General features: G+C 45.7%; 47 protein-coding genes and 1 pseudogene. 20 read left to right on the top strand and 28 right to left on the bottom strand.

What is annotated here, in order from left to right; genetic code table 11:
- Nucleotides 1–33: 33 nt before the first annotated feature.
- Complete coding sequence (locus tag QUA57_RS16875) at nt 34–225, top strand: ribbon-helix-helix domain-containing protein (RefSeq protein ID WP_333062430.1); 192 nt, start codon at nt 34–36, stop codon at nt 223–225.
- Nucleotides 226–342: 117 nt separating this feature from the next.
- Here QUA57_RS16875 and clpB read toward each other — a convergent pair whose 3' ends face one another.
- Nucleotides 343–2,958, bottom strand: coding sequence for an ATP-dependent chaperone ClpB (clpB, locus tag QUA57_RS16870; RefSeq protein ID WP_333062428.1), 2,616 nt, complete (start codon nt 2,956–2,958; stop codon nt 343–345).
- A 410-nt stretch (nt 2,959–3,368) separates the two neighbouring features.
- Between clpB and QUA57_RS16865 the strand changes: the two genes are divergently transcribed.
- A complete protein-coding gene (locus QUA57_RS16865) occupies nt 3,369–4,061 on the top strand; it encodes a DUF2259 domain-containing protein (protein ID WP_333062426.1) in 693 nt (230 codons plus the stop codon).
- Between the two features lie 397 nt (nt 4,062–4,458).
- Here QUA57_RS16865 and QUA57_RS16860 read toward each other — a convergent pair whose 3' ends face one another.
- The 4 genes from QUA57_RS16860 to polA form a co-directional block, all read right to left on the bottom strand.
- Nucleotides 4,459–6,174, bottom strand: coding sequence for an ATP-binding protein (locus QUA57_RS16860; RefSeq protein WP_333062424.1), 1,716 nt, complete (start codon nt 6,172–6,174; stop codon nt 4,459–4,461).
- A gap of 365 nt (nt 6,175–6,539) precedes the next feature.
- On the bottom strand, nt 6,540–7,061 hold the full coding sequence (locus tag QUA57_RS16855) for a hypothetical protein (RefSeq protein ID WP_333062422.1): 522 nt from the start codon (nt 7,059–7,061) through the stop codon (nt 6,540–6,542).
- 531 nt (nt 7,062–7,592) lie between these two features.
- Nucleotides 7,593–8,165, bottom strand: a complete 573-nt coding sequence (locus QUA57_RS16850) for a thermonuclease family protein (RefSeq protein WP_333062420.1) — start codon at nt 8,163–8,165, stop codon at nt 7,593–7,595.
- Between the two features lie 11 nt (nt 8,166–8,176).
- On the bottom strand, nt 8,177–11,248 hold the full coding sequence (gene polA, locus QUA57_RS16845; protein ID WP_333062418.1) for a DNA polymerase I: 3,072 nt from the start codon (nt 11,246–11,248) through the stop codon (nt 8,177–8,179).
- A gap of 200 nt (nt 11,249–11,448) precedes the next feature.
- Here polA and QUA57_RS16840 point away from each other — a divergent pair, with 200 nt between their 5' ends.
- Nucleotides 11,449–12,774 carry a J domain-containing protein gene (locus QUA57_RS16840; protein ID WP_333062415.1) on the top strand — a complete coding sequence of 442 codons (1,326 nt, stop codon included), beginning with the start codon at nt 11,449–11,451 and terminating at the stop codon, nt 12,772–12,774.
- Nucleotides 12,775–12,874: 100 nt separating this feature from the next.
- On the opposite strand, the gene QUA57_RS16835 is transcribed toward QUA57_RS16840, so the two are convergent.
- The 4 genes from QUA57_RS16835 to QUA57_RS16820 form a co-directional block, all read right to left on the bottom strand.
- Nucleotides 12,875–13,126 (bottom strand): hypothetical protein, encoded by a 252-nt coding sequence (locus QUA57_RS16835; protein ID WP_333062414.1) that lies wholly within the window; start codon nt 13,124–13,126, stop codon nt 12,875–12,877.
- Nucleotides 13,075–14,772, bottom strand: a complete 1,698-nt coding sequence (locus QUA57_RS16830; protein ID WP_333062413.1) for an EAL domain-containing protein — start codon at nt 14,770–14,772, stop codon at nt 13,075–13,077. Before QUA57_RS16830 ends, QUA57_RS16835 begins: the two co-directional genes overlap by 52 nt.
- A complete protein-coding gene (locus QUA57_RS16825) occupies nt 14,772–17,144 on the bottom strand; it encodes a PAS domain S-box protein (protein ID WP_333062412.1) in 2,373 nt (790 codons plus the stop codon). The genes QUA57_RS16830 and QUA57_RS16825 overlap by 1 nt, the downstream gene beginning before the upstream one ends.
- A 505-nt stretch (nt 17,145–17,649) precedes the next feature.
- On the bottom strand, nt 17,650–18,840 hold the full coding sequence (locus QUA57_RS16820) for a WD40 repeat domain-containing protein (RefSeq protein WP_333062411.1): 1,191 nt from the start codon (nt 18,838–18,840) through the stop codon (nt 17,650–17,652).
- A gap of 311 nt (nt 18,841–19,151) precedes the next feature.
- Between QUA57_RS16820 and QUA57_RS16815 the strand changes: the two genes are divergently transcribed.
- Together QUA57_RS16815 and QUA57_RS16810 are read left to right on the top strand one after the other, a co-directional pair.
- Entirely contained in the window at nt 19,152–19,526 is a 375-nt protein-coding gene (locus QUA57_RS16815; RefSeq protein ID WP_333062410.1) for a DUF1257 domain-containing protein, read from the top strand.
- 46 nt (nt 19,527–19,572) lie between these two features.
- The gene (locus QUA57_RS16810; RefSeq protein WP_333062408.1) at nt 19,573–20,433 is read left to right on the top strand and encodes a DUF6920 family protein; all 861 of its coding nucleotides are present in this window, start codon (nt 19,573–19,575) and stop codon (nt 20,431–20,433) included.
- Between the two features lie 123 nt (nt 20,434–20,556).
- Here QUA57_RS16810 and ilvA read toward each other — a convergent pair whose 3' ends face one another.
- The 3 genes from ilvA to QUA57_RS16795 form a co-directional block, all read right to left on the bottom strand.
- A complete protein-coding gene (gene ilvA / locus QUA57_RS16805) occupies nt 20,557–22,068 on the bottom strand; it encodes a threonine ammonia-lyase, biosynthetic (protein ID WP_333062407.1) in 1,512 nt (503 codons plus the stop codon).
- 105 nt (nt 22,069–22,173) lie between these two features.
- On the bottom strand, nt 22,174–23,238 hold the full coding sequence (locus QUA57_RS16800; protein WP_333062406.1) for an MAE_28990/MAE_18760 family HEPN-like nuclease: 1,065 nt from the start codon (nt 23,236–23,238) through the stop codon (nt 22,174–22,176).
- A gap of 6 nt (nt 23,239–23,244) precedes the next feature.
- A complete protein-coding gene (locus QUA57_RS16795; RefSeq protein WP_333062405.1) occupies nt 23,245–24,417 on the bottom strand; it encodes a DUF262 domain-containing protein in 1,173 nt (390 codons plus the stop codon).
- 512 nt (nt 24,418–24,929) lie between these two features.
- On the opposite strand from QUA57_RS16795, the gene QUA57_RS16790 reads away from it, so the two are divergent.
- A complete protein-coding gene (locus QUA57_RS16790) occupies nt 24,930–25,484 on the top strand; it encodes a GNAT family N-acetyltransferase (RefSeq protein ID WP_333062404.1) in 555 nt (184 codons plus the stop codon).
- Between the two features lie 91 nt (nt 25,485–25,575).
- Here the strand turns inward: QUA57_RS16790 and QUA57_RS16785 are convergent, their stop codons facing one another.
- The 6 genes from QUA57_RS16785 to QUA57_RS16760 form a co-directional block, all read right to left on the bottom strand.
- The gene (locus QUA57_RS16785) at nt 25,576–26,145 is read right to left on the bottom strand and encodes a hypothetical protein (protein WP_333062403.1); all 570 of its coding nucleotides are present in this window, start codon (nt 26,143–26,145) and stop codon (nt 25,576–25,578) included.
- A 188-nt stretch (nt 26,146–26,333) separates the two neighbouring features.
- Entirely contained in the window at nt 26,334–27,191 is an 858-nt protein-coding gene (locus tag QUA57_RS16780; protein WP_333062402.1) for a bifunctional class I SAM-dependent methyltransferase/HIT family protein, read from the bottom strand.
- Between the two features lie 31 nt (nt 27,192–27,222).
- Complete coding sequence (locus tag QUA57_RS16775) at nt 27,223–27,828, bottom strand: hypothetical protein (protein ID WP_333062400.1); 606 nt, start codon at nt 27,826–27,828, stop codon at nt 27,223–27,225.
- A gap of 54 nt (nt 27,829–27,882) precedes the next feature.
- Nucleotides 27,883–29,514, bottom strand: coding sequence for an Hsp70 family protein (locus tag QUA57_RS16770; RefSeq protein WP_333062398.1), 1,632 nt, complete (start codon nt 29,512–29,514; stop codon nt 27,883–27,885).
- Between the two features lie 20 nt (nt 29,515–29,534).
- The gene (locus QUA57_RS16765) at nt 29,535–30,317 is read right to left on the bottom strand and encodes an XRE family transcriptional regulator (protein ID WP_333062396.1); all 783 of its coding nucleotides are present in this window, start codon (nt 30,315–30,317) and stop codon (nt 29,535–29,537) included.
- An 11-nt stretch (nt 30,318–30,328) separates the two neighbouring features.
- On the bottom strand, nt 30,329–30,541 hold the full coding sequence (locus tag QUA57_RS16760) for a DUF2997 domain-containing protein (protein ID WP_333062395.1): 213 nt from the start codon (nt 30,539–30,541) through the stop codon (nt 30,329–30,331).
- An 82-nt stretch (nt 30,542–30,623) separates the two neighbouring features.
- On the opposite strand from QUA57_RS16760, the gene QUA57_RS16755 reads away from it, so the two are divergent.
- Entirely contained in the window at nt 30,624–31,646 is a 1,023-nt protein-coding gene (locus tag QUA57_RS16755; RefSeq protein ID WP_333062393.1) for a low specificity L-threonine aldolase, read from the top strand.
- A 200-nt stretch (nt 31,647–31,846) separates the two neighbouring features.
- Here the strand turns inward: QUA57_RS16755 and QUA57_RS16750 are convergent, their stop codons facing one another.
- Together QUA57_RS16750 and QUA57_RS16745 are read right to left on the bottom strand one after the other, a co-directional pair.
- Complete coding sequence (locus QUA57_RS16750; protein WP_190737102.1) at nt 31,847–32,245, bottom strand: DUF4112 domain-containing protein; 399 nt, start codon at nt 32,243–32,245, stop codon at nt 31,847–31,849.
- Nucleotides 32,246–32,314: 69 nt separating this feature from the next.
- Nucleotides 32,315–32,653: a winged helix-turn-helix transcriptional regulator gene (locus QUA57_RS16745; RefSeq protein ID WP_006633569.1), complete on the bottom strand. Its 339-nt coding sequence runs from the start codon at nt 32,651–32,653 to the stop codon at nt 32,315–32,317.
- Between the two features lie 116 nt (nt 32,654–32,769).
- Here QUA57_RS16745 and QUA57_RS16740 point away from each other — a divergent pair, with 116 nt between their 5' ends.
- A complete protein-coding gene (locus tag QUA57_RS16740) occupies nt 32,770–33,468 on the top strand; it encodes a pirin family protein (RefSeq protein WP_333062391.1) in 699 nt (232 codons plus the stop codon).
- A gap of 109 nt (nt 33,469–33,577) precedes the next feature.
- Here QUA57_RS16740 and QUA57_RS16735 read toward each other — a convergent pair whose 3' ends face one another.
- Nucleotides 33,578–33,925 (bottom strand): DUF2442 domain-containing protein, encoded by a 348-nt coding sequence (locus QUA57_RS16735; RefSeq protein ID WP_333062389.1) that lies wholly within the window; start codon nt 33,923–33,925, stop codon nt 33,578–33,580.
- Nucleotides 33,926–34,113: 188 nt separating this feature from the next.
- On the opposite strand from QUA57_RS16735, the gene QUA57_RS16730 reads away from it, so the two are divergent.
- The 11 genes and pseudogenes from QUA57_RS16730 to QUA57_RS16680 all read left to right on the top strand — a co-directional run bounded on the left by QUA57_RS16730 (nt 34,114) and on the right by QUA57_RS16680 (nt 49,575).
- Nucleotides 34,114–34,320: a hypothetical protein gene (locus QUA57_RS16730; RefSeq protein ID WP_333062386.1), complete on the top strand. Its 207-nt coding sequence runs from the start codon at nt 34,114–34,116 to the stop codon at nt 34,318–34,320.
- A 161-nt stretch (nt 34,321–34,481) separates the two neighbouring features.
- Nucleotides 34,482–36,125, top strand: a complete 1,644-nt coding sequence (locus QUA57_RS16725; protein WP_333062384.1) for a WD40 domain-containing protein — start codon at nt 34,482–34,484, stop codon at nt 36,123–36,125.
- A 412-nt stretch (nt 36,126–36,537) separates the two neighbouring features.
- A pseudogene (locus QUA57_RS16720) lies at nt 36,538–37,608 on the top strand (ABC transporter ATP-binding protein); the annotation flags it as partial.
- A gap of 2,203 nt (nt 37,609–39,811) precedes the next feature.
- Nucleotides 39,812–40,603, top strand: coding sequence for an ABC transporter permease (locus QUA57_RS16715; RefSeq protein WP_333062381.1), 792 nt, complete (start codon nt 39,812–39,814; stop codon nt 40,601–40,603).
- 172 nt (nt 40,604–40,775) lie between these two features.
- Complete coding sequence (locus tag QUA57_RS16710; RefSeq protein WP_333062380.1) at nt 40,776–41,678, top strand: Rpn family recombination-promoting nuclease/putative transposase; 903 nt, start codon at nt 40,776–40,778, stop codon at nt 41,676–41,678.
- Between the two features lie 44 nt (nt 41,679–41,722).
- Nucleotides 41,723–43,876 carry a Gldg family protein gene (locus QUA57_RS16705; RefSeq protein WP_333062378.1) on the top strand — a complete coding sequence of 718 codons (2,154 nt, stop codon included), beginning with the start codon at nt 41,723–41,725 and terminating at the stop codon, nt 43,874–43,876.
- Nucleotides 43,877–44,136: 260 nt separating this feature from the next.
- A complete protein-coding gene (locus tag QUA57_RS16700; RefSeq protein WP_333062376.1) occupies nt 44,137–44,775 on the top strand; it encodes a DUF4340 domain-containing protein in 639 nt (212 codons plus the stop codon).
- A 255-nt stretch (nt 44,776–45,030) separates the two neighbouring features.
- A complete protein-coding gene (locus QUA57_RS16695) occupies nt 45,031–46,161 on the top strand; it encodes an ABC transporter ATP-binding protein (RefSeq protein ID WP_333062374.1) in 1,131 nt (376 codons plus the stop codon).
- A 274-nt stretch (nt 46,162–46,435) separates the two neighbouring features.
- The gene (locus tag QUA57_RS16690) at nt 46,436–47,566 is read left to right on the top strand and encodes a spermidine/putrescine ABC transporter substrate-binding protein (RefSeq protein ID WP_333062373.1); all 1,131 of its coding nucleotides are present in this window, start codon (nt 46,436–46,438) and stop codon (nt 47,564–47,566) included.
- 154 nt (nt 47,567–47,720) lie between these two features.
- Nucleotides 47,721–48,632 carry an ABC transporter permease gene (locus tag QUA57_RS16685; RefSeq protein WP_333062372.1) on the top strand — a complete coding sequence of 304 codons (912 nt, stop codon included), beginning with the start codon at nt 47,721–47,723 and terminating at the stop codon, nt 48,630–48,632.
- A gap of 97 nt (nt 48,633–48,729) precedes the next feature.
- The gene (locus QUA57_RS16680; protein ID WP_333062370.1) at nt 48,730–49,575 is read left to right on the top strand and encodes an ABC transporter permease; all 846 of its coding nucleotides are present in this window, start codon (nt 48,730–48,732) and stop codon (nt 49,573–49,575) included.
- 136 nt (nt 49,576–49,711) lie between these two features.
- Here the strand turns inward: QUA57_RS16680 and QUA57_RS16675 are convergent, their stop codons facing one another.
- Both QUA57_RS16675 and QUA57_RS16670 read right to left on the bottom strand, forming a co-directional pair.
- Entirely contained in the window at nt 49,712–50,530 is an 819-nt protein-coding gene (locus QUA57_RS16675; protein ID WP_333062368.1) for a fatty acid desaturase, read from the bottom strand.
- A gap of 359 nt (nt 50,531–50,889) precedes the next feature.
- Nucleotides 50,890–51,702, bottom strand: coding sequence for an acyl-CoA desaturase (locus QUA57_RS16670; RefSeq protein ID WP_194063518.1), 813 nt, complete (start codon nt 51,700–51,702; stop codon nt 50,890–50,892).
- A gap of 80 nt (nt 51,703–51,782) precedes the next feature.
- On the opposite strand from QUA57_RS16670, the gene QUA57_RS16665 reads away from it, so the two are divergent.
- A complete protein-coding gene (locus tag QUA57_RS16665) occupies nt 51,783–53,030 on the top strand; it encodes an aminotransferase class I/II-fold pyridoxal phosphate-dependent enzyme (RefSeq protein ID WP_333062366.1) in 1,248 nt (415 codons plus the stop codon).
- Here the strand turns inward: QUA57_RS16665 and QUA57_RS16660 are convergent.
- The 5 genes from QUA57_RS16660 to QUA57_RS16640 form a co-directional block, all read right to left on the bottom strand.
- Nucleotides 53,020–53,757 (bottom strand): DevA family ABC transporter ATP-binding protein, encoded by a 738-nt coding sequence (locus tag QUA57_RS16660; RefSeq protein WP_333062365.1) that lies wholly within the window; start codon nt 53,755–53,757, stop codon nt 53,020–53,022. The genes QUA57_RS16665 and QUA57_RS16660 overlap by 11 nt on opposite strands.
- A 61-nt stretch (nt 53,758–53,818) precedes the next feature.
- Nucleotides 53,819–54,973 (bottom strand): ABC transporter permease DevC, encoded by a 1,155-nt coding sequence (gene devC / locus QUA57_RS16655; protein ID WP_333062363.1) that lies wholly within the window; start codon nt 54,971–54,973, stop codon nt 53,819–53,821.
- A gap of 37 nt (nt 54,974–55,010) precedes the next feature.
- The gene (locus QUA57_RS16650; RefSeq protein WP_333062361.1) at nt 55,011–55,343 is read right to left on the bottom strand and encodes a DUF2834 domain-containing protein; all 333 of its coding nucleotides are present in this window, start codon (nt 55,341–55,343) and stop codon (nt 55,011–55,013) included.
- Nucleotides 55,344–55,389: 46 nt separating this feature from the next.
- Nucleotides 55,390–56,022 carry a Vat family streptogramin A O-acetyltransferase gene (locus QUA57_RS16645; protein ID WP_333062360.1) on the bottom strand — a complete coding sequence of 211 codons (633 nt, stop codon included), beginning with the start codon at nt 56,020–56,022 and terminating at the stop codon, nt 55,390–55,392.
- A 34-nt stretch (nt 56,023–56,056) separates the two neighbouring features.
- On the bottom strand, nt 56,057–57,562 hold the full coding sequence (locus tag QUA57_RS16640; protein ID WP_333062359.1) for an HlyD family efflux transporter periplasmic adaptor subunit: 1,506 nt from the start codon (nt 57,560–57,562) through the stop codon (nt 56,057–56,059).
- Nucleotides 57,563–57,671 lie beyond the last annotated feature (109 nt).

The raw sequence follows: 57,671 nt of genomic DNA, 5'->3' as shown, positions 1-57,671 counted from the left end.
GCCACGGCGTAAGATGGACTGTGTTGAAATGTTTTGCAGTACAACGAAATGGCTTCACGGGGACGAGTTACCGCATACCTACCAGAGGAAATTCAAAAAGCTCTGGAAGAATGGGCAGAAGAAGACAGCAGATCCGTTAGCAGTTTGGCAACGTACCTGCTGACTAAATCTGTTAGAGAACGCCAAGAACAGAAAAAAGATAAATCAGAAAGCGATCGCCCTTAAGAACGATCGCCCGCAATCCCATCCGCGTCCATCCGCGTCCATCCGCGTCCATCCGCGGTCAAAAAAAGAACCATCGCCTCAAAAAAATAAGGTGGGCCGCAGCCCACCCTACTTAAATTATTTCGCAGTCACCAACTGTGCCGGCAGCCGCTTAAACGCCAACCTTTCATTCTCGATATCCACAAAAATGGTATCGCCGTCAGCAAAATCTCCCCGCAAAATACCCTTCGCCATTTGGGTTTCCAACTCGCGCTGAATCCCCCGCTTCAGAGGCCGCGCACCGTAAACCGGATCGTAACCAATTTCTGCTAAGAAGTCGATCGCAGATTCCGACAACTTCAGAGACATCTTGCGTTCAGCTAACCGTTTTTCCAAGCGCTTGACTTGCAACTGCACGATTTGCCGCAGTTCGGCCTTACTCAAACCGTGGAAGATAATCATCTCATCAATCCGGTTCAGGAATTCAGGGCGGAAAGTTCCCCGCATCGCTTCCATCACCCGACTCCGCATTTGTTCGTTATCTCCGGCCACATCTAAGATGTATTGAGAGCCGACATTCGATGTCATAATAATCACAGAATTCTTAAAGTCTACCGTGTGACCTTGAGCATCGGTAACCCGGCCGTCATCCAGAATTTGCAGCATGATGTTAAATACATCCGGGTGCGCTTTCTCAATTTCATCGAATAGAATCACGGAGTAAGGACGGCGGCGCACAGCCTCAGTTAATTGTCCGCCTTCATCGTAGCCGACGTATCCCGGAGGCGCACCAATTAACCGCGAAACCGCGTGTTTCTCCATGTATTCCGACATATCAATTCGCACAATCGCTTCTTCCGTGTCGAACAGATAAGACGCTAATGCTTTAGCTAACTCGGTTTTGCCAACACCCGTGGGGCCGAGGAAGATAAAACTCGCAACCGGACGATTTGGATCTGCTAAACCTGCGCGCGATCGCTGAATTGCATCTGCAACCGCCGTCACCGCTTCATCCTGTCCAATTACCCGCTTGTGCAGTTCATCTTCCAAGTGCAGAAGTTTCTGCATTTCCGATTCAACCAACTTGCTGATCGGAATTCCCGTCCACTTGGAAATAATCTCGGCAATGTCACCTTCTGTAACTTCTTCTCGCAGCAAAGTTTTACCTGTGGTTTGAGTTGCTGACAGTTGAGCTTCTGCTTCTTGCAATTGTTTTTGCAATTCGGTTAACTTGCTATATTTCAACTCAGCAGCGCGGTTCAGGTCATATTTTAATTCAGCTTGCTGAATTTCAATATTCACCTTATCAATCTGTTCTTTAATCTTTTGAATGCTGCCGATGACACCTTTTTCCGATTGCCACTGGGCATTCAAACCGTTTTGGTGTTCCTTGAGGTTGGCTAAGTCTTTTTCCAGTCTTTCCAAGCGTTCGATCGAAGCAGCGTTACTTTCTTTTTGCAGCGACAGTCTCTCCATTTCTAGCTGCAAAATTCTGCGGTCGATTTCGTCTAGTTCTTCCGGCTTGGAGGTAATCTCCATTTTGAGTTTAGCCGCTGCTTCGTCCACTAAGTCAATGGCTTTGTCTGGAAGGAAGCGATCGCTAATATATCGAGTAGACAAAGTAGCCGCCGCCACTAGGGCGCTGTCAGAAATTTTAACGCCGTGGTGAACTTCGTACCGTTCTTTCAAGCCCCGCAAAATCGAGACAGTATCTTCAACAGTCGGTTGGTCAACATAAACTTGTTGAAAACGGCGTTCTAGTGCCGCATCTTTTTCGAGGTACTTGCGGTATTCGTCGAGAGTTGTAGCGCCGATACAGCGCAATTCTCCCCTCGCTAACATGGGTTTAAGTAAGTTGCCGGCATCCATCGAACCTTGAGTTGCGCCAGCACCGACAACGGTGTGAATTTCATCGATAAATAAGATGACTTTGCCGTTGCTGTCGGTCACTTCTTTGAGCACCGCTTTCAAGCGTTCTTCAAATTCTCCCCGGAATTTTGCACCGGCAATTAACGCGCCCATATCTAGGCTAATTAATTGTCTGTCTTTGAGAGATTGCGGCACATCTCCGGTGATAATTCGCTGGGCGAGTCCTTCGGCGATCGCAGTTTTGCCGACTCCCGGTTCCCCAATCAATACCGGATTATTTTTGGTGCGACGGCTCAAAATTTGAATCGTGCGGCGGATTTCGTCATCCCGTCCGATTACCGGATCGAGTTTGCCTTGACGCGCGGCTTCAGTCAAATCTCGGCCGTATTTTTCCAGCGCTTCGTATTTGCCTTCTGGATTTTGATCGGTCACTTTATTCTTCCCCCGGACTTGGGTAATGATATCTTTAAGCTTGGCTTCATCTAGTTTAAATTCTTGTAGTAGATTTTTGCCAAAGCGATCGTCCTTAACGTAACCTAGTATCAAATGCTCGATCGAAATAAATTCATCGCCGTACTCTTTACGATAAGTTTCGGCGCGATCGAGCAAAGTGTCGAGAGAACGACCTAGATAAACGTTGCCGCCGCTTCCTGAGATTTTCGGCTGGCGGCTGATAAACTCATCAGTGCGATCGCGCAATTTTGCTACAGAAACTCCCGCTTTGTTAAATAAGCTGGTAGCAAGTCCCGATTCTTGTTCCAGCAAAGCTTTCATCAAATGTTCGCTTTCTAGCTGCTGCTGCTGACCTGCTTTGACGATTTCGGGGGTGCGGGCGAGGGCTTCCCAGGCTTTTTCGGTAAATTGGTTTGGATTATTTGGTTGCATAAATTTTAATTCCCTGCATTAAAAATGATTACTGCTGTAGAGGCAATTGCTTGATCGCCCGTACAATTGTCATTGTAGGGAGTTGCGGAGGGGGGGCGGATCGGTGTTCCCCTATCTTGAGATAGGTATTTCCGTCCTATGTAGGAGTCTCTCGCAAGGAAAAGCAAACTGTCGCGCCTAAAAGTTGGACTCTTGGATAGGAGCAACTCTCACATTAAAAATGCTTTCTAGTGCCACTTGAAAAAACTGCACATTCTTAAACAGTCTCCTGCTGCGGAAAATGGAGAAACACTTATGTAAATAGGAGAGAGGACTTGAGAAGCGTCACAGTCCTATAGCGAAACCCGAAGCGTTATTGTTTTACTCATCAATAACAGCCGCTATAACTCTCACACCTGGAAAATATAGCTATGAAAATTGTACCTTTAATTTCGTTAGGTATTATAGCAAGTGCCGCGATCGCACTAGCCCCTGAAGCTTTGGCAAGTACCTGGCGTGCCGCACACCGGATGTCTGGTTTTTCCGCCGACAGCAATTACTACTTGTATTTAGAAAGTTCCAGAGATACTGGAGCGGGAATTCCCAAAGCAAAATTGCAAATTGTCCAAGTTGCTGCAAATTCCTGCATCAAAAATGGGTGTATCCAAACTAAATATGGCGAGCCCGACTCGAATAAAAGCACTAAAATGGCAGAAGATGACTTGCTTAAAAAAAGTTGGAATAGCAGGGAAACTTTGAAGTTAACTCCTCCTCAAGCTGGAACTAAACTGAACATTATTTCTCGTACTCCCGGAGCCAATGGAAGCGAGACCGTCGCCGTCAAAGTCAATACAGCAAAGCCTTTACAAATTCGCCTGGAACAGCGGCAAAAAACTACTCCTCCTGGCAAAGAAAGCGCGGCAATGCGTCTTGTAATTAATCATAACGGTCGGCAGCGTGTCCTCGGATCGCTGAACAATTTTGAAGATTGGGTGTTCTCTTATTCAATCCGAGAAGTTCGTTTGTCTCCGAACGGGCGCAATGTCGTTGTCCTGGTGGACAAGACAGAACGCACTTTTGAAGGAGTCTTGAAAACTACTTTTGTACAAGGCTTTGTTCTTTAGGCTTGCTATATTCCCAGGGTTTAACCTGGGAATTATCAAAACTTACGCAGAACCCCTATATGTAAGGTGCACACGGTGCACCTACAGATAGAGTCTATGCGTTAGTCCGGGTTGTTAATTATTCTTTATTTTGATAATTGGGCGTTGCTTAATTAGGGTATGAATCACCTTTTCGATTGAAGTTACAAAACTCACCCAACTTGGCTGAGAGCAATTGGGAAATCTTGAATTCATACCTGTATTCAGCAACGCCGATAATTGCTATATCAATACATTTTAAAATTTCCCTCTTCCTTCCTCCCTCTTTCTTTTTCCTTGAACATCTGCCTCCTGACTATTGACTAATGCTCAATAATTAATCCGTGTATCCGTGTCAAAATCCATATTTTGCCTGACTTCATGCCTGCATCACAACCCGTTCCGGGAGACTGACAATAAACGTTGAACCCTTACCGTCCTCGCTTTCGACGCTAATTTCGCCGCCGAGAATTTGACATAAACGCTGGCTAATTGTCAATCCCAAACCCGTGCCTCCGTACTTGCGGGTAGTCGAAGCATCAGCTTGGGTAAAAGGTTTAAATATCTGCTCTAATTGCTCGTCCGTCATGCCGATGCCGGTGTCGCTCACTCGAAACATTAAAACTTGAGAAGTGTAGTTTGAACCCGACTGAAAATCATTATTTTTATTTTGTTTCGCCGATCTAGATTTTTCAATTTTCATTCTTTCGACGCCGATAGTAATGACGCCTTTTTCGGTAAATTTGGCAGCGTTGCTGAGCAAATTAAGGAGAATTTGTCGCACTTTCGGTTGATCGGCGTACATTGTGCCGAGTTCGCCTTTTGTTTTCAGTGCTAAAGCATTACCTTTTTTTTCTACTAGCGGTTGAGCAGTAGTCATCACTTCTTCAATCATGGTCGCCACGTCGAAGTTTTCCAAATAAAGGGTGACGTGACCTGCTTCTATTTTGGAAATGTCGAGGATGTCGCTAATCATATCCAGCAGGTGTTTGCCTGCGGTTTGAATTTTTTCTAAGTCCGGGAGAAAGTCTTCTGAACCAGAATCTTGAGCATCTTCTTGCAGCATTTCGCTGTAGTTAATGATGGCGTTGAGGGGGGTGCGTAGTTCGTGGCTCATGTTGGCGAGAAATGCACTTTTCGAGCGGTTGGCAGCTTCGGCGGCTACTTTGGCTTCGTGCAATTCTTCTGTGTATTCGCCTACTCTCTGGATTAGTTCGTTGAGGGAAATTGCTAGCATTCCCACTTCGTCGGAAGTAGTGACGGGTACTTGCAGGTCAAAGTTTGATTCTTCTGTCACTCGCTGAGCGATGAGGGTGGTGGCTTCTAAGGAGCGAGCGATCGCCCCGCTGGTGTATGCTGCTAGAATTGCTGCCATCGCACCTGATATCAAGAGAGAGCCAACGAGAATGAGAGTTCCGAGTTTTTCGGCATTTTCGTAGGTTCTCAATGCCTCGTCTACTTTCTCGCGAAAGTTGACGGCCAGTTGGGCTGAATCCTCGGAAAACTGTTTGAGTTTCAAAGCAGTTTCGCCGGCCACAAAATTGTTCAAATTCCGCCCCAAAGCCTGCTGCTGCTTCGGATTCAAAGCAGATAGTTTCGCAGCAGCCAACAATTTTTGTACTTGTTGAAAGTATGATTCTACAGTTTTGCCGTTGGCTTGAGCGAACTGTTGAAGCTGTTGGTAGTCTTTGGCAACCTCGGGATTCTTCGTCGGCGACGAGGTTTGCAGTTGTTCGAGGATGCCGCTCATCTGAGCAACGCGAGTCAGGAATTCCGAGCGTTGGCGATCGAAAATTTGCGGTTTGGCCGTCAGACTCGCCAGTTCTTGCTGCTGAATTCTGACTTCCTGCACCGTGTTATTGAGGTTTGTCAGGATTTCCGCTTTATCTCGGTCGATCGCTAGTTTTTCTCTAACTTGCTGTTTGTGATAGGATTCTACTCCCCGTCCCGCCACAGCACCCAAAACGGCAATACTAATGACCAAGGCGTATCCGCAGCCGATTTTCTGCCTGATACCCAAGCGGCCCAACAGACTTTTCAACCCTATTTGAGGACGGTTCTGCAGTTGATTTTTCAAAGCTAAGGTTAAAGACATGGGCAATGTACTCGTCACCTTTGAGAGGCACCATCTATATTCTAATTGATGCCTGCATGAGGGTAAATAAAGTTCTGGCTTCGGGCCAGCTTTGGGCAGTTATTGGGTCTTTGCAGGGTTCCACAGCTCGATCGGCTTGACAGTTTGGAGGAGTTATGCGTAACAAATTATAGCAGAACCAAGAACCAAGAACCAAGAACCCAGAAGCAAGAAACAGTCAAAGGCAGGGTTTGAGTAATTAAGAACGTACTCACCGTCGGGCGTGGTTGCGATATAAGTGGCGAGTTATAAGTTGCAAGTTATGAGTTAGACTTCTGATTGAAAACTCTACTCTACTCGCAACCCACAACTCTATCGCTGTTCCCCTACTGGCAAAGTCGAAATTGTGCTATCTCAGCAGGAATTTTGGAAGCATTAGGTACGCTCGCACTTGCAGGAACGAAGATTCCCAGGCCGTAACTGCAACCCTCTGCCGTCGTGCATTCCCCAGGCTTAGCAGTGATTTGATATTCGCCTTGGGATGGGGGAGTAAAAGAGATTGACGCCAGTTCGCCTGTTTTTTGACTCACAGCGATTTCCTGACCGCTTGCATCCTTGAGAGATAAGTTTAAATCCTGACAATTTCCGTCGCAAGTGGCAACAAAAACATACTCCACATTAGGATGCAGTGTTGCTCTAAAAGGAGATGAAACTTGCTTGCGAACTTGGCCCAGCAACGGCACAAATACTAATTTTTGACCGTTGCCTTTCCGCTGGTCAACTTCTGTTTTCAAGCGACAAATAACCGTTTTTTGGTTGTCGGTCAGTTCTTGAGCAATCGCATTTCCTACAATTGCAGTACCGAGGATTAGGGCAAAGCCGGAAATAACCAGATGTTTGAAATTCATTGATGTCCCTTAAAGTTAATTTTGGGTGATTGCAATAGACCGCTTTTGTCAGCAGTCTATTAGTTTATCTGGAGCCTATCACATTTGTTGACTTTTCCGAAAAAACAGCTCGGAGAAAAGTGCGATCGAACTCATGTCTGGTTTTAGATTAATCTGGCGTCAGCTATCGCCGAAACTCCACAGATTGCAGACCGTAGGAGCAGAACCTCGTCCTGATTGTATTGTACTAAATTAGGACGATCGGCATCGGTATCTAGAAACCCGCTTTCTGGGCCGATGCGGAGGAGCTAAACCTAAGATTTATAGTAGAGACGGGGTTTAACAAAACCTGAGTCAGTCCAAGACTGTAAATGTCTGATAAAGGTTCCCAGACTCCACGCCCACAACATCATCCTGTCCCTGTCAATATACAAATCGGTTGAAACTTGTGGCTCTACTAGACTAACAAAACTCCGAAGGCAATAATTAGCTCGTACTCCTACCATTTTCCTTATTTTGACCCGATCGCGAAGTCGAAGGGCCTTCTTCCCATCATTTATCACTGCTCCGAAATTTCCACGCGGGAACAAACTTAGAATCTCCCCAAACGCCGCGGCGATTTTTCTTAGCTTCGGCTTCCGCTTGTTCCAGAACACTTGCACTCGGACAATTTTTCAAGTAAGGACGATAAACCATTGCTAATCCTTCGCGGGTCAAAACTTCTTGGGCAAATGTGCCGTTTGGCAAGCGAACTTCGCTAACTTTGCGGCCGTAGCGGTCAGTATCGGTGACGGTCAAAACAACGCGACCGCCCCCTTGTTTTACTAGCTGCTGCATTCTTTGGTGCGCTAGATTTCCCCACTTAAATTGATTTTTTTTTGCTGCTGCTTTGCTATTTTTCTCAGCATTTGTGTGCGCGACTTCCGGTGCATCTACACAGGCAAAACGCACTTTTATATCTTTCCCGGCGGCATCACTGGCGACAAGGGTGTCGCCGTCGCTAACTCGCTTGACAGCATAGTTGTTGGGCGCTAACTTTTGTGGACACCCGAATAGTAGCAATAGCAGAGCAACTGCACTTAAGGTTTTTATTGTTGGGAAAAGGGTGATTTTTGTCAGGTTCATATTTCTCTGTTTTATTTAGTTTCCATCCAATTTTGCCCAGCGTGGATGTCAACTATTAGCGGTACGCTAAGTGGCAGAGCATTTTCCATCGCAGTTCTAATTTTCGGCTGCAATTCTTCCCATTCATCGGGAGGTACTTCAAATATTAATTCGTCGTGAACTTGCAACAGCAGCCGCGCCTGATAGTTTTGCAAAATTTTGTGTACGTCAATCATGGCAAGTTTAATGATATCAGCACTAGAGCCTTGAATGGGAGCGTTGGCTGCGGCCCGCAAAGATTGGGCGTCATCTCTGCTGACAGATTTAAGTCTATCGGAGTGAATGTCTTGGGGATTGCGGCCTTTTAAGTCGAGGAGGCTTTCGCTCTCGAATTTTAAATAGCGGCGGCGGCCTAGAATTGTGGTAACGTATCCGAGGGCGATCGCCTCTTTTTTTACTTTCTCCAAATATTCAAAAACTTTACTGTAACGCTGGTTAAATCGTTCAATAAACTTTTTACCGTCTGCTGAAGTTTTGCCCATCGAACGACCAAACTTAATCGCCCCCATACCGTAAATTACCCCAAAATTAATCGTTTTGCCAAACCGTCTTTCGTCCGGCGTTACTTCCTCTTTTTCAAACAGCAGTTGAGCCGTTACGGTATGCACATCTCGGTTATTTTGATAAGCTTCAATTAACACAGGTTCTTGACTCAAATGAGCCAAAATTCGCAGTTCAATTTGAGAATAGTCAGCTGACACCATCACCCAACCTTCTTCTGGTAAAAAAGCCTTGCGAATTTGCCGCGAAAACTCGGTGCGGATGGGAATATTTTGTAAATTTGGATTGGAAGAAGAAAGCCTTCCCGTACCAGTTGCAGCTTGGTTGAAATCTGTATGCACTCGCCCGGTATCCGCACGCACTAACTGCGGCAAAGCATCGACATAAGTTGATTTCAACTTGGATAATGTTCGGTGTTCTAATAAATCGTCTACAATCGGGTGGTCTCCTTGCAATTTATCCAATACGGCGGCGTCTGTAGAGTATCCCGTCTTAGTTTTTCGCGACTTTTTCTGAAACTCATCCGGGATTTTTTCTAACAAGATTTCGCTGAGTTGTTTCGGGGAACCTAAGTTAAATTTTCGCCCCGCTGCTTGATAAGTTTTTTCTTCTATTTCTTTTAAGCTCTTTTCTAGCTGTTGCGATAGTTCTTGCAGATACTCTGAATCAATGCGAATTCCGCAATATTCCATTTCTGCTAAAACTGGTTCGAGGGGCTGTTCTACTTCCAGCAATAACCCCTCTAAAGTTTTTCCGGGAAAGCTAGATTCATCAAATTTCTTCAATTTGGCTTTAAGTTTACCTACTAACTGAAATGTGGTGTACACATCCATGCCACAGTAGTCTGCTACTTTTCCAATACTGATGTCAGCAATTGTTTTGTTTTTCGGCACTAATTCATTGTAAGTTTTGGCAACAATGCCTAAGTATTCCCTTGACAGTTCGCTGAGGCTGTGGCTGGTTTCGGGATTGAGTACGTAACTGGCTAGCATGGTGTCGAAGACGACTCCGGCTAGTTTGATTCCTTGACAGCGCAGGATCGATCGATCAAACTTAGCATTTTGCAGCGCTTTGGGATAATTCTCGCTTTCCAAAATCGGACGCAAAGCATTTAAAACTGTGGCTTTGTCCAAGTTTTTGCCCGTTTTGTGTCCCGTGGGAATGTAAGCGAGATCCTCTTCGCCGGTTCCCCAACAGCAGCCAATTCCGACTAATTCGGCGTCTCGCGGTTCGATGGCGGTGGTTTCGGTATCCCACGCCACGGGTGAGGCTTTGTCGGTGAAGGTTTGCAGCAGTTGGACTAATTCGTTTAACTGTTCGGTTGTTTGAATTATTCGCGGTTTAATTGGCAGTTTTTTCTCTTGCTGGGCGGCTTGGGTTTCTGCAGGACTAAAAAACCACAATGCGTCGTCTTCTGAACTTTCAGAAGTTGCAGGTGACTTATCTATTGTGGGGTGGGCATCTTGCCCGCCCTTTGCAACAGGCAAGATGCCTGTTCCACTGTCTGCCACAGGCATCTTGCCTGTTCCACTCTCCATTGAATTGATTGTGGGGTGGGCATCTTGCCCGCCCTTTGCCAATGGTTCTTCTACACCACCAAAACGCTTTTGAATTTGCTTTACTTTGCTTAAAAATGTTTTAAATTCCAACTTTTCCAGCATGGGAATCAAGGCAGATTCGTCAAAACCTATAAGCTGGCAATCTTCTAAGTTGATTTCTAATGGCACGTCTTGGACAATTGTCGCCATGCGTTGAGAATGATAAGCAGCTTCTTTGCCTTCTTCTAGCTTTTTCTTGGTTGCGCCTTTAATTTCATCTATAGCAGCATAAATGCCGTCGAGGGAATTGTAAGCTTCCAGCAATTGCAGGGCGGTTTTGTCGCCGATGCCTTTAACTCCGGGGATGTTGTCGGATTTGTCGCCGCACAAAGCTTTGTAATCTATTACTTGTTGGGGCAAAATACCGAGTTTGGCTTTGACTTCTTCCGGGCCGTATTCTTGGGATTTGCCTTTGCCCGATCGCCTGAGTTCATCGGTACTCAAATATAATACGCTGATTTGTTTTTCGGTTTCTACTAATTGAAACAAATCTCGATCGCCCGTGAGGATTTTGACCTGATAACCCGCCGCGCTGGCTTTGTTTGCCAAAGTTCCCAAAACATCGTCCGCCTCGTAGCCCGGAGCAGTTATTGCAGGTAAATTCAAATAGGTGAGCAATTCTTGCAGATTTTTGATATCCGGCTTAAAATCTTCCGGTGTTTCGGCTCGACCGGCTTTGTAGGTGTCGTCTGCTTCGTGGCGAAATGTGGGTGTGGCGAGGTCAAAGGCGATCGCCATGTACTGGGGGTCGTGGGCCGCCATTACTTCCAGCAGCGACTTGAGAAAGCCAAAACAGACGCTGGTGGGAATGCCTGTTGTCGTTCGCAAGCCTCCGTCTCGACTTTTGGCGAAGGCGAAGTAGGAGCGAAAGGCCAGGGAGTGGCCGTCAACTAAGATGAAGATGGGAGCTTGATTTGCCGACACAGACACAAATACCGATCGCACGAAAGGATTTTCTCATTGTAGCCAGTTGTCAGTCTGCATTGATCGACCGGAAGGATGGCCCGCAGACTTGAGGACGCTTGACACTTGAGCGGATCTCGGCTTACTGTGCAGCTTGGCTGAGAATAGTAGAAGATGTTAAGTACGATTCCCTACGCGATAGCTTCGCTTCACGCGAATTTACCAACACCTGCCCGAAGCCTATGGCTGACATTAATCGATGCTACGAAATCCTCGAAATTGAGCCGGGAAGTTCCCTAGAAGAAATTAAGCGTGCTTACAGGGATTTAGCGTTTGTGTGGCATCCCGATCGGTTTGCCCACAATGACCGCCTGCAACAAAAAGCTCACCAAAGATTAACAGAAATTAATGAAGCTTACCAGCAGTTGGTGTTGTTTCTGAGTCAGCCTGAATCATCGAGGTCGATCGAAAAACAGTTTCCGCAGCCACCGCCCCCTGCGCCGGAAAAGCCGCTGAGAAGGCGTTCTCGAAAATCAGTCGCTAGGCCTGGTTCCCAGCGCCGTCAAACCCGCCCAAAAGCCGCCTCCAAAAAATTTCTCACTCAAAAAAACTCTTCAAGCAAGAAACGATTTACAACTCAAAATCGTCAAGCGTGGCGGGGCAGAAAGCAACCAGGGCGAAGCGTTGCCAGGGAAGCACGGCCATCTCAAAACTATCCAAAGATTATCTCGAAAAGGAAAAAAGAATTTTCAACTCAATACTCAAAACCGCGAAGCGCGCCGAGGGAAGTGCGGCCATCTCAACACTATTCCAGCTTCCCTTGGTGGCCGCTGGCAATCGCCGTGGCGAGTTACGCTTTGACCGGTTGGATTTTGACGAAATCAACCGCCCCGCTGTGGATGTGGGCTTTAATCTGTGGTGCAGATTGGCTGTGGGCCGCGATTTTGCTGGCGGAGGGTTCAGCAACGCCTAGAGTGTGGCTGGCGGCGTTAGTTTTGGCTGGGGCGGTAGGGGGGTCGATCGCCGGTTTTCAGGCGGGAGGAAGGGTAACAGGGGCTGCTTGGGGCGCCGTTGGAGCTGGTTTGGGGGCGATCGCCAGTTCTGAGGCCGAGTCGCGGGCTGTGGCTGCTGTTTTGGCTGTAGGGGGAGTGGTGACTGTGGTGGGATTGATGGCGGGAACGGGTTCTGGGAATTGGGTTAAGGCGTTGGTGGCGGCCGTGTGTTGGGCGATTGTCGGCTTGATGTGCGGGCTGGCGGCGGAACTAGGCGTGAATTCTGGCGGCCCCGTCGGGCTCTCTGGTGCGATCGGGCTGGGGATTGGGGCGTGGGCGGGGGTTTTTGCTGGAGCGGGTTCGGGGGCGATGGTCCAAGCCTTGGCTATCGCCGGGTCTAAGACTGTTTATGGGGCTTGGGCTGCGATCGGGATTATTGCTGGAGTTGTGGCGCGGATGGTAGCTGCAGAAAGGTTGAGCCACAACGGCAGCGGGCTTTATACGTTTATCCTGTTGGTGGCTACTTCCGGTTTTGGGCTGTGGCTGGGAAGTTGGTTGGGCGATCGTATCTTTTAAATTAGTCATCAGCCATTAGTCATTAGTCATTAGTCATTAGTCTTGAGTCTTTAGGAAAAATTATCCATTCCCAATTACCAATTACCACTTCCCCATTATCCTATTGTCTAGCAACAACTAAGACAATTAGGATGTTATTAATTGCTGACACCCTTCCTTCTTCCTTCTTCCTTCCTCTTTCTTCCTTGTTCCTGACCTCCGTTACATCCCGTACAGTGCTCGTTGCCAAACTTCCCTCTTCCTGACATCCGTTACATCCGTTACACAATCCGTTGCCAAACTTCCTTCTTCCTCCTTCCCTTACCGAATCCGTTGCCGAACTTCCTTCTTCCTCCAGGATAAATCCCAGCACTTATCGCTTTTGAGCAGCGCTTCAAACTCAGCCATTGGCAAAGCCTGACTGAAAAGATAGCCTTGAATTTCGTCGCATTCGTGCTCGCACAAAAAATCAAGTTCCTGCTTATTTTCTACCCCCTCAGCCACCACCGTCATGTTCATGCAGTGTGCCATTTGAATAATCGCTATTGTTATTGCTGCATTTTGGCGATCGTCTGCAATGTCGCGAATAAAACTCTTGTCTATTTTGATCGCATCAAACGGAAAGCGTTTCGGATAACTCAAAGAAGAATATCCAGTCCCAAAATCATCAATTGCTATCCTAATTCCCTGATCTTTCCACACCGTAAAAGCTTTAGATGCTGCAATTTCGTCTTGCAAAACAAGACTTTCCGTCAGTTCTAATTCCAAACACTTGGGATCGAGATCTGTTTCTGTTAATATCTCCCTGACTCTTTCCGTGAAATTTTTGCGCTCGAATTGACGGGCTGACACGTTAACTGCCACTCGCAGGAGTGGCAAACCTGCTCTTTGCCATGTTTTAGTTTGCCTGCAAACAGTCTCTAATACCCATTCGCCCAACGGTGCAATCAAGCCCATTTCTTCAGCCATTGGAATAAATTCCCCTGGGGAAACTCGCCCCCGTTCGGGATGATTCCAGCGCACCAAAGCTTCAGCACCAATCATTTTACCTGTTTTAATTTCTATTTGAGGCTGATAGTATACTTCAAATTCTGAGCTTTTTAAAGCATGGCGCAAGCAAGTTTCTTGAAGAAGTGTATTAATAAAAAAATTAGCATTCTTAGCCGTATAAAAATGATAAGTATTGCCCCCTTTTTGCTGAGATTGATACATGGCTATATAAGCATTTTTTAGCATTTCATCTCCGTCGGTGCCGTCCCCGGGATACAAGCAGATCCCCATACTAGCAGTGACATAGACTTCGCAATCTTTGACAATCATAGCTTGGGATACAATATCTAAAATGTTTTGAGCAATCTTAGCCACATCCTGTTTTTCTGCAACTGGTTTAAGAATCAGCGCGAATTCGGCCGCTTCCAAACGAGCAACACTATTAATGTTTTCCATACAGTTAGTTAGCCGCTGGGCGATAGTGCAAAGCACTGAGTCGCCGATATCGTGTCCCCAGGTCCTGTTAATGCGGTTGATTTTATCTAAGCTAAGCGTGACAACTGGAACGACTCCGGACAATTCTTTTTGAGCATCTAATACTCGACTTAACTTTTCTCGCAAAAATGAACGATTTGGCAGGTTGGTCAAGCTGTCATACTGATGTCGGTAGAGTGCCAGTTGAATAGTTGTGTGCAAGTTTTTTTCTTCAAAGGGCTTGACAATATAGCCGAAGGGTTTTGTACTATTGACTCGTCGCAAAGTAGTTTCATCGGCATAAGCTGTCAGATAAACTACCGGGATTTGAAAGCGCAAGCGAATTTCTTCGGCGGCTGTAATGCCGTCGATTTCTCCTTGGAGGTTAACATCCATTAAAACTAAATCCGGGCGAAACTTGGCTGCCGATTCAATCGCTTCTTCTCCCGAATAGACCATGCCAGTTATTCTATATCCGAGAGATATCAAACTGTCGGAAATGTCTTCCGCAATGATGCTCTCGTCTTCAACTATCAGAATTTTTTTGTTGGACACTAAATTTTCTCCTTAGAGTGCAATTTGGGCTGAGAAAAGGTTATTCTAAAAGTCGTACCAGCAGTTTCTAACAGTTCTATTCCCCCCCGGATTTGCTTGACTAGAGACCCGACCAGTCGCAAACCCAACGTTCGGGCTTTGCGATAATCTAAGTCTTGAGGAAAACCAATTCCGCTGTCGCTCACGGTTAGCACGCAAACTCTGTTATTATCTAAAGTGAAATCTATCTTAATTTTACCTTTTACTTGCCCTTTAAAAGCATATTTGAGGGCATTTGTCACAAGCTCGTTGATAATTAACCCGCAAGTAACGGCCGTATCAATATTGAGAGAACACGGCGCAATATTTGTTTGCAAGTTGACGCCTTCTGCATGATTTTCATAAGCTTGGAATAAATTGTGGGCGAGATTTTGGATGTATTCAGCAAAGTCAATGTTTGACAAGTCTTTGGATTGATACAATTGTTCGTGAACCAGGGCCATTGATCTGACTCGGTTTTGACTTTCTTTTAACATTTCACTAACCTGGCTGTCTTGGATGTAGCGGGACTGAAGTTTGAGCAAACTGGAAATAACTTGGAGGTTGTTTTTGACACGGTGGTGAATTTCTTTGAGGAGAACTTCTTTTTCTGCGAGGGATGCTTTGATGCCATCTTCGTCGCGCTTGCGCTCTGTAATATCCCGCACTACTGCTTGAATTACTTTTCGTCCGTTAATTTCCATTGCATTTAACAGCACTTCAGCGGGAAATTCTGAACCGTCGAGTCGTTTGTGTACCCAGTCAAAGCGACAGCTACCTGTTTGCATTGCTGTCGATATTCTCTGTATTGCTAGACTAGATGAGTCTTGTCCGCTAGGCTGAAATTGTGGGGAAAAGTCGCTCAGTTTCTTGCCGTAAAATTGTTTTGTGTTGCTACAGCCAAATATTTTTAAGGTCGCGGGGTTGCAGTCAAAAAAATCCTTTTCGTCAAGCAACATTACTGCGTCGCTGGTGGCTTCATAAAGGCTACGAAATTTGTGCTCTGATTCTTGCAGAGAGCAAATCAATTGGTTTTTGAGAGCTTCCGCACGCTTGCGGTCGGTAATATCTATTCCTACAGAAACTGCTGCGGTTCCCTGATGATATTTCTGAGCTACTATCAAATAGTTGCGGACGAAACCGTTAATTTCTATTTCTATTTCTTGGCAGATTTGCTGAGATGAACTGTCAAAAAAAATTCGGATCAGTTCTCCGAAAGTCGAGCCTTTGTCGAGAAAGTTGATTTCTTGACCGACAAAGCTTTCAGGAGACAGGTTGAATGAGGTTGCTAAGTGCTGGTTGACTCCGATATACCGCAAATCTGAACTGATCCAAGAAATCAGTCCGGGTACGGCATCCAAAACGGCGCGAAGTTGGTCTGTAGCTTCTTGGAGTGCTTCTTCCGATCGCTTGTGCTCGCTAATATCTGTCGCCGTTCCGCACAAGCCTAAAATAGCGCCGTTTTCAGCTTGGTTGACGATGCTGTTGACGCGCAGGTGGACGGGAGTACCGTCTTTGCGAATGTGTACTGTTTCGTAAGGAGAATTAGCGGTTTGTGGCTGAAGTTTGGTTCTCGCTAAAAGTTGGGCAAATATTTCTCTTGGTCTACTTCCTTGATCGGGAACTAAAAAATCGGTGAAGCGGCGTCCGATCATTTCTGGTGGTTCGTAACCATAGATGCGTTTGGCGGCGGAATTGACAAAAGTCAAGAGGCCTTCAATATCGATCGACCAAATCAATTCTTGGGAGGTTTCTACGAGGTTACGGTACTTTTTTTCGCTTTCGGCAAGTGCTGCATTGAAGACTGCCGTTTGCTGCTGAAGCCTGTCTTCTAATTCTTGATTTGCCGTTTCTAGAGTGGCAATGGACTGCTCGCGCTCGGTAATTTCAGTAGAAACACCAACTGCGCCGACAACTTCGCCGTTTCCATCTCGCAGGGCTGCGGATCGAATTTCGTGAATAAAATGCCTCTCTCGGATGTTCCAAGTACGATCGTTTCCTGCTAATACCTCGGCAATATTTTCTAAGATATCTGGCTGGCTGCTGTAAACTTCAAAAATCGATCGCCCGACAGTTGCACCTGGTTTGAGTCCCAAATTTTCTAATCCTTTCCCTGCTGCAAGGGTTAACTTGCCTTCTCTGTCTGTTGCCCACAGGAAAATAGGGGCACAACTGACAGCGGCGTGAAGGGTTTTGTTGGCTTGTTTGAGCCGATCGATTTCTGCATGAAGCAGATCCTGGGTGGTGTTTAATTCTACCGTTAGTCGATCGGCTTTTTGCTGCCAACTCGCAGCAGTATCGCACATTTCTGCGAGATTGCGGGAACGACAGATGGATTGGTTGCAGTGTGACATGGTTACTCTAGGGCGCACTGTATATTTAACCCTAGCCTATCTTTTAAGCATAAACTTTTTAAGTCAAATATTACAATTAGCAGTAATACTCATCCGACCAAGATGCGATAATATTAAAGGTACTTTAAAGGATTCAGAAATTGCGGCTCGCTCAGGCTTTTCGGCGACAGTTCACAAATTGATAATAAGCTGAATAATGCCTGCCAGTCGGTATTTTTACGGTAACTATTTGTAGTAGTGCAAAAAGAAGTTCCGCAATCCTCGGCTTGCACAAGAACTGGGATTGTAAATTTATTATATTTGTTTGCGTAGATTCACGCAGCGAGGAAGAGGGAATCGGGAAAATTGAAATATAGGCAGCGCCTGAATGGTTAGGAGGTATTTAATTTGTGAAAATCATGAGGTCGATTCCCTCTTCTTTCTGCCTTCTGCTTTCTTCCCTATTTCCTATTCTCTTTTTCTGCCCTCCGCTACATCTTGTACAGTGCTGGTTGCCGAACCTCCTTCAATTAACTCCCCAAGTTTTGACAGTTTTGTCTATACTACCACTGATAATAGTTTCACCATCGCTGCTAAAAGTAAGACAAGTAACAGAGCTTTGATGTCCGCTAAGAGTGTAAAAATTTTCGCCGGTACTGGCATTCCAAAATTTGATATTACCATCGGCACTAGCACTGACAACAGTGAGTCCGTCGGGACTAAAGGCGATCGCATTTATAGAGTTAAAATGCCCTGCCAATGTGATTGAACTATCTGGATTCGATAGCTGTCGCAGTTGAATGTTTCTGTCCCAGCCGCCAGTAGCCAAAGTCTGCCCGTCTGGACTGAAAGCCAGACAATTCGCATAACCCTTAATTGTTTGGGAGCACTCTCTGCTGCGGAGGTTCCACAGTTTAATTGTACCGTCAGAACTGCTGCTAGCGAGAGTTTGTGCGATCGGGCTAAAAGCAAGACTAACAATTCCTGCTTTATGAGCTCCCCAGGTTAAAAGACTGCCAAAAGTACAGATTAACTTTCCCGTCTCTAAATTCCAAATTTTGATAGTAGTATCTGCCGAACCTGTGGCGATAACTTGACTGTCGGGACTGATGACAATTGCGCTAATTTCCCCTTCATGTCCGAGGGAAGTATGCCGAAATTCTCCTTCTTGCCAAATTTCGATCGCACGATGTTTCGGAGTATTTCTGCTCCTCACAAACACTTCACTTTCTTGGCAAAGGACAAAAGTTTCTTGAGCGCGGGGATACTTGTCAACAGTATAGAGTATTTCTCCTGTATCTACATCGCAAATTCTAATAATTTTCCCGTGCAAACTCGCCGTGTGATCTCCTCCGGGACTAATCGCAACATTTGTCCCAGTTTTGACCGTGCGGATGCAGTCAAAAAGCTTGTAAGGTACGAAGTCTTTTAAAGCTTGGCTGACTAAAGGTTCTGTCCTCGATCGCAAAATTAAATAAGCAACTCGCTGCACTTCTGCTGCGGGATCAAGCAGCGCCTCAATTGCTAAATTTAAACCAGCACCTCCGTATTTAGGAGCATCTTTAACAGCGGCAATCCGCGACTCGATACTAGGGCTGTTGAAGCGCTGCTTGACGCCAGCGATGCCTCCCAAAACAGCGCCTGCGAGGGGGATTTGACTTTGACCGCCGAGGACGGCATCATATTCTCTGGGTTGGTTAGAATTGTCGGATATCATACCATTTTAGATTTTAGATTTTAGATTTTAGATTGAAGAATTGGCAATGAATGATTGCTTAAAAGTTTAAAATACGGGCATAAAGTTGCTTGTTTGTGTGGATATGGTATCAATTTAAAACTTAAAATTTGGTAATTACAGGACGCTGGTACAAAACCGCCCTCAACCGGGTTTATGTGCAGATGCTATCTTGCCCAACCCCATATTTATCGTAAAAAGCGGTTTTAATAGCGCAATTCCTAACTTATTGACTCTTCCTGTTTATGCTATTATAATCAAATCAGAGTTTTACACAAAAATCCGAAAGTGATATGTCACACTTCACAACTATCAAGGTTCAAATCAAGAACGGCGAACTGCTGCATCAAGTGTTGGAAGAGTTGGGTTATCAAGTAGAGTGCAATGTGCAGGTGCGGGGTTATCGGGGTGACAAAACTAATGCCGAGTACGTGATTCGGCAATCCAATGGCTACGATTTGGGTTTTCGCCGTAACGGAAAGGATTACGAATTGGTAGCGGATTTTTGGGGCGCTCGAATTAACCAGCAGGAATTTGTCAATTCAATTAGTCAAAAATACGCGCACAAAAGTTTGATGGCGGCGGTGCAGTCAGAGGGTTTTCATGTTGAAGAAGAGGAAACTTTGGCAGATGGAACGGTGAGAGTTGTAGTGGGTCGATGGGTTTAAGACTCGCCCTTGATTAACTCGTTTTTAGGTATCAAGAGGAATCACCATGTGGCCCTCGGCGATCGTACTAATTATCCTCGCGCTTGTAGTTGGCATGGTTGGCGCGATCGCCCTTGGAGCATACCGCTGGCATCTCGGTACCCAGGAACTGCGAGCAAATCTGGAAGCTGCACGCTTGCCGATTAAACCTCTCACATTTGATGCGCGGGAAATCGCCGATTTACCCCAGCCCGTGCAGCGCTACTTTCGCGCGGTGCTCGAAGATGGACAACCGCTAATTGTAGCAGCGCGGGTTTCCCACGAAGGCACGTTTAACATGAGCGAAACTGCAGAAAAATGGAGCGCCTTCACTTCAACTCAACTGGTAATTACTCAACGCCCTGGCTTTGATTGGGACGGGCGAATTGTCATGATGCCCGGTATCAATGCGTTCGTTCATGATGCCTACATTTCTGGCGAAGGCATCCTCCATGCGGCGCTGCTGGGCCTGGTGACTCTGGCGGATATCCGCGGCACTCCAGAAGTGGCACAAGGGGAACTGATACGCTTTTTCGCGGAGGCGGCTTGGTATCCGACGAGACTGCTGCCGAGTCAGGGTGTTCGCTGGGAGGCGATCGACCATTCTTCCGCCAGAGCAACGCTACAGGATGGCGACACTACTGTTTCCCTAAATTTCCGCTTTGATGAAGCAGGGCTAATCGCCACTGTCCGCGCCGAGGCCCGCGCCCGTACAGTTAACGGCGGGCTGGTGTTTGCGCCCTGGATTGGCCGCTTCTGGGACTACGAATTGCGAGACGGTATGCGGATTCCGCTCTCGGGTGAGGTGGCGTGGCAACTGCCTGATGGCTGGCTATTGCCCTACTGGCGCGGCCGCATCACGAATATTGCCTTCGAGTTTGCACGATGATTCTAGTTGGTGTTGTAGGGTGCGTCTGAGTCTGAGATTTTCTCCTTTGTAGGGGCAATCCCCTCGTGCTAGCCCCGGTTTCAACCGCCTCCTTCATAAAGAGGGTAACTTTCCCAAAAAACCCTACCTCAAAAACAATTTATACGCCGGATTCTGACTCTCATCCCCATACTGATAGCCCAGCGTATCCAAAAAAGCCTGCCACTCTTTCATCTCATCGGGCGGTACTTGAATTCCCACCACAATTCGCCCGTAATCTGCGCCGTTATTTCGATAGTGAAAAACGCTGATATTCCAGTTAGGGCTCATCGAACCGACAAACTTCATCAATGCACCGGGACGTTCAGGAAATTCAAAGCGATAAAACAATTCATGGTCGGCCAGCATCGAACGCCCGCCCACCATATGCCGCACGTGCAGTTTCGTTAATTCATCATCAGTTAAATCCAAAGTCTTGAAGCCACAATCTTCAAAACTTGCCGCTATCTTTACCGCATCCGCACGGTTTTGAATTTGTACACCAATAAAAATATGTGCCTCTTTCTCATCCGCAATTCGATAGCTAAATTCAGTTAAATTGCGTTTTCCCAGACATTCGCAAAACCTGCGGAGACTTCCCGGTTGTTCGGGAATTGTGACTGCAAAAATGGCTTCGCGGCGTTCGCCAAACTCGGCTCTTTCTGCTACAAAACGCAGGCGATCGAAATTCATGTTCGCGCCGCAAGCCACAGCAATTAACGTTTCTCGTGCGACTTGTTCCCGTTCGACGTAAGCTTTCGCACCTGCGATCGCCAAAGCGCCGGCAGGTTCTAAGATCGATCGCGTATCTTCAAAAACATCCTTAATCGCCGCGCAAACATCATCCGTATCAACCAAAATAATCTCATCCACATACTCTTGACACAAGCGAAAAGTTTCCTCCCCCACTTCCCGCACAGCAACGCCGTCAGCAAATAAACCCACCTGCGACAAACGCACCCGTTTACCGGCTTTCAGCGATTGATTCATGGCATCGGAATCCACCGGTTCGACGCCAATAATTTTAATTTCCGGCCGCAACCGCTTGACATAGGCCGCAATTCCCGAAATCAATCCACCGCCACCAATTGCCACAAAAATCGCGTGAATTGGTTTTTGATGTTGCCGCAGAATTTCCATGCCGATCGTACCCTGTCCCGCAATTACGTGCGGGTCATCAAAAGGGTGAATAAAAGTTAAACCTTTTTCCGCCTCTAATTGGCGCGCAAAAGCGTAAGCATCGTCGTAGGTATCCCCATGCAAAACTACCTCTCCACCCCGGGATATCACCGCATTTACCTTCACCTGTGGCGTCGTTACGGGCATGACGATAATCGCGCGAGTTCCCAGGTGGCGGGCGGCGAGGGCGACTCCTTGGGCGTGGTTGCCGGCGGAAGCTGCAATCACACCTTGTGCTAGCAAATCCGGCGAGAGTTGCGCCATTTTGTTGTACGCACCCCGCAGTTTAAAGGAAAACACCGACTGCATATCCTCTCGCTTCAGCAAAAGTTTATTGTTGAGCCGTGCTGATAGATTCGGGGCGGATTCTAGGGCTGTTTCTTGAGCAACATCGTAGACGCGGGCGGTGAGGATTTGTACCAGGTAATCGCAAAGCATGGGGTTAGCAGGTGGGTTGATGCCGGATGGTGGGATAATTGTACGGCACTTGTGTTAGTATTTTGCGGGGAATTGGCGATCGGGCGATCGCAGTTAACGAAAGATTCAGTCAACTGGGTTTGATTTAGTTACATAAATAGTCAATCCAATTCTGGCATCGCGATCGAACTTTAACCCTACTTCTTCTTCCGAGGTTATTTCCACATGATTTTGGGAAATATCATAAAGCTGAATGCTCTCAATTTTAGCAGAGTAGCAGTACGACAATTTATTATTAACTAAAACTAGAAAAACACGTTCTCCTACAGTTAATGTTGTAACTCCCTTAACTTGGGCTACGTATGCTTGTTGCTTTTTGAGCCACTCAGTAATTTCTCCAATCTCCCTTACCAGCCCTCGATTGCTCTGGAGTAAAATTATATTGTAGGTGACTAAATCAGCGAGGGATTTACATAAAGCCTCAACAAAATCACCTAAGTCCAACAGTTCTTGAGTCCCCAAAATCTCATCTGTAGAGCCGTGTGCTGCTTTATTTCGATAGTCAACCAGTTGTTTTAGTTCTCCTTCAGCCGTGTTTTGACTGCCGCGAACTTCCTCTACAAAATATTTAATTTCTTTGTGATTAATTACCCATTTCCACGCCTCATCAATCCCAGCATTTTTCAAAACTGTTTCTAGCACTTCCTTCCGTAAATTTTGCTCGTGCAATAGGAAAGCATCAGGAAGTAGTTCGTATTTTCCAGTGTCAGTAATTCCACAGGATAATCCTTGCACTACTTTCTCCACTGAAAGGTGTTGAAACCTATTCTTTTTGATGTCAATCAATAAACGCCCTATACCCTCTTGATGGGTATTTTGGACTGTTTGTCCCAAATCTGAATAACGCGGAACCAAATCGGGCATCCGTCGCAGCCAATCCGAAATTAAATCCTCAACGAAGCGCTCGTAAATAGCATACAATCGGGTTACAACAGCAGAGCGATCGTAAATTCGCCATTCTTGTTTGCTAGGGATTACTTCTATTAATGCGGCAAATTCAGGATTTTCTTTCAACTCTTTTATATCTGAACTGTCTTGAAATACGATTTCTCTAAGTCGATCGTTAGTTTTTATCATCGAACGGACAGTGGAAATTTTAAGACAGACTGTCTCGATAAGCTCGTCAAACATCGCAAGTTACTCTCCGATAACTTGCAAAAGCATTTCGTCAAATATCCTGATTCGATCCTGAATCTCTGCCTTGGTTTTTCCACCTCCTGTGAGAAGACGAGATTCAGGTTTTTTAAAGAGGTTCTTTGTCTCTTCAATAATGCGGTTTTTTAGAGCAATTAATCTTTTTTCATATTGCAAGTGCCTGCTTAAACCAACCATAATTGCATCATAATATGCTTTATAAGCCTTTTTAGACCAAGTTTGAGTTTTATGGTCAAATGGTTTGAATAAATGCTCTTCGTAAATTAGGTGAGCTATTGTGATAGTTTTGAGAAAAATAGATTCCAAGTAATTGATATGTTCCTCATCAAAATTTAAACTTCTCATCATGTACAAATCTAAAAACCCTTCCATTCCCCGTTGGAAGTTATCAACATTTCTGAGCGCAAAAAAACGCAGAACTAACTCAGCATCTTCCATTTTTTTATAAAGGGTATTTTTCTCCAATTCGGCGCTGTTATCCTCTGTCGGAATTCCCCAAGCTTCTGCAAATATGGGATAGCGCGATAATTTTAGCAACAGTTCATTGAACTTTCCATAATACAAACAGTTTCGCACTTCCTGTTGACTTAAATCTACGCCTCCAGTGTTAAGGCGCTCGAAGGTTTTTTGTTTTAAGAATAGAGCCTCTTCAGGATCGGAAGTTGATTCGGCAATAATTACGGTAGATGATATAGAACGACGGTCGATACCGGCTCTAATTTTTTGAGGAAGTTGATTGTAGGTACGTCCATTTAATTCAGACCAAAATTCAAGCCCTGTTAATGTAAGCTTGTTTTCATAAAAATCCTGAATCGCAGTAATTCTCTGTTGACCATCCATCACCTCATAGGAATTGTAATCTTTTTCGTATAAAATTATTGATGGAACTGGAATATTGATGAGAAATGATTCGATTAGTTTGGATTGCATTTTGGTAGTCCAACGCGCCCTTCTTTGGTAAAAGGGTCGCACTTCCATATAACCAGGATTCTTTAATGCCTGGACAAAGCTCGGAAGCTTTTCACGGTTGATTTCAGTAAGAATTCTATTCTCTCTTAACTCGTACTTATCGTTTATTTCACTATCGGATATTTTAGTGCGAGTTTTTGTTGGCGAACTCTCCCACATTTTTTCTTCAAATGGTGCGATCTGCATTTTCCCGAGTCTCCCTAAGCACAACTTGTTAATAATTATAGCATTTTCAGGATTAGCCGCTCCACTCAAATCTAGCAAACTAGCGATCGCAAATTATCCCTGCAGAAGATCGATCGCCCTTACGATCGCAAAATCCGATTTTATGGCAAAATTAGCCTAGACTGAAATATGAAAGCTAGCGATCGGGCAAGCTGTAGCGAATGTTGCCCTCGCCCGACAAACTGGTTTTAACCTCAAGGGTATTCTACTAACTTGCGTTTAAGCTCGATCGGCACAAGAAATAAGATCAAATCTAGCTTAAATACCCTCTTTATTTGTTAGTTCCTCGCTCGCTCAGAGGCAACTTTGTTACGTAGCGATTTCAATTGCCGAGTTGGATCGAGAGTTTTTAACGCGGATTTGATATAATTAGATTCTGCATGAGTCCTGACTTCGTTTTTGCCCTTTACCCGGTTATAAAATCCGGTTTTTGAGCGTATTAGTCCGTAATCCTTAATTTAGTATGTAAAATCATGAACGTACAAATTACAGATTTGCGTGCGGTTGACGAGCCAAAAATTCAACAGGTAGCTAGATTAATAGTTGAAGGTTTTAAAGAGCATTGGCCCGATGCTTGGCCCGATCTAAAATCTGCTTTGCAAGAAGTGCAAGAATCTTTGGGACCCGATCGCATCAGTCGAATTGCTGTTGGCGACAGCAATCAAGTTTTGGGATGGATTGGCGGGATTAAACAGTATGACGGTAATGTTTGGGAACTGCACCCGCTGGTAGTGAGAACAGAATTTCGCGGACAAGGAATTGGTCGATCGCTCGTAGCTGATTTAGCAGCAGAAGCTAAAAACCGGGGAGGGATCGTCCTGTGGGTAGGTACCGACGACGAAGACAATCAAACCACTCTTTCAGGCATCAATCTTTATCCTAACGTTTGGGAACACATCGCCAAAATTAGAAATTTGCGCGGTCATCCCTACGAATTTTATCAAAAAATGGGTTTTGCGATCGTCGGAGTGATGCCCGACGCGAACGGAATTGGCAAGCCAGATATTTTCATGGCAAAGCGGTTGTAAAGTTTAATGTAGGTTCTAAATTTACTGACTGGTAGCTTGCTAATCCAACACTTAGCAAAATTAGTTCTTGAAAGTTTCCCATAAAATCGGTCTAGTCTGGACGTGCGAACCCCGTTCGAGGGTCGCTAATAAACAAACCCAGAACTAACGAATCCATCACCGTATCCCAGACAGGAGTCAAACGTTCAGCATCGTCAACCCAGTAATCAAAAGTAATCAAACACTGAACATTAGAACCCAATCCAATACAGATTCGCGAATAAGCTTCCCGCTGTTCGGGAGGGTCGATAAACTTAAATTCAGTCCAAACAACGCGGGCAGTTTGCCGCTTCAATTGGATAATGTCCCCAAAAGCGATCGGATTTCGCGTATCATCTTCAACCACCTTCTGTAATAGCGGCACCAGCGGAAAATCTGCCCAGTTACCAGGTGGTAGCAAATTAAACGAAACCTCCAAACGACAATCATCATCCGGCGGCTTTTTATCCGTAAACCGGAACGAATTAGTATCCGGTTCAAAATGCCAATCTTCCGGGGCATCAAAGCGGACTGCACCTCTTCCTGCTACAAAAATTCGAGTTCCAGGCTTTGACTTCCAATTGTGGTCTTCTTTGAGTTCTAGAGTTTCCTTGAGCCATTCTTGCTTTTTGCGCTTAGACATAAACAGAACACCAAATTGCTGCTAATGTGTAGTTTTAGACCTTGCAAACACATTTTAACTCTATTTTGCTCGCCGTTTGCTCAAATATAACAATCCTTACAAAAATTATAAATTTCTCTCTTTTCTATTCCTCTGTGTTCTCTGCGCCTCTGCGGTAAAAAAGAATTCCTTTCGCAATTGGCTAACTTTTATTTTTCACTCTTGGGAATCACATACCTAATTCCGCCTTTATTCCCAGCCGCATCGTCATTGTAACGGGGGATAACATGAATAGCCGTGTGAGTGCGACTTTGACCCGCCTGTTTATTAATATTTATTCCCACATTAAACCCGTCAGGATGAAATTTTTTAATTAACATTTTTTGCACCTTATTAGCCATAAACCAGCAAGCCGATTGCTCTCGAAACGGCAGTTCAAAATAATTAGCAACGTGACGCTTGGGGATGATTAAAACATGACCTTTGCTAGCGGGATAACCGTCAAACATCGCATAAGCTGTTGCTGATTCAGTTAGCAAAATTAGGTTTTTATACGGATTGCAGAATATGCAGTTATTAATAGAATTTCTTTGATGATTGTAATGCACGTATTTGTAAATTTCGCAATACTCATCTAGGTGAACTGGCTTAAAGGGAAGTTTGACAATGCACTGATATGTAGGTTTTTTGTGCACGTAGTGTTCTCGAAAGCCTTCTTTTTTGATATCCCTTCTCACCGCAAAATACGCATTCCCTCCGGGTTTCAACAGGTGCGACACTTCCATCAGGACATTAGCTTGTTCTTCAGGAAACAAAACATTCAAAACATAAAAACAAATGATGGTGTCGAATTTATCTTCCGGGAATTCCGGGAAATAATAAGGGTCATAACCCGTAATATCGAAGCCTTTTTGCTGCAACAATCTAACATCGCTGCCCAAGCCGCACCCAAAATCTAAGACTTTGCCTTGTAGCAAGTTTTTATCCAATAAAAATCTTGCCGGAAATGACAGATAAATTCTTTCGATTGCCGTCAGGTGGCTGAATTTATTTTGTTGCTTTTTCATGGTGGCATAAATTTGATTTCAATCGTTGTTTTTAGTCTTTGCGTAAAGGTTTTGTTAAAATTCCGAGAATTTTGTCAACTTCGTTAATATAATAATCGTTCAAGTCAATAAAAGCTGTTTGATTTACCAATTTGAGAAACTTCCAAGCATTTCCCGTGGTAACACCTCCGTAAACCGCCTCAATTTCATCATTTTGCTGTTGATTGAATCGCTGGGTTCCCAACATTTCAGCAATACACTGTCCTAATCCGTTTTTGATGTTTTCATTTTTGGCTTCTACTAAGGTAACAACTGGTGTTCGGATTTCGTACCAATCGCTGGATGCGGTGAGGATATAATCGCAGTACCCGTTAAGTCCACTTTCTGGATCGGCATTAAATTCCGTGCCGGAAAAAAAGCCGATTTGGAAGTTTAAAATGCGCCGTACTTCTAATAATACGGGAGCAATAATTAACTCCGAGCGAGCTTTTTCAGTATTGATAGCATTGGCGAGAGGGATATATTCTGCTAGGGTTGTTTTCAGATAGTCGCTAGGTGCAATTGATTCTACATCTGCAAACAAAACTGTTTTTTCATTAACAGTGAGGTTAAATGCTGCACGCACTTTGGTGATAGTAGTAAATTCACTATATGACATTTTTAAAGTCGTTAAATTAACTAAAAATTACCCATTATACTTGAGATTTTACCATTATTGCAGTTTGGCGATCGCCCCTTTTTCCACCAACACCTTACCAGTCACCAAATCCCGTACCGTCGCCAACAAAACCCGCCTCTCATCCACCTCAAAACTCACCGAAACCCTGTCAATTCCCAATACCCCGGGCGGATTCAAATGCGCTACGCAAACCTGCTGGTGGTGGCTTTCCAGAGACCGAAAATCAGTTTTTTTGTTGAGCAAGCTGCTCGTCATTTGCCCTTTTTCGTTAAAAATAACCTCCGCTTGTGATACCTCCGCAACTTCCCCAATATCTAACCGAATTTCCCTTTGCCCTTCAATTGCCACTTGCAGCGTCAACTCTTCGGAACTTTGACAGGGATACTTCATTTCCTTGCTAAATATCGGCGAATAAGCATAAGCTTTAGCATAAGGTTCCCAAAGGCGAATTGCATAGCTGTGGCGCAAATAATCGTCAACAGTCGCTAATTGTGTCAAGGCTAAAGCACCGTGCGCCACCGCTTCAAAAGGCTTGTCTGTTTGGACTTTTGGCCGCCCAAAATACGAAACCACTAAATTAGATACAGCCGGAATTAGAGAAGTTCCTCCTACCAGCAAAACCTGTTCAATATCTGCTTTGCCGATACCTTTTCCCATTGCAATGCTCAGCACTTCATCTAAAGCTTGTCGCAACTGTTCTAACAACTGCCTAGATTCCATAATTTCCTCAAGCTTCTCTCGGTTTAGCTGCAAGTCGTAAGACATAAAAGTTTCATCGTCCAACCAACTTTCCTTCGCCTCATTAACTTGAGAAAGTTGAATTTTTAATTTTTCCGCTATTTCTAATAAATTTTGCCAGCCAACTGGACCGACTTCTGCCCGCGACGAACCAATTTGTCGCAAATAATCTTCGACAATCCAGATGTCAATATCTTCGCCGCCAACATAAGCATCGGATTTTGCCAACACTTCGGCACGCACCCCCCCCAGCCCCCCCTTGTCAAGGGGAGGAGCGAGATTTCTCTCCCCCTTGGTAAGGGGGGGTAAGGGGGGGGTTACAGCAGTACGGACTAAACTTAAATCTAAAGTTCCGCCGCCAAAATCAACTACTAAAACTAGAGAGCCGGGGCGTTTTACTGCATATCCCAGGGCGGCGGCTGTGGATTCATCTATTACCTGAACTTCCGCAACTCCCAAACTTTCTCCTAAGTCGCGAAACCAATCTAGATATCGCTCAAAAGCTCCAACGGGGACTGTAAAAATTACTTTGTCTGGCTGTATATTTTGTAAATATAATTGTTTCCAAATAGTCTTAATAAACTGTTCGGCTACTGATTCGGCTGTGTAGGTGTCGCCGTCGATATTGCGGGGTGGTGGCTGAAAGTCCGCAGCTAAATTGCGTTTAAAAGCTTTGAAAAAGCGGTCTGGCTGGGATTGTCCCAAACGCTGCGATCGCACTTTTTCTCCCAGCACCAACTCTTCGGCATTTTTCACAAAAACTAAAGTCGGCACTACAGATATTTCTCGAATATCTCCGCTCAAATTCTTCGTTTTAAAAATGCGGGACATCTCGCCCAATCGCAAAGTTTCTGGTGTTTTCGTATCCGGGTTAAGAATGCAGACAACCGTATTGCTGGTGCCGAAGTCAATGGCAACTGTAGTCATGTTAATTTATAATTTAAAATTTAATTTTTCATTCCCGCTGGAAGGGTACGACTAACTTTAGCAGGAGTAAGAATTCGCTCTCCCTCTCGATAGCCGACAAACCGAATATAAACTAATTCTCCTTCGGTTATATCCTCAACATCCGGCTGGTGCAACTGCGGATTGTAAGCAGTTTGTTCCCACGCAGAACCAATCATTTCAAAATCCCAACTTGACAAGAGATTTTCTAAGGGAGTAAACAAAGCTGAGAGGTTTTTGGCGGGCATATCCGGCTTGGCTTCTGCCATTTTGCGGGCGGCGGGATAGTTGGTTAACAAAGTTTGCAACTGTTCAAAGGTAGCGCGGCGAAAATCAGCAGTTAGTTGAGCTTTTTGCTGCTGCAATTCCGATCGCAGCCGGAAACACTGCTGCCTCAATTCTTCTATTTCGCTGGGATCAGTTGTGATTGTAGCGGATATTGGCAGTGCGAGCAAAGTGCGATCGAACTCTTGAAAATTCAAATTCAGCACTGTTGCCAGCCGTCTCAGTTGGTCTACGGTGAGTTTTCCCACGTCTCCCTGCCGCACTAAGCGCACTCCAAAGCGACTTAAGCCTGCTTTTTCGCCTAAGTCTTGCCAATCGAGAATGTCTAGCTGATTCATGCGTTCCCGCAGAATTTTATCGTACTTAAACTCGATCGCATCTCCCGCCTCAGATGCAGCATAAACGTAGACTAAAATTAGAAAAATGCCCCCGACAGCCAGCGCGAAGCTGAAGGCAGGCACTGTTGTTACATCAACTGTTGCACCCAGGAACTCAAACATCTTTAACTCTTCTAAACTTGTTTTAAAGTCTGCGTTTGTTCAACGGTCAAATTTTCTTCGCCTTGATAATATTCTGGTAGCAAGTCTTGAGATTCTACTTCTCCGAGGGCTTTTTCAATTCCGGCGGTGGTTTCGGTGCAACTCGAACCCGTGGCGTTGAGGACGGTTTCGGTAATTTTTCCGTCTTTGCCGATGCGGTATTCTATTTGGCGGTATTCTGCCATAATTCTTCCTCTTGGTTTAATGCTTGAGTGTTGACTGCGGAGTGTTGAGTTATATTATAGATTCTATTTACCAATTATTCTAATGAATTTTTGTAGCGACAATGCAACCGGGGTTTCGCCGGAGATTATGGCTGCTATTGCAGCGGCTAATTGCGGTGCTGTGATGTCTTACGGAGATGATGAATATACGCAGCGTTTGCAAGCTGAATTTTCGGATTTGTTCGAGACATCGGTGACTGTTTTTCCAGTAGCAACTGGTTCTGCTGCTAATGCTCTTGCCCTTGCAGTTGTTACTCCTCCTTACGGGGCTGTTTACTGTCACGCGGCATCTCATATTAATTTAGATGAATGCGGCGCGCCGGAGTTTTTTACAGGCGGTGCAAAGTTAGTGACAGTAACAGGAAATCATGGTAAAATAGAGGCAGAGACTTTAGGAAAAATACTCGATCGCGCTGGTGCAGGTGTCGTCCACCACGTACAGCCCGCAGCCGTCAGCATCACTCAAGCAACGGAAGCCGGCACAGTCTACAATCCAGCAGAAATTTCCCACATTTCGGAATTAGTTCGCGCTCACAATTTGCACCTGCACATGGATGGAGCTCGCTTTGCCAATGCTGTTGTCAGTTTGGGCTGTTCTCCAGCGGATGTCACTTGGCGCGCGGGTGTGGATATTCTATCGTTTGGAGCGACAAAAAACGGCGCGATGGGTGCAGAAGCTGTGGTTTTTTTTAATCAAGAATTAGCAAAGACTTTCCCTTTTTACCGCAAGCGCAGCGGGCATCTTTTCTCGAAAATGCGGTTTTTGTCGGCGCAGTTGGAAGCGTATATAACCGATAATTTGTGGCTGAAGAATGCGGCTAATGCAAATAATATGGCCACCCAACTAGCCCAAGGTTTGGCGGGAGTTGAGGGAGCGAAGTTTTGCCATCGGGTTGAAGCCAACGAGATTTTTATTCAACTTCCAGAATCTGTAATTACATCGGTTTTAGCTGAGGGTTTTCTGTTTTATCGCTGGGATGAATGTACTGTTAGACTGGTAACGGCTTTTAATACTAGAGAAGAAGATGTTATTGCTTTGGTGGAAGCGGCTAAACGACATCAGTGATTATTTCGTAAGGGCGAGTTTTACGAATAATATCTGACGAGTACCAACAATCTAGATAAACCCGCCCCCCACAACAGATAACCCACATCAACATTAAATTTGAATCGAATGCGGGAAATCTACATTCTGATTTTTCGTTTGATGGGAGCGAGCTTGAGAGATTGTTGGTTATTTACAATTATTGTTTGTGAAATTCGTACCTACAATTTAATAGATTGAGGAACAGGTTCGGCAACGGCAGCTAGTTCTGGTTCAGCTTCTTCGAGGTGTGCTTCTAAAAGCGCTAGATTTCTCATGTTTGATTTATAAAAAGCATCGAAGATATCTCCTACTAAAGGTACTGAACCAACAACGGCTTCTAGACCGATATTGTAAATCATTTTCCCTAGAGTTTTTTGGGGAATGTTGAATCGAGTTGCTAAATAAATTAGGTAGGCGGAAAACGCGGTATCTACGATATCCCCAGCACCCGGAACTAAACCGATAATGGGGTCTAAGCCGATGCGAAATTTGGTGCCGGGGATGCCAATGGCGGTATCCATCAGGCGGCTGAGTTTGCGGATGCGGTTGAGGGTGGCGAGACGCTCTATGTTGTTCATATTATTATTGTTGAACTAGGTTGAAAGTTTGAAATCTGTCGGAAGACGGAAAAAAAATCTAGAAACTGCTCATTTTCCATCTTCGCTAATATGCTGAATTCCCCATTCGTGCATGGCATTAATAATCGGTTTGAGGCTTTCACCCAAAGGCGTTAGCGAATATTCAACTTTTGGCGGCACTTGCAGGTAAATTTCCCGATGCACGATCGCGTCTGATTCCATTTCCCGCAGTTGCTGCGTCAGCATCTTCTGAGTAATGCCGTTGACAGCTCGTTGCAGCTCGTTAAAACGCTTCACTCCTTGAAACAACTCCCGCAGAATCAAGACTTTCCAGCGCCCGCCAATCACCTCTAGAGTGCGTTCTACAGGGCAATTTGCTCGATCGACCTTTACTTCTTGGACTTGCATAGTATCTTTTTGGTAAGTATCGCACTTTTAAGTGCGTACTATCCATAATAACTTGACTCGGTTTAAAATAAAAACATCAAAGAAACACCGGATAAATTTCACTGAGGATTCAGAAAATGATTACCGTCAGAAAAAGTGAAGCAAGAGGACACGCTAATCACGGTTGGCTGGACAGTTACCACACATTTTCTTTTGCCGGCTATTACGATCCAAATTATATGAATTTTCGATCTTTGCGGGTAATTAATGAGGATTTCGTTAGCCCCGGCAAAGGTTTCGGCACTCACGGACACAGTGACATGGAAATCATTACTTATGTATTAGAAGGAGCATTAAAACACAAGGACAGTTTGGGTACCGGTGCAGTGATTAAACCCGGTGAAGTACAGCGGATGAGTGCAGGTACGGGGATCAAGCACAGCGAGTTCAATAACTCGCAAACAGACCCGGTTCATTTGCTGCAAATCTGGCTCTTACCCGATACACAGGGTTTGCCTCCGAGTTACGAACAGCGGGAGTTTCCCCTAGCAGAAAGGCACGGAAAACTGCGTTTAGTGGCCGCAAGAGATGCGAGAGATGGTGCTGTTAAAGTGCATCAAGATGTTGATTTGTATGCGGCTGTTTTGGATAAAGACTCGCGGGTTTCTCATGCTTTGCAGCCGAATCGCCACGCTTGGGTGCAAGTTGCTCGCGGCTCGGTTTTGGTCAACGGTTTGCCTTTGAAAAATGGCGACGCTGCGGCAGTTAGCGGCGAGTCTGAATTGGCGATTGAAGCTACGGAAGATGCTGAATTTTTGCTGTTTGATTTGGCATAAAATTACACAATAAATCCCCGGCTTCTCCCAGAAGTCGGGGATTTTAGATCGTTCGGTTATTGACATCGCTTCTTGTTAAACAAAGTCCGAGCAGAGGGCGACTAAGAAATTAATCAGCCATCCAAGATTTTGTCCCAAAAATACCTGCTACAAGTTCGGGAATGCCAAAATCAACATCTAAACTTTCCCAGTGTACGCTGTTACCGGAAGGGGGTAGCCAAACATCAGCAAACTGTTCTGGTGAAGCGCCTTCTAAGCCTTGTGCAAGGCTTGGGGGAAAACAAAAAATAGCACCATTTTTTAATTCGATCACTATTAAATCTTCAGACTGATTGTAATACATGGATTCGGCGCGGGGTTCTGTAGCCTCAGTGTTTTTCCATGCTTGCTGGACTTTGGTTATTTGCTCTCGGAGATTTTCCTCAGTTAACTCTTTGTCCCAGTTTCTAAATACCATGTATTTCTTGCCATCGGTTTGGTTAAGTTTAGATACTTGATTATTGCCGCATGGGATTGTGTTAAGCGGACTGTGAAGGAGATGATATTTAATAATGGGTTACTACTTAGGAAATAAGTAAATAGGAGGAAGAAACTAACTTTTATGTGTGGTATTTCTGGTAAGGTAAATGTTTAGGATAAATTTTCATGGAACAACAGCCGATCGCCAGAAAGCATCTTGTTTGGAGCCTCATCACTGGTTTAGCAGTTGGCGCGATCGCAGGCGCACCCCTCGGCTGGATGGCTAATGGGTATTATTCCGAGCAGCGTTTGGCTCAAATTCTGATTTGCCGAGAAAAGAATAGAGATCAGCCAGTGGCTATTGTTGAGGCTAGGTGCGGTTCCCGATTCTAAATTTTTCTGCTAGGCAGAGGGCTGTGTCAAATATTTTTATGCTTGTGCAAATGTCGAAATTTCGATCGCGCAGGTGTTTTGGCGTTCTCAACCGTCAATATGCCACAAACCGGAAAAGTTATGCGTCAGGTGATATGTGGGTATGTTAGATTGACACAATAATGAATTACAGCAGAACAATTCCGGCTATTTTGAGTACTACGATCGCCCTGAGTTCGATCGCTCTCATCCCACTGACATCGCCTCAAATTGCCCTCGCATTAACCGCCGACAAAGTTAAAACCGTTGCCCAACAAATTACTGTTCGTATCCAGGGGACAAAAGGCGGTTCTGGAGTAATTTTAGAAAAACAAGGCAGCACATACTATATTCTCACAAACTGGCACGTTGTCGATAAAGCTGGCGATTACGAGGTCGTAACTCCGGACGGCAAAGCTCACTCTGTATACTATAGCCTCGTGCGGCGAGTGCCAGGGATGGATTTAGCCGTCGTGCCGTTCAGCAGCACTCAAAGCTACCCCCTGGCTCAATTAGCCAATTCCACAGCAACTAAGGGAAACAAGGCTTATGTGGCCGGCTGGCCGATATCCGGCGGTTCTCTGAGACAGCCGATTTTCATCGCTACCGAAGGTCAGCTTACCGGCCGCCAAACTCCTTGGAACGGTTATACTTTGGTATACAACAACTTAGTGAGAGCGGGAATGAGCGGCGGACCCGTGCTCGATGACGCAGGCCGAGTTGTGGCAATTAACGGCATTGTCAGGTTAGAGGACAATTCTGATAAAATCGTGGCTGCGGGAATAGAAATTAATACTTTCATGAAATGGCGATCGACTGTTTCGCTGCCAGTCGTTCCTCAATCTCCTACTGCGGGAAACCCAAAAACTCCGGCGAATAATGCGCCCCGCACGCCCGCAAGTGCGATCGCCTTTGCTGCCACAAATACCCTCAAAGGGCCTTCGGAAGTTGTTAGCTCCCTTGCCCTAGCTTCAGCTTATTTTACTACAGGAAATAGCAACGGCACAATCTCAGTTTGGAATTTTCCCAGCGGGCAATTAAAAACTACCCTGCAAGGACACACGGAAGCAGTAAACGCATTGGCCGCGAGTGCGGATGGCAAGGTGTTAGCTAGCGGCAGCGACGACAAAACTGTGAAAATTTGGAATTTAGAAACTGGCGCGGTTGTACGCACTTTGAGCGGGCATTCCAATGCAGTTTCGAGCGTTGCCGTTAGTCCCGACGGTCAATTTGTAGCCAGTGGCAGTTGGGACAAAACGATTAAGATTTGGAACCAGAAAACAGGAGAGTTGCTGCGGACTTTGACCGGGCATTCTGGGTTGGTGAATGCTGTTGCAATCAGTCCCGACAACAAAACTTTAGCTAGCGGCAGCAAAGACGGTTCAATTAGGTTGTGGAATTTAGCTACAGGTCAAGCAATTCGCACGATTAGCGGCAAAAACTTGTCTGTTTTGTCGCTAGCTTTTACTCCCGACGGCAAAAGTTTAGCTGCGGGAAACAGCAATGGCACTGTTGGGTTGTGGAATGCCGGAAACGGGCAGTTAATTCGGCGTTTAAGCGGGCATACTGACGGAGTTTGGTCGGTGGTATTCAGTCGGGATGGCACTACGCTGGTTACTGGCAGTTGGGATAAGAGTGTGAGACTTTGGGATGTGCGATCGGGCGAATTGAGAGGTAATTTGAGCGGTCATTCTGGCTACGTTAGCGCTGTGGCGATTAGCAGCGACGGTAAGACTATTGTTAGTGCGGGTTGGTTGGGGGAAATTAAGATTTGGAAAAGGAGTTGAGATTTTTTTGAACGAACCACGAAGGCGCGTTAGGCGGAGGGGCGCGTAAGCGCTACTCAACCTAGAAACAGCCCCGCGTCTGTACCGAAGGCAGCTAATGGAGGGTTCGGTTAGGCACGGACTCTACTGGTAGGGTGCGTCAGTTGGAGCGATTCGATGTACATCGGCGAATCATTTCCGCGCTTCGCACCGTACTACCTAGCATTTTGCTTCAAAGTACGCTCGACCCTTATGATAGATTTGGTTCTTGCCAGACTACACTGGAAGACAAAATCAAATTAAAAATTTCGCCATAAATTTCGATCGACCCGCCGATCGGGCGGGACTCTCAACTTCGTGGAACAGGCGTCCCGCCTGTGGTTGGCAAAGTAAATCTAAAATCTAAAACCTAAAATCGCGTGACTTCTGACAAATGATTGAAGTAGAACACTTAAGCAAAACTTACGGTTCGACCGCAGCGATCGCGGACGTGTCTTTTTCGGTCGAATCAGGAGAAATTCTCGGTTTTTTGGGGCCAAACGGCGCGGGCAAAACCACAACGATGCGGATTTTGTCGGGATATTTGCCGGCATCCAGCGGTACGGCCCGCATCGCCGGCATGGATGTTCACGAAGACTCGATGGCTGTCAGACAGCGCATCGGCTATCTGCCGGAAAACCCGCCACTGTATCCAGAAATGACTGTGGAAGGGTTTCTGTTTTTTGTGGCCAGAATTAAGCAAGTACCTGCGGGCGATCGCGCGCGACGAGTTACCTCCGCGATCGAACGCTGCGGCCTGGTTGATAAACGGAAAGTTTTAATCCGCAAGCTTTCTAAAGGATTTCGGCAGCGCGTCGGTATCGCCCAGGCGATCGTCCACGACCCCCCGGTAATTATCTTAGACGAACCAACCGTGGGCCTCGACCCCCGACAAATCATCGAAGTTCGCAATTTAATCAAAAGCCTTGGCGGCCAACACACAATTATCCTTTCCACGCACATTCTGCCGGAAGTCAGCATGACTTGCAACCGCGTTACCATCATCAATCGCGGAAAAATCGTCGCTGCGGGTAGTCCCGAAAATTTGATGGAAGAGTTGGCCGCCGGAGAGGGCTACGAACTCGAAGTTGAAGGCGAGGGGGATTTGGTAAACAGTCTGCTGTTGCCTTCTTTGGAAAATTTGCCGGGAGTTCGATCGGTCGAATTGATTCCAAGCAATCAATTTTTAGTGGGTCGCTACCGCCTGCGGGCATTGTGCGAATCCGACATAGAACCCGGACGAGAAATTGCTACAGCTATCGTCGCCTCTGGATTTGGACTGTGCGAAATGCGTCGCTCTCGCGCTACTCTGGAAGATGTGTTTTTAAGGCTGACAGCGGCTGAAAAGAAACCGGAAGAAAATCTGGTTCATAGCGAACCGGAGGTCGATCGAAATCTGCAAGAAGCGGCAACAACTCAAGACTCGATCGCGGATTATCATCAATCCGAATCGCAACCGATAGTCGAAAATCTGCCCGTTGTAGAAACAGTAGAGTCGATCGAGCATCCTCAACCAGAACCGATAGTCGAAAATCTGCCCGTTGTTTCAGAAACAGTAGAATCGATCGAGCATCCTCAACCAGAACCGATAGTCGAAAATCTGCCCGTTGTAGAAACAGTAGAGTCGATCGAGCATCCTCAACCAGAACCGATAGTCGAAAATCTGCCCGTTGTTTCAGAAACAGTAGAATCGATCGAGCATCCTCAACCAGAACCGATAGTCGAAAATCTGCCCGTTGTAGAAACAGTAGAGTCGATCGAGCATCCTCAACCAGAATCCGAACCAGTTGTAGAAACCGTACAGCCGATAAAAGGAAAGGATCTCAGTTTGGGTGTCACAGGAACCAGATCATCTTACTCGCTACAGATATCTCAACAAGCAAGCAGGATGCTCACTTTTGTAAAAAACATTTTTTACAAAAGTGAGAGACTCCCGATAGAACCTTCTCCACCAGCACCAGTTGTCGAAAATCTAGAAGTTTCACAAACCGTAGAGTCGATCAAGCATCCTCAACCAGAATCCGAACCAGTTGTCGAAAGGCAAGAGTCGATCGAGCATCGTGAAGCAGAACCGATTGTTGAAAATGTAGAAGTTTCAGACACAGTAGAGTCGATCGAGCATCGTGAACCAGAACCGATTGTCCAAAATCTAGAAGTTTCAGCAACAGTAGAGTCGATCGAGCATCATGAACCAGCATCGGAACCAGTTGTAGAAACCGTAGAGTCGATCGAACATCATCAACCAGAACCGATAGTCGAAAATCTGCAAGTTTCAGAAACCGTAGAGTCGATCGAGCATCATCAACCAGAATCCGAACCAGTTGTAGAAACCGTAGAGTCGATCGAACATCATCAACCAGAACCGATAGTCGAAAATCAGCCCGTTGTTTCAGAAACCGTAGAGTCGATCGAGCATCATCAACCAGAACCAATTGTCGAAAATCTGCCCGTTGTTTCAGAAACAGTAGAGTCGATCGAACATCATCAACCAGAACCAATTGTCGAAAATATAAAAGTTTCAGAAACGGTAGAGTTGATCGAGCATCCTCAACGAGAACCGATAGTCGAAAATCTAGAAGTTTCAGAAACAGTAGAGTCGAGCGAGCATCCTCAACGAGAACCGATAGTCGAAAATCTGCAAGTTGTAGAAACCGTAGAGTCGAGCGAGCATCCTCAACGAGAACCGATAGTCGAAAATCTGCAAGTTGTAGAAACCGTAGAGTCGAGCGAGCATCCTCAACCAGAATCCCAACCAGTTGCAGAAACATCAGAGGAAATAAGCGATTTAGAACCAGAAATGCAACCAGTGGCAGATTTTCTGGAAATTGTAGAAAAACAAGAGTCGATCGAGAATCCTCAACCAGAATCGGTTGTCGAAAATCTACTCATTGTCGAAACAGTAGAGTCGAGCCAACATTCTCAACCAGAACCAGTTGTCGAAAATCTGCTCATTGTTGAAACACAAGAGTCGATCGAGAATCCTCAACCAGAACCGATTGTCGAAAATCTACTCATTGTTGAAACACAAGAGTCGATCGAGCATTCTCAACCAGAACCGATTGTCGAAAATCTGCAAGTTTCAGACACAGTAGAGTTGATCGACTATTCTCAACCAGAACCGGTTGTCGAAAATTTGCTCATTGTAGAAACAGTAGAGTCGAGCGAGCATTCTCAACCAGAACCGATTGTCGAAAATCTAGAAGTTTCAGAAACGGTAGAGTCGATCGAACATCCTCAACTAGAACCGGTTGTCGAAAATCAGCTCATTGTTCAAATGGTAGAGCCGGTCGAGCTTTCTCAACCAGAATCTGAACTGATTTTAGATGCGCCAAAGTCGATCGAGCATCCTCAACCAGAATCCGAACCGATTTTAGATTCACCAAAGTCGAGCGAACGTTCTCAACCAGAATCCGAACCAATTTTAGATGCACCAAAGTCGAGCGAACGTTCTCAACCAGAATCCGAACCAGTTGTAAAAAAACGGCCACTTAAAAAAAAGCCACAACCAACTAGCGATTCTCGACCAGAACAGCCACCTATTACCAAAAAGCGACAAATAGAAAGAAAGCAACAGGATAGCGACGACAGCGAAAAACCACCCGCAGGCGACTCAGAATGAACCAATTACCAATGGCAAATTACCCATTCCCAATTTTTAAAGGTTAGTAATGATTAGTAATATTATCGCAATTTACCGCAAAGAACTACAAAGCTATTTTGCTTCGCCATTAGCCTATGCCATCGCAGCAGTCTTTTGGCTAATCACCGGCTACTTTTTAATAGCTATCCTCCTCGCCCCCGACGGGTTAATTCCCCAAATCGGCCAGCGAGACCAAATGGGAATTACCGAACCTCCCATCGACGTAGCCTACGAATTCCTACAACTATTCCTGCGAATCATGGGTTCCCTTTCCTTGTTCGTACTACCCGCACTCTCAATGGGACTTTACGCAGAAGAACGCAAACGCGGCACCCTAGAACTATTAGCCACATCGCCCTTAACAAACTGGGCAGTTGCTACCGGCAAACTCCTGGGAGTTTTAACATTTTATACCACAATGTTGCTGCCCCTGCTGTTCTGCGAGGCGATCGCCCTAAGTTCCTCAACCCCACCCGTACCCCCCGGAGTTCTTCTGCTAGGACACGCCGGCTTAATCTTACTAGCAGCAGGAGTATTGTCCCTCGGAATGTTTATTTCCTCCCTCACCGACAGCACAATTTTATCCGCCATCCTCACCTTCGCTCTAGTATTATTTCTCTGGGTGATCGATGCAGTCGCCGTCAGTATCGGTGGCCCCTTCGGCACAGCATTAGGGCATTTGTCGCTTTTAACAAATTACACCAATCTTGTCAAGGGAGTTTTCGATACCAGCAGTTTAATTATGTTTGCCAGTTACATCATTTTAGGAGTATTTCTGACTGCCCAATCCATCGATGCGCTGCGATATCAGCGTTCCTAAAAGCATCCGGGAAGGCTTCGGGGAATAAAGAGGAAAGAGTGGGAAAGTAGGAGATTTGGAGAGTTGCACATTAAAGTAAACACCAGCAATTCCCAATACCCAATTCCCAATACCCAATTCCCAATTCCCAATTCTCAATTAATGTTAGTTATTCCACTAATTTCTTGAAATAATGAGATTTATCAATCCTAAAATCGACTTTGCGTTCAAAAAAATATTCGGTTCCAGCGACAGCAAAGACATCCTGATTAATTTTTTAAACGCCATCCTTTATGAAGCACAGCCGATCATCGAAGACTTAGAAATAATCGAGTCCCCGCCAGAAACTCCAACTCTCGGAGTCCAAGACACACACCTAGATGTCAAAGCCACAATTAACGGCGACAGAATTGCCCTAGTTGAAATTCAACTGATCAACGTGCCTTCCTTTGGGAACAGAGTTTTGTACAACGCTGCCAAAAGCTACAGCCAGCAATTAACAGGAAAAGAACGCTACGAAAGACTAAAAACAGTAATTTCCTTGAAAATTACCGACTTTGAAATGTTTGAAAATCAGCCGGAATTTATGTCACGGTTTGTTTTTCAAGAAAAAGAGCAACAGTTTGAGTGTCCAGATACTGAAATAGAATTAGTATTTATCGAACTGCCAAAATTTAGCAAGGAATTAGCAGAATTAGAAACAACTGCAGAGCAATGGATTTACTTTCTCGAAAATACCAGCACTCTGGAAGCAGTACCAGAAACACTCAGTGCAGTTCCAGAAATTCAGAAAGCTTTTAGAATTGCCAACGAGGACAACTTCACTGAGCAAGAATTAAATGAATTGGAGAAGCAAGAACTGTGGATTCAAGACCAGCAGATTGCCATAGATGTAGCAAGAGAACAGGTGACCAAAACCGCTCAACTTTCGTTAATCTTGCGTCAGCTAGTGCGGCGTTTAGGCACAATACAACCGGAAACCGAAAACTGCATCCGTGAATTAGGCGTAGAGCAATTAGAAGAACTAGGAGATGCCGTGCTGGATTTCAACCATCAGTCAGATTTAACAGCATGGTTGCAGGCTAATGCGATATAGAATAACATCCTCGAAGCGGAATTTTCTCACTCAATATTTACCTTATGAAAATTAGCAAAAAAAATTGGAAATATGTTTTTTTGCTGGGCCCCCTCCTCATCGCAGCGGGGGTTACAGCAGCACTTGTATCTGGAGTATGGGACCCCCTGACAGTCGGTTTAGTTATTGCCGGAGCAGTGACGATCGCACTTTGGCTGCTATATTTGAGTTACGAACAAAGCTTTTGGGGGCAGCGTTCCACTCAAGCGGGCACCAACGCCCTGATTGCTACCCTCGCCGTCTTTGTGATTCTCGGAGTAATTAACTTTATAGCCGTTCGCTATCCCGTCCGCATCGACTTAACCGAAAGCCAACAATTTACCCTCGCCCCGCAGACTCAACAAATACTGCGAAACCTGCAACAAACAGTCAAAGTTTGGGTATTTGACCCCATCCAAAACCCCCAAATTAAAGAATTGCTGCAAAGCTACAAACGCGAGGGAGGCGAAAAGTTCCAATTCGAGTTTGTTGACCCGCAGACCCAACCGGGAAAAGCGCGGGAATTTAGTATTACCAGCATCGGAGAAGTTTACCTGCAATCCGGCGACAAAAAACAGGTACTGCAAAAAGGCGGCACTACTTTTGGTAGCGACCCGAATCAAGGGCTTTCAGAGATAAAACTTACCAATGGCTTAGAAGAAATCCTGAGCACTCGCGTTGCTACAGTTTACTTTTTGCAAGGCAAAGGAGCCCGCCCGCTACAGGAAGGTCAAGGCGGAATTCAGCAAGCTGAAAAAGCTCTGAAAGATAAATACTACAACGCCCAAACGCTGAATTTGACGGAACGCAAAGAAGTGCCAGAAGATGCAGATGCTTTAATCGTTCCGGGACAGGACAAACCTTTTTCCGATACAGAAATTAAAGCACTACAAGCTTATCTCGATCGCGGCGGCAGTTTATTGTTAATGGTAGACCCGGCAACTAATACGGGATTGGACAAGTTGCTGCAAGAATGGGGCGTAAAACTAGACACCCGCTTGGCCATCGACGCTTCGGGCACTGGTCAAAGATTTGGTCTTGGCCCCACGGTTCCCACAGTCAGGCGCTACGGCGAACATCCGATTACTCAAAGTTTTGGCACCGGCATTTCTTTCTATCCGTTTGCGCGTGCTTTGGAAACCTCGCCCGTAGAAGGGATAGAGGAAAAACCGCTGATTTGGACGAGTCAAGAAAGTTGGGCGGAAAGCGATTTGACGACGAGGAAATTGGAGTTCGATCAAAAGACCGATCGACAAGGCCCGCTATTATTAGGTGTAGCGTTAGTTCGATCGTCCACTGACAGCACTCCCTTAAAGCCCTCACCTTCACCAGCACCAACTTCCCCCTCACCTTCACCCCAAGCATCACCGGCAACGCCATCGCCTTCACCCCAAGCATCGCCGACAGATTCACCATCGCCGACAACTTCGCCATCGCCGACAGATTCACCATCGCCAACAACTTCACCATCGCCAACAACTTCGCCATCGCCAACAACTTCACCGTCGCCAACAACTTCACCATCGCCAACAACTTCACCATCGCCAACAACTTCACCATCGCCAACAACTTCACCATCGCCAACAACTTCGCCATCGCCGACAACTTCGCCATCGCCAACAACTTCACCATCGCCGACAACTTCACCATCGCCGACAACTTCACCAACAGCTTCCCCAATCAGCTATTCGGTGATTGTCTCGCAAGAAGCTACGCCTCCAGTATTACCGACGACTTCGCCAACACCGGCAGCATCTCCGACAGCATATCCCACAGCATCTCCAGAAAGTTCGCCAATACCGACAGAATCTCCCCCAGCATCTCCCGCACCGACACCAGAAACATCTCCCACAGCATCTCCCACAACATCTCCCAGTCCAACCGCAACTCCTTCCGCGCCTTCAACTCCTAGAAAAACATCGCGAATGGTAGTAATTGGCACATCTCAATTTGTGACTAACGGTTGGTTTGACCAACAACTCAATAGCGACGTGTTTCTCAATTCAGTCAGTTGGTTGAGTAAACCAGACCAGCAAAGCTTTTCTATCAGTCCGAAAAAAGCTACCAACCGCCGTATTAACATGACGACTATCCAAGTAGGATTGCTGGTGTTAGCTTGGCTAATTTGGCCTTTACTCGGACTGGGAATTGGCGGCGCTATCTGGTGGAAGAGAAGATAAGTTCGCCAACAAATTCTCTAAGGAATTTAACGGATTTATTTGCCTCTTTCTGGTTTTTACACCTCTTACCAATTCCTAATTCCTAATTCCTAATTCCGTAAGGTGCGCGACCCGGCGCACCTTACCCGTTGTCAATTCCTAATACTTCGGCTACGCGAGCGTACAAGTTCTTAATTCCTAATTTCCCTAGGGTGCGTCTCTTACCCATTCCCCATTCCCCATTCCCCATTCCCCATTACCATGCCGAATTTGCTGTTACTATGAAATTGCAGAAAAATACATTAGTATTGATAGCCGTCGCGTTGAGCATGACTGGGTTGGTTGCTTTGTTCGAGATGCAAGTATCTCCGAAAGAGGAAGCCGCTAAGGAAGAAAAACAGAAAATTTTTGCTTTTAACTCCGATCGCATACAATTCTTTACAGTCAAAACTCCCGAAAAAATATTGACTTTTGAGAGAGTTTATGCTACAAAAGGAGGCAAGTCTAGCTGGGAAATGAAATTGCCAGTGCAAGCACACGCAAGTCAGGCATCGGTGGATTTTTTGCTCGACAGGCTGGCAACAGGAAAGAGCGATCGCACGATCAATATTACTGCTGCTCAACTGCCAGAATTCGGTCTCGACCAACCCCAAGCTACAGTCACAGTAAAGCTGGACAACCAGGAAACTCACCGCCTAGTATTAGGCAAAACAGACTTTAGCGGCCGCTTCTTGTACGCTCAAGCCAATCCGCCGGAAGCGCCCCCTCAAAATTCCGCCCAAAATTTGGCCGTGCTGCTAGTGCCTTTTGACTTTAAAAATGCCGTCCAGCGACCTTTGTCAGAGTGGAAAAAAGCAGAAGAACCCAAAACAGAGAAACCGCAAAAACCCTCTCCGACGCCAAGTCCTGAGAATAAATAGATGGCCGTTGGATCTGAGATGTTGCACCATTCTCAATAAGGCTTTTATGAACAGGCAAGATGCCTGTTCCACAAAGAGTGAATTTTCTTGTGGAACAGGCATCTTGCCTGTGGCTGACAATGGTGCGCTCTGGGATAGAATTTAAAGAACAAATCCCAAAACCTGTTACATCCAACATTCCTCACCTAAAATACAGAAAAGTCTAAACTTAAACTGTATTTAAGTAGCGTGCATTACCCCCAGGAAAGGGCGAATATGTTTCAGACAGCACTCAACCAAGGTACGACAGCAACGGATACAGCGCTTGACGTTGAACTCCGCAAGGTCTTTAAGGTATTTAACGGCGAAACCGCAGTCCGCGGAGTTGACCTCAACATCCGCCAAGGAGAATTTTTTAGCATTCTCGGGCCTAGCGGCTGCGGCAAGACTACGACCCTGCGGTTAATCGCTGGGTTCGAGACTCCCTCGGCGGGCGAATTGATGATTCGGGGCCAGTCGATGACCAACACTCCAGCTTACCGCCGTCCGGTAAATACTGTGTTTCAAAGCTATGCTTTGTTCGGACACATGAATGTCTGGGACAATATCGCTTTTGGATTGCGGATAAAAAAGCTGGGGAAAGCAGAAATTGAAGAACGGGTACGGGAAGTTTTGCAATTGGTGAAAATGGAATCTTTCGCCAACAGGTTTCCCGCTCAAATGTCGGGCGGCCAGCAGCAGCGGGTGGCTTTGGCGAGAGCTCTGGTAAATCGACCGGCGGTTTTGCTGCTGGACGAACCTCTGGGTGCTCTGGATTTGAAGTTGCGGAAGCAAATGCAGTTGGAACTGTCGAATTTGCATCAAGAATTGGGTTTGACTTTTGTGATGGTGACTCACGACCAAGAAGAGGCGATGAGTCTGTCTGACCGGATTGCGGTGATGCACGAGGGGAGGATCGAGCAAATTGGCTCTCCTGAAGAAATTTATGAGTGCCCGCAGACGGCTTTTGTGGCGGATTTTATTGGGGATACGAATTTGTTTTCTGGTACGGTGGAGTCGATCGACCGATCGACTATCACAGTTCGCACATCAGCCAATCTGAAAATAGTCGTTCAGCAGTCGGATATGTGGAGTGGTGTCACAGGCGACTCTGTGGTGGTCAGCATTCGGCCGGAAAAAGTATATTTGAATCTCTACCAGCCGGAAGTGTCGGTCAACTGTTTTGAAGGGCGGCTCAAAAATACTATGTACATGGGCACGCACGTTCATTACGTCGTTGAGTTGGCGTCGGGCGATAAAATTACGGTGCGCCAGCCAAATACCGGCGGTTCTTTCCCAGACCCGCACACGCCGATTTACGCTTATTGGGGAACTACTGATTGTCTCGCTTTGACCGATCGAGCATAATTACGAAGGAAGTTCGACAACGAACACGCGATCGAGATTAAACGGATGTCACGGAGGTCGGGAAGTTCGGCAACGAACAGTGTACGGGATTTAACCGATTTAACGGATGGATGTTGCAGGGAAGTTGGGTAACGAGCAGTCTACGGGATTTAACCGATTTAATCTAATTTCCCAATCCCTAATTTCCCAATCTAAAATCTAAAATCTAAAATCGAATTTCCCAATCCCCAATTCCCCAATCTAAAATCTAAAATCTAAAATCTAAAATCTAACTGTGCCTCCGACTAACTTACCAATTTCCAGGATTTTTCCGGCTAATTCTACACGCCGTCAGTTCCTAAAAAATTCGGCGGCGACAATTTCCGGGTTAGCTGTTTCGAGTTGCGGCTGGCGACTTGCAGACGTACAATCTGCTCCTGCCGTCAAAGGTGCTGCCGACCAACTTTTCATCTATACTTGGGCAGGCTATACCGATGAAGCTTTGCTCGATCGCTTTGCCGAAAAAACCGGCATTCGCGTAGTGGCCGACGTGTTTAGCTCCAACGAAGAGATGCTGGCGAGAGTTCAAGCCGGTGGCGCGCGCGCCTACAGCATCATTTACCCGTCGGACTACATGGTGGTTCAAATGACGGAACTCGGGCTGTTGAGTCCATTAGACCACTCGAGTTTGGGCGGGATCGATCGGCTCAGAAAACAGTTCCAAAACCCTGTTTATGACCCAGGAAACCGCTACAGCGTGCCTTTGAGTTGGGGAACCACAGGCTTGATTTACAACACCGAACAACTCAAAGAAGCTCCTGAAGATTGGGAATATTTGTGGCAGCACAAACAGGAGTTAGCAAAGCGAATGACGCTGGCGAGTGATGTTCGAGAAGTCATGGGCGCTGCGTTGCGGATGCTGGGCTATTCTCTGAATTCTACGAACCAAGAGCAAGTGAAACAAGCTTACGAAAAGTTGGTGGAACTCAAACCGGCGATCGCATCTTTTACTACTGATGCTTGGCGGCCGCAAATGCTGACAGGGGATTTGAAGGTAGCTATGTGTTATTCTTCTGATGCGAATGAAGTAATTTCAGATAACGATAAATTGAAGTATGTCGTCCCCAAAAGCGGTTCTTCTCTGTGGACTGACACTTTAGTAATTCCTAAAAGTTCTCCCAATCCCGAAGCAGCTTATAAATGGATTAACTTTATGCTGCAACCCGATGTCGCTGCTTCTTTAGTAGAGCGGCTCAGTTTTTCAACTCCTTCGGAAGATGCTTTTAGTTTGTTGCCGCCGGAAGTTCGCGAAAACGACATTCTTTTCCCTCCGGAATCTGTTTTGAAAAAGTGCGAAGGTGTGGCTCCGGTAGGGAAATTTATGGAAGTGTACGATCGCTATTGGACTCAATTAACCAGCGGCTAATCATCAAACCTAGGGCGGGTTTTACAGGAAATCTCTGATTCTTACCCAATATATACATCAACCTGCCCCCCTAAAGCAGAGCGCCCACTCTATCCGTATTATATCCGCGTTAACCCGCGTTCATCAGCGGTTAAAAACTCAAAAAAATTGATTTATGGCTGTTTCAACTAGAACTCCCCCTCCTATTCCTCCCAATTCTCCTTTGAAGGCTGAAACTGTTTCCCCGTGGTCTGCTTGGGCTGGGCCACTGGCATTGCTCGGCCCTTCTGGCTTGTTGCTGCTTTTATTATTAGTCATACCAACTTTGGTGATTTTTCAGCTTAGTTTGGTGCCGAATATTAAGCCGGGAGATTTGGTGAATCCTTCGGGAATCGGCAATTACCTGAGAGTGTTTGAGCCGCTGAATTTACAGGTGATGGGTCGCTCTCTCTTTTTCGCAACGGGGACTACTATTCTGTGTTTGCTGCTGGGATTTCCCGTCGCTTACTGGATCGCCCTCAATGTCTCGAAAAAGTGGCGTAATTTAACTTTGTTAGGCTTTGTGCTGCCGCTGTGGACTTCTTCGCTGTTGCGATCGTATGCTTGGATTACAATTTTGCGTCCTACGGGTGTTCTCAACTCGCTCCTGGGAATTTTGGGCATCCCTCCTTTAGAATTGCTCAATCAAAGTTCCGCAGTTCTAATCGGCATGGCTTACAGTTATTTGCCTTATATCGTGACAATTCTCTACGCATCTTTGGAAAAGTTAGACCGCAGGTTGCTAGAAGCATCTCAGGATTTGGGCGCGAATCCAGTGGAAACTTTCTGGAAAGTGACAGTACCTCAGACGATGCCGGGAATTGCTGCGGGTTCTTTGCTAGTATTTATTAGCAGTTTGGGCGATTTTGTCGATCCGGAGTTGCTCGGTGGAGCTTCGAGCATGACGGCGGCTCGTTTGATTTACAATCAGTTTTTGGGGGCAACTCAAAATTGGGGGCTGGGTTCGGCTCTGAGTATGGTATTAATCTTTGCAGTGAGTATCGGAATTGCCCTTTTGCTCAAATATGGCGATCGTAATGCAATTTAGGATGTTAAAGGAATAAGGAATAAGGAATAAGTAATAAGGAATAAAACAATCCTAACGTATTACCAATTACCGATTACCAATTACCGATTACCGAGAAATGGAAAATACCGCCGACAATCCACAGGAGGAAATACAAGCAGATATGTACTTAAAACCTAAATTTAAGGTTTCTTGGCAGTTAATATTTGCCGTTTTGATGTTTTTTTATATGTACCTGCCCATCCTGGTACTCACATTTTACAGCTTTAACAAATCGCGTTTTAGCGCCGGCTGGGAAGGATTTACTTTAGATTGGTACGTTAAATTATTTAGCGATACGCGGATTTTAGTTGCCCTGAGAAACAGTTTAACAGTGGCTGTTTGTGCAGTTGCAATCTCTGCTGTACTCGGCACTTTGATGGCAGTTGGTTTAGCCCGCTACCGCTTTCCTGGCAAGAGTTTATATCAGGGAGTTTCCTACTTGCCGATTATTATTCCAGATATTGCGACCGCAGTTGCTACTCTGGTATTTTTAGCAGCCTTGGCTATTCCTCTGAGTTTGTGGACAATTGTCGCCGCTCACATTGTGTTTTGTCTGGCTTACATCGCCCTAGCTGTTTCTACTAGATTGGCAGATTTAAACCCGTATTTAGAAGAGGCTGCCTTGGATTTGGGTGCAACGCCTGTTGAAGCTTTTATTCAGGTTTTGCTCCCTCAATTAATACCCGGAATTGTGTCGGGTTGTCTGCTATCTTTTGTCCTCAGCATGGACGATTTTTTGATTGCGAGTTTTACCGCAGGTAGCGGGACTACAACTCTGCCGATGGAAATTTTTAGCCGGATTCGGACTGGCGTTAAACCGGATATTAATGCTCTCAGCGTGCTGTTGATAGTAGGTTCGGGAGGATTGGCTTTTTTAGCGGAATATTTGCGCGGCCGGGGCGAGCAAAAACGGACTCATTAGTTGATTGGTCATTGGTCATTGGTCATTGGTTATTATTCACCAAAAAACCCGGTTTCTTTGAGAAACCGGGTTTCTGAGGCGGTAAGGTACGCAGTTGAAACCCTACAGAGGTTCTGCGTCTAGGACTGAATTGCTGCTATTTTGCTGCTGGTAATTTCACCTTAGTAGCCAAACCTAGTGCTTCCAAGACTTGAATTGTCATCCAAGTGAAGTCAATTTCCCACCAATTCATACCGTGACGTGCAGAGTATTGAAAAGCGTGGTGGTTGTTGTGCCAGCCTTCGCCATAAGTCAACAGCGCAACCCACCAACAGTTAGTAGAACTATCTTCCGTTTCGTAAGTGCGGTAGCCAAATTTGTGAGTGGCGCTGTTAACAAACCAGGTGCAGTGATAAACGAAAACTAAGCGGACAAAAATTACCCAAACTACAAAAGGCCAGCCTGCTGCTAAGTAAAGCAAGACGCCAAAGGCGATTTGAATTGGCAGAAAGTAATTTTGCAAAAATTGATAAAAGGGGTCGCTTGAAATGTCTTTTGTGCAGCGGGAAATTTCAGCGTGAGCTGGACCTTTATAGAGCATCCAGCCGATGTGACTCCACCAAAAACCCTTTTGGGCATTGTGAGGGTCGAGCGCATTTTGGTCAGAGTGGGTGTGGTGCAATCGGTGCAGCCCAACCCAATCAATTATTCCTCCTTGACAGGCAAGGGCTCCGCAAAATGCTAGAAAGTATTCTACGAATTTGGGTGTCTGAAAACTGCGGTGGGTGAGCATACGATGCCATCCGAGAGTTATTCCCAAACCGCCTGTTATCCAGTGCATGAATACTGTTAAACCAACTGCTGTCCAATTGAAGTTACTGGGTAGCAGTGCGAACAAAGCGCCGATATGAAGTCCTGCTAAACTAATAACGTGCTTCCAATTGTATTGGAGTTTTTCTTGCGTTGCTATTGTCATTCTTTTTTTGATTTCTGATGAGATGCCGACCGGGATTCACGCATAATAGTTTGGATTGAGCAGTGAACTTTTTTGCTGCACACTTGCCCAAACTAATAAAGAATCAATGATAGATTTGGGATTAGGATTGAAAAAGATTTACGGTTGTATTTTGAAAATAAAAAATTTGGCTGCCCAACAAAATTTTTTGTTCCCAATTATATTATAACGGATTCTGGTTTTGGTTGGGTCGATCGCACCAGAGGATTCGATCTGTGTTCAACCCAACCTATACCGCTCGCAAAAAACAGGATTAGGCATTGGTGACCAGCCATTAGTCCATAACTGATGACCTACAACCAATGACTAATTGCCGATCGCTATTTTTCTGCTAATTTCACTTTGGTTGCCAAACCCAGCGATTGCAGCAGTTGAATTGTCATCCAGGTGAAGTCGATTTCCCACCATTGAAGGCCGTGGCGAGCCGAGTATTGAAAAGCGTGGTGGTTGTTGTGCCAGCCTTCGCCGTAGGTAAGCAGGGCAACCCACCAGCAGTTGGTCGAGCGATCGCCCGACTCGTAGGTGCGGTAGCCGAATTTGTGGGTAGCGCTGTTAACCAGCCAAGTGCAGTGGAACACCACCACGATCCGCATAAACACGCCCCAAACCACGAAAGACCAGCCGCCTAATAAATAAAGCAACACACCGAAGACAACTTGGATGGGGATAAAATATGCTTGGAGAAACTTGTATACTGGGTCGTCGCCGATGTCTTTAGTAAAGCGGGGGATTTCCACTCTGATCGGGAGATCCGAGAGCATCCAGCCCATGTGGCTCCACCAGAAGCCTTGATTGGAATCGTGGGGATCTGTTTCGGTGTCGGAATGTATGTGGTGTAACCGGTGCATTCCTACCCAGTCGATCGGGCCACCTTCACAGGAAAGGGTACCGCAAATAACTAGAAAATACTCTAGCCATTTCGGTGTTTGAAAACTGCGGTGCGTGACAAGGCGGTGAAATCCGAGAGTAATTCCTAAACCACCTGTTACCCAATGCAGAAAGACTGCTAGCCCGACAGCAGACCAGCTAAAATTACCCGGCAGCAAGGCAAATAAAGCACCGATGTGCAGAAAGGCCATAAAGCCTACGACAGGCCAATCAGGAGAAGTTTTTTTGGAAGTTGCAATCGTCATGAATATATTATGTTTACAAACTAGGGGCCGCATCTACGCCATAATGAACAGCGCGCACGCAAAGGGTGAGCGAGGTATAGATGAATAGCGTTTCACGGCTACAGGAAGCAGAACAGGCACTCTTTCAGATTTTTTCTGGTATTGACACTACAGTCAAGCAAAATCTTCAACGAGTCTTAAAAGCTTTTCGCAGCCACCGGGTTGGAGTCCACCATTTTGCAGGGGTTACGGGTTACGGCCACGATGATTTGGGTCGAGAGACTTTGGACGGGTTATTTGCCGAAGTGGTAGGGGCAGAGGCGGCGGCTGTCCGGGTACAGTTTGTTTCAGGTACTCACGCGATCGCCTGTGCTCTTTTTGGCATCCTGCGTCCTGGTGATGAAATGTTGGCAGTGGCTGGTTCTCCCTACGATACTTTAGAAGAAGTGATCGGCTTGCGGGGGCAAGGTCAAGGTTCACTGCTTGAGTTTGGCATTAGTTACCGTGAGTTGCCTCTAACTCGCGAAGGAAGTTTGGATTGGCAGGCACTAAGCTCTACTATTTCAGCAAAGACTCGCCTGGTTTTTATCCAGCGCTCTTGCGGCTATTCTTGGCGGTCGAGTTTGTCTATTTCTGAGATTGAAAAAATCGTCGCCGTAGTCAAACATCAGAATCCTAACACAATTTGCTTTGTTGATAATTGTTACGGCGAGTTTGTCGAAAATTGCGAACCTACTGCTGTGGGTGCGGATCTGATGGCTGGTTCTTTAATCAAAAATCCGGGGGGTACGATCGTCCCTGCTGGCGGTTACGTCGCCGGCCGGGCTGATTTAGTGGAGGCGGCAACTTGTCGCTTGACGGCGCCAGGAATTGGCAGCAGCGGCGGCGCAACTTTTGATTTGAATCGCTTGCTGTTTCAGGGTTTGTTTATGGCTCCCGGTTGTGTGGGGGAGGCGATGAAGGGCAATCATTTGACGGCTTATGTTTTTTATAAGTTGGGTTATCGAGTGAATCCTATGCCTTTGGCTAGAAGACGAGATGTGATTCAGGCGATCGAATTCGGTTCTGCTGATAAGTTAATTGCTTTTTGTCGGGCGGTTCAGCAAAATTCCCCCGTCGGTTCCTATTTAGATCCGGTGCCGGCTCCGATGCACGGGTACGAGAGCCAGTTGGTGATGGCTGGGGGTACTTTTATTGATGGGAGTACGTCGGAGTTTTCGGCTGACGGGCCTCTGCGTCCGCCTTACGTGGCTTTTTGTCAGGGGGGGACTCATTGGACTCATGTATCGATCGCTCTTGAGGATGCGATCGAGGCTGTGGGCCCAGCAAATAAAGTGACTAATCACTAATTACCAGACGCGGATTTGTGGCTAAACGGCCGTCTTCCATGTAGATAATTCGATCGGCAATATCGAGAATGCGGTTGTCGTGCGTGACTAGCAAAATCGTGCAACCCTGTTCTTTTGCTAGTTTTTGCATAATTTCTACGACATCTCGCCCGGATTTTTTGTCCAAAGCAGCGGTTGGTTCGTCTGCTAATACTATTTTAGGGCGGCTGACTAACGCCCGGGCGATCGCAACTCTTTGTTTTTGCCCTCCCGACAAATTTTCGGGGTAATAATTAGCCCGCTCTCCCAAACCCACTGCTTCTAACATAGCTATTGACAAAGCATCCATATTCTGATTTAGCATTTCTGTGTGCAGTTCCAAAGACATTCGCACATTTTGCTTGGCTGTCAAGAATGTCATCAAGTTATGTGCTTGAAAAATATAGCCAATTTGCTTTCTGAGTTTAGTTAACTGAGTTTTGCTAGCTCCGTGTATTTCTTGCCCAAGAATTTTGAGACTGCCTTCTTGAGCCGAACGCAGCCCGCCTAACATTGTCAATAAAGTTGTTTTGCCGGAACCAGAGGGCCCCGTCATAATGACTATTTCTCCGGGGTTGATGTCGAGATTTATGTCAAATAAGGCTTGTTTTTTGAGAGAGCCTTGACCGAAGTAATGGTTGAGGTTTTGGACTGAAATTACTGGTTCGGTTGCAGTAGTTAGGTTAGCGGGAAAATTTAGGGTTTGCATAAGGATTTTTGGGAGTTTTTTTGACCGCAGATGCAGGCAGATTGACGCTGATGAACGCAGATTAGAAGATGTCTGCTGGGTCGGCTGATTGGAGTTTGCGGAGGGCGAGGGCGCCGGAACCGGTACACATCACGATCGTCAAACTTAACACTACAACCGCTCGATTTGTTGTCATCCCTATTGGCAGTAAAGTGGCAGATTGTGCTAGCGAATAGAGTCCGTTAGCTAAAACAATTCCCGGCATGAAACCTAATACAGCTAATAGCAGAGCTTCCTGAATTAAGACTCCGACTAAATAGCGATCGCTATATCCCATTGCTTTTAAAGTCGCATATTCCGCTAAGTGATCGGAAACGTCCGAGTAAAGAATTTGGTAAACAATAATCAGACCAACAACGAATCCGATAATTGTACCGAATCCGAAAATAAAGCCGATTGGAGTAGCATTTGCCCAATAACTTTTTTCAATTTCTGCAAATTCTGCTAGGGTTAAAACTTTGACATCATCCGGCAATATAGCTTTGAGCATTGACTGGGTTTTTTTGATATCGGCATCGGGTTGTAGGTTGATTAAGCCGACATCAACTCGATCGGGTGTGCGATCGGGAAATAAGTTCATGAATGTAGAATCGCTGGCAATGACATTGCCGTCAGCCACGAAGGAAGTACCGAGAGTAAAGACTCCTCCTACTTGAATATTGCGTTTATTGAGTTCAGTTTCGAGAGTAGATTGTTTGTGAAAAATATTGGCAATCTCGCCGTACTCAGGTCGAGAAGATTGGTCAAACAACACATGATTAAACATTTGAATTTGAGGCAATTTTTCATTGACATCAGGCAAATTAAATGTTATGTTTCCCGGGTCGATTCCAAAAATTAAAATCGATCGAGTAGTGCGGGTTGTGGGATTTCGCCACTCTCCCATACCAATATATAAGGAAGTAACGGATTTTACTCCTTCTACTCCTTGTGCTTGGTAAAGTCGCTCTCGGTTGAAGTCTTTTACCGCAGCAAAAGTTTCAAATTGAGGATTGATTAAAACTAAATCTGTCTGTAAACTTTGGTGGGGCTTAACGGCAGAATCGAATAGTGCATCTTGAAATCCCAGTTGCACAAAAATCAAAATATCTGCAAAGGCAATTCCTGCTATAGCAACAGCGAGGCGGGTTTTTTCTCTAGTTACTTGCAACCATGCAAGGGGTGTTTTGCGAAACATAATTTTTGGGAATTGAAAATTGGGAATTGGGAATTTATTATTGGTTATTTAAAGCTGTTTTTTCAAGTTTGCGTTGCCGCATTAGGAGAAAGAAAGGCAAACCCAGGGAAACACCAACCAGTAAGTTAGTGGCAATATAAATCCACAAGTTTTTCATTTTAAGACGCGAACCTTCGCTCAATACAAAAAACCCAAAAACCACAGAAGAGACGATTACATCCATGCCAAAAAAGCCGGAAATTTGATTGGCAAACAATTGTCCGAAGAAAGCGTTAATATTCAAACCTTTTTCTAAGAGAAACGAGACAAACTGGGAATACGGTAAAGCAGTACCCAGAATACAGAGAACTAAGTATGCAATTTGAAGCATTGGAAAACCTCATATTTGTTAATCTTAAATCCCTATATTTGAGAGTTTACTCAGCATTACTGAGCGCTTTAATATCAGATTGCATAATTAAGTTAATGTTGCGAGAAATCTTGCCAATTTCCCAATCCCACCACCGAATTTCTAATAGTTGTGCAACTTCAGCATCGCTGAAACGCTGTCTGATTGAATGTGCAGGGTTTCCACCGACAACGGTGTAAGCGGGAACATCTTTTACTACAACTGTTTTGGCGGCCACGATTGCACCGTCGCCGATTTTGACTCCCGGCATAATCACCGATTCATAGCCGATCCAAACGTCATTGCCGATCGCAGTATCGCCTTTACTTGGCAGTTCGATTAATAGATTCATGGCTGTTTCCCAACCATTCCCAAAGACGGGAAAAGGATAGGTAGAAATGCCGTCTAATTTGTGATTTGCACCGTTCATAATGAATTTGACGTTAGTGGCGATCGCACAAAATTTACCAATAATTAATTTCTCGCTCCCGTAATGGTAAAGTACGTTTCTCTCGAAGTTTTCTGGCTCTATTGGATCGTCATAATATGAGTAATCGCCGACGATAATATTGGGGGATTTTATGAAGTTTTTGATAAAGCAAACCCTGCGCTGGTCGGCCATCGGATAAGGTCGGTTCGGGTCGGGGCCAAATTCTGCCATAACTTTCAATCCTCCAAGGTTTTTAGTAAAGACTTTAGTTTTGTTCAATTGCTACTTGTACCTGCAAATTGGTCAATCCCGCAACTTGTTTGCTAGCTTGAGGATTCAGGTAAATTTTTACTTCTACTACTCGGCTATCTAAGTTTTCTCCTGGTTGGTTACTAAACACATTTTGTTTACTTACTTTTAACGCAATCTCTTTGACAGTTCCCTGCAACTCTCCTGAGAATGCTTGGCTAATAACCGCTGCTTTTTGTCCTAGCTTAATTTTGCTGATGTCGGTTTGATAAATTTCCGCAACGACTACCATTTGGTCAGTTTTTCCTAAGTCTGCAATCCCGTCATCGCTGATTTTTTCACCAGCACGAGTATGAATTTTCAGGATTTTTCCAGCATTTGGCGCGCGGATGGAAGCTTGATTTAACTCGGTTTGGGCGCGCTTCACTTGGGCGATCGCACTTTCGATCTCAGCTTCGGCTGCTTGCACGTCCACGGGGCGCACTTCGGCTATTTTGTCAAGAGTTGATTTCGCTTCTTCTAGTTGTGCGATGCCAGTTTCTTGAATGCGTTTGAGTGTTGATTGAGCTTCGTTAAGCTGCTGGATTGATGTACTGTTAATGCGAGTTAGGTTTGCTTCTGCTTCGTTAATTTGCTGTTTGGCTGTATTGTTAATGCGATCGAGGTTTGCTTGTGCTTCTTCAAGTTGCTGCGTTGCCGTATTATTAATTCGGCTGAGATTAGCTTGTGCTTCTTTAATTAGCTGCCGACTTGTTTCTAATGCCAGCCGCTTAGTATCTCTTACGGATTTAGAAACTGCACCTTCACCCGCGAGTTGCTGATGTCGGAAATCTTCAGCTTTAGCATTATTAAACTCGGCTTGCAATTTGTCGATCGCTGCTATTTGTGCAGTTTTTTCTCCTTGCCATTGTGCCGCTATTCGGCTAATTGTTGCCTGTTGTGCTTTCCTCTCCCCTTGCCACTGGGCCGTGATTCGGCTGATAGTTGCCTGCTGTGCGGTTCTGTCGCCTTGCCATTGTGCTTGCAGGCGATCGACTGTTGCTTGTTGTGCAGTTTTGTTGCCTTGTAGTTCCGCTTCTAGCTTGCCAATTGTGGCAGATTGTGCGGCAAGTTCTCCCGACTTTGCACCAGCTTTTACTTGTGCTAAACGGGATCGAGCAACTTTGACTTTCTCTTGAGCTTCTTCTAAAACAGATTGCAGCCGATCGCGCGCATCCAAAATCGCAATTAGTTGTCCTGCTTTGACTCGATCCCCCTCTTTGACTAAAAGCTGGGAAATGCGATCGCCATCTAAAGTTTGCGATACTCCCAAGCGAACCACTTCTCCTTGCGGTTCCAATCTTCCCAATGCTGTTATTTTCCTCACTGGCGGTATTTCCGCACGCAAAGGTTCCGTATTTTGAGCCAACGGTGCAAACTGAGAAATCCCGTAAAAAGCTGTACCGCTGGTAATGATGCTGGCAGCAATTGCCATTCCGATTACTAATCTATTTTTAGGTTCTATCCAAGATTGAAAATTCATACTTTTCCTCTACTTGCAGCTATTTTTGTCTAAGAGGATGTTTGAAAAGTAGGGGTCTTTGTAAGAAAACTCACAAAGCTTAAGCTGAGATTTGTAGATACCAGCACCT

Source organism: Microcoleus sp. Pol7_B2, from assembly GCF_036701035.1.
In the GTDB taxonomy this organism is placed as follows: domain Bacteria; phylum Cyanobacteriota; class Cyanobacteriia; order Cyanobacteriales; family Microcoleaceae; genus Microcoleus.
The sequence above is the reverse complement of the archived record's forward strand: the minus strand, read 5'-3'. Positions and strand labels throughout refer to the sequence as shown.

Bases quoted from the DNA above. Each gene is read 5' to 3' on its own strand.
- ilvA (WP_333062407.1), bottom strand. From the start codon at position 22,068: ATGCTTTGCGATTACCTGGTACAAATCCTCACCGCCCGCGTCTACGAT.
- QUA57_RS16730 (WP_333062386.1), top strand. From the start codon at position 34,114: ATGGAACAACAGCCGATCGCCAGAAAGCATCTTGTTTGGAGCCTCATC.
- devC (WP_333062363.1), bottom strand. From the start codon at position 54,973: ATGTTTCGCAAAACACCCCTTGCATGGTTGCAAGTAACTAGAGAAAAA.
- QUA57_RS16815 (WP_333062410.1), top strand. From the start codon at position 19,152: ATGTCACACTTCACAACTATCAAGGTTCAAATCAAGAACGGCGAACTG.
- QUA57_RS16800 (WP_333062406.1), bottom strand. From the start codon at position 23,238: ATGTTTGACGAGCTTATCGAGACAGTCTGTCTTAAAATTTCCACTGTC.
- QUA57_RS16710 (WP_333062380.1), top strand. From the start codon at position 40,776: ATGAGATTTATCAATCCTAAAATCGACTTTGCGTTCAAAAAAATATTC.
- QUA57_RS16750 (WP_190737102.1), bottom strand. From the start codon at position 32,245: ATGAACAACATAGAGCGTCTCGCCACCCTCAACCGCATCCGCAAACTC.
- QUA57_RS16665 (WP_333062366.1), top strand. From the start codon at position 51,783: ATGAATAGCGTTTCACGGCTACAGGAAGCAGAACAGGCACTCTTTCAG.
- QUA57_RS16650 (WP_333062361.1), bottom strand. From the start codon at position 55,343: ATGCTTCAAATTGCATACTTAGTTCTCTGTATTCTGGGTACTGCTTTA.
- clpB (WP_333062428.1), bottom strand. From the start codon at position 2,958: ATGCAACCAAATAATCCAAACCAATTTACCGAAAAAGCCTGGGAAGCC.
- QUA57_RS16865 (WP_333062426.1), top strand. From the start codon at position 3,369: ATGAAAATTGTACCTTTAATTTCGTTAGGTATTATAGCAAGTGCCGCG.
- QUA57_RS16725 (WP_333062384.1), top strand. From the start codon at position 34,482: ATGAATTACAGCAGAACAATTCCGGCTATTTTGAGTACTACGATCGCC.
- QUA57_RS16765 (WP_333062396.1), bottom strand. From the start codon at position 30,317: ATGTTTGAGTTCCTGGGTGCAACAGTTGATGTAACAACAGTGCCTGCC.
- QUA57_RS16775 (WP_333062400.1), bottom strand. From the start codon at position 27,828: ATGTCATATAGTGAATTTACTACTATCACCAAAGTGCGTGCAGCATTT.
- QUA57_RS16735 (WP_333062389.1), bottom strand. From the start codon at position 33,925: ATGGTATTTAGAAACTGGGACAAAGAGTTAACTGAGGAAAATCTCCGA.
- QUA57_RS16760 (WP_333062395.1), bottom strand. From the start codon at position 30,541: ATGGCAGAATACCGCCAAATAGAATACCGCATCGGCAAAGACGGAAAA.
- QUA57_RS16810 (WP_333062408.1), top strand. From the start codon at position 19,573: ATGTGGCCCTCGGCGATCGTACTAATTATCCTCGCGCTTGTAGTTGGC.
- QUA57_RS16700 (WP_333062376.1), top strand. From the start codon at position 44,137: ATGAAATTGCAGAAAAATACATTAGTATTGATAGCCGTCGCGTTGAGC.
- QUA57_RS16745 (WP_006633569.1), bottom strand. From the start codon at position 32,653: ATGCAAGTCCAAGAAGTAAAGGTCGATCGAGCAAATTGCCCTGTAGAA.
- QUA57_RS16795 (WP_333062405.1), bottom strand. From the start codon at position 24,417: ATGCAGATCGCACCATTTGAAGAAAAAATGTGGGAGAGTTCGCCAACA.
- QUA57_RS16825 (WP_333062412.1), bottom strand. From the start codon at position 17,144: ATGTCACACTGCAACCAATCCATCTGTCGTTCCCGCAATCTCGCAGAA.
- QUA57_RS16860 (WP_333062424.1), bottom strand. From the start codon at position 6,174: ATGTCTTTAACCTTAGCTTTGAAAAATCAACTGCAGAACCGTCCTCAA.
- QUA57_RS16855 (WP_333062422.1), bottom strand. From the start codon at position 7,061: ATGAATTTCAAACATCTGGTTATTTCCGGCTTTGCCCTAATCCTCGGT.
- QUA57_RS16660 (WP_333062365.1), bottom strand. From the start codon at position 53,757: ATGCAAACCCTAAATTTTCCCGCTAACCTAACTACTGCAACCGAACCA.
- QUA57_RS16675 (WP_333062368.1), bottom strand. From the start codon at position 50,530: ATGACAATAGCAACGCAAGAAAAACTCCAATACAATTGGAAGCACGTT.
- QUA57_RS16780 (WP_333062402.1), bottom strand. From the start codon at position 27,191: ATGAAAAAGCAACAAAATAAATTCAGCCACCTGACGGCAATCGAAAGA.
- QUA57_RS16715 (WP_333062381.1), top strand. From the start codon at position 39,812: ATGATTAGTAATATTATCGCAATTTACCGCAAAGAACTACAAAGCTAT.
- QUA57_RS16670 (WP_194063518.1), bottom strand. From the start codon at position 51,702: ATGACGATTGCAACTTCCAAAAAAACTTCTCCTGATTGGCCTGTCGTA.
- QUA57_RS16645 (WP_333062360.1), bottom strand. From the start codon at position 56,022: ATGGCAGAATTTGGCCCCGACCCGAACCGACCTTATCCGATGGCCGAC.
- QUA57_RS16705 (WP_333062378.1), top strand. From the start codon at position 41,723: ATGAAAATTAGCAAAAAAAATTGGAAATATGTTTTTTTGCTGGGCCCC.
- QUA57_RS16840 (WP_333062415.1), top strand. From the start codon at position 11,449: ATGGCTGACATTAATCGATGCTACGAAATCCTCGAAATTGAGCCGGGA.
- QUA57_RS16850 (WP_333062420.1), bottom strand. From the start codon at position 8,165: ATGAACCTGACAAAAATCACCCTTTTCCCAACAATAAAAACCTTAAGT.
- QUA57_RS16680 (WP_333062370.1), top strand. From the start codon at position 48,730: ATGGAAAATACCGCCGACAATCCACAGGAGGAAATACAAGCAGATATG.
- QUA57_RS16770 (WP_333062398.1), bottom strand. From the start codon at position 29,514: ATGACTACAGTTGCCATTGACTTCGGCACCAGCAATACGGTTGTCTGC.
- QUA57_RS16785 (WP_333062403.1), bottom strand. From the start codon at position 26,145: ATGTCTAAGCGCAAAAAGCAAGAATGGCTCAAGGAAACTCTAGAACTC.
- QUA57_RS16740 (WP_333062391.1), top strand. From the start codon at position 32,770: ATGATTACCGTCAGAAAAAGTGAAGCAAGAGGACACGCTAATCACGGT.
- QUA57_RS16755 (WP_333062393.1), top strand. From the start codon at position 30,624: ATGAATTTTTGTAGCGACAATGCAACCGGGGTTTCGCCGGAGATTATG.
- QUA57_RS16695 (WP_333062374.1), top strand. From the start codon at position 45,031: ATGTTTCAGACAGCACTCAACCAAGGTACGACAGCAACGGATACAGCG.
- QUA57_RS16790 (WP_333062404.1), top strand. From the start codon at position 24,930: ATGAACGTACAAATTACAGATTTGCGTGCGGTTGACGAGCCAAAAATT.
- QUA57_RS16640 (WP_333062359.1), bottom strand. From the start codon at position 57,562: ATGAATTTTCAATCTTGGATAGAACCTAAAAATAGATTAGTAATCGGA.
- QUA57_RS16685 (WP_333062372.1), top strand. From the start codon at position 47,721: ATGGCTGTTTCAACTAGAACTCCCCCTCCTATTCCTCCCAATTCTCCT.
- QUA57_RS16820 (WP_333062411.1), bottom strand. From the start codon at position 18,840: ATGATATCCGACAATTCTAACCAACCCAGAGAATATGATGCCGTCCTC.